Source organism: Pseudomonas sp. P9_35, assembly GCF_034008205.1.
In the GTDB taxonomy this organism is placed as follows: Bacteria; Pseudomonadota; Gammaproteobacteria; order Pseudomonadales; family Pseudomonadaceae; genus Aquipseudomonas; species Aquipseudomonas kilonensis.
Map to the genome: position 1 here is coordinate 1377204 of NZ_CP125373.1, position 56418 is coordinate 1433621.

Below are 56418 nucleotides of genomic sequence, written 5' to 3' on the forward strand. Positions count from 1 at the left end.
TCGCAGCCTGCTGGAACGATGCCGCGCAACGCGAACAGGCCGAACGCCTGATGCGGCGCATGCAGTTCCTCGACAAGCTCACCTACGAAGTGCGCCAGCTCGAAGAGCGCCTCGACGATTAACCCAGTGCCGCTCCGGTCGCACGCCTGATTACAGATAAGTCCTGATTACGATGGCCCTACTGCAGATCGCCGAACCCGGCCAAAGTCCACAACCGCACCAGCGTCGCCTGGCTGTCGGGATCGACTTGGGTACCACCAATTCCCTGGTCGCTGCCTTGCGCAGCGGTCTTTCCGAACCGCTGGCCGACGAGCAGGGGCGGGTGATCCTGCCGTCCGCCGTGCGCTATCACGCTGATCGCGTTGAAGTGGGTGAGTCGGCCAAGCTGGCCGCCGCCACCGATCCGTTGAACACCATCGTCTCGGTCAAGCGCTTGATGGGTCGTGGTCTGTCCGACGTCAAGCAACTGGGCGACCAACTGCCGTACCGCTTCGTCGGTGGCGAATCCCACATGCCGTTCATCGAAACCGTACAGGGCCCGAAAAGCCCGGTAGAGGTTTCCGCCGACATCCTCAAGGTGTTGCGTCAGCGCGCCGAAGCGGCATTGGGCGGTGAATTGGTGGGTGCGGTCATCACCGTTCCGGCCTATTTCGATGACGCCCAGCGCCAAGCCACCAAGGACGCGGCCAAGCTCGCCGGCCTGAACGTGCTGCGCCTGCTCAACGAGCCGACGGCTGCTGCGGTCGCGTATGGCCTGGACCAGCATGCCGAAGGCCTGGTCGCCATCTACGACTTGGGCGGCGGTACTTTCGATATTTCGATCCTGCGCCTGACCGGCGGTGTCTTCGAAGTCCTGGCCACCGGCGGCGACAGCGCCCTGGGCGGTGATGACTTCGACCATGCCATCGCCGGCTGGATCATCGAGCAAGCGGGTTTGTCCGCCGACCTCGACCCGGGTGCGCAACGCCATCTGCTGCAAACCGCCTGCGCGGCCAAGGAAGCCTTGACCGAGGCCGTCTCCGTTGAAGTCGCTTATGGCGACTGGAAAGCCGCGCTGACCCGCGAAGCCTTCGATGCCCTGATCGAACCCATGGTCGCTCGCAGCCTCAAGGCCTGCCGCCGTGCCGTGCGCGATTCCGGCGTGGAGCTCGAAGACGTCAAGGCCGTGGTCATGGTCGGTGGTTCGACCCGCGTACCTCGTGTTCGCGAAGCCGTTGCCGAGGCCTTTGGCCGCCAGCCGCTGACTGAAATCGACCCGGACCAGGTGGTTGCCATCGGCGCCGCGATCCAGGCCGATACCCTGGCTGGCAACAAGCGCGATGGCGGCGAACTGCTGCTGCTCGACGTGATTCCGTTGTCCCTGGGGCTGGAAACCATGGGCGGCCTGATGGAGAAGGTGATTCCGCGTAACACCACCATCCCGGTTGCTCGCGCCCAGGACTTCACCACCTATAAAGACGGCCAGTCGGCCATGATGGTCCACGTGCTGCAAGGCGAGCGTGAGCTGATCAGCGACTGCCGCTCCCTGGCTCGCTTCGAATTGCGCGGCATCCCGCCGATGGTGGCGGGCGCGGCGAAGATTCGCGTGACCTTCCAGGTCGACGCCGATGGCTTGCTCAACGTCTCCGCCCGCGAACTGGGTTCAGGCGTGGAGGCGAGCATCCAGGTCAAGCCGTCCTATGGCCTGACCGACGGCGAAATCGCCAAGATGCTCAAGGATTCCTTCCAGCATGCCAGCGACGACAAGGTAGCGCGTGTGCTGCGCGAGCAACAGGTCGACGCCCAGCGCCTGATCGAGGCCGTGCAAGGTGCCCTTGAGGCCGATGGCGAGCGCTTGTTGGACGCCGAAGAGCGCATGGTCATCGAGCTGCAGATGCAGGAATTGTCCGAATTGATCAAAGGCACCGATGGTTATGCCATCGAGCAGCAGACCAAGCGTCTGTCGCACGTCACCGACGCCTTTGCTGCCCGCCGCCTGGACTCGACGGTGAAAGCCGCCCTGGCGGGGCGCAACCTGAATGAAATCGAGGAATAACTGATGCCGCAGGTGATTTTTCTGCCCCACGAGAAGTTCTGTCCGGAGGGCATGGTCGTGGAGGCTGAGCCGGGAATCTCCATTCTCGAGCTGGCCCATGAGCACCATATCGAGATAGAGAGTGCCTGTGGTGGCGTCTGCGCTTGCACGACGTGTCATTGCATCATTCGTGAGGGCTTCGATTCGCTGGAAGAGGCTGACGAGTTGGAAGAAGATTTCCTCGATCGGGCCTGGGGCCTGGAAGCGCAATCGCGCCTGAGCTGCCAAGCCATCGTCGGCACCGAAGACCTGACCGTCGAAATCCCGAAATATTCGCTTAACCATGCGGCCGAAGCGCCGCACTGATGGTGACACTGTCATGAGCTATGGTTGGAATGATGTACAACGCATCGCAGAAGAACTGGCCGAAGCCAAGCCGGACGTGGATCCGCTGAAGGTCAATTTTGTCGATCTGCAGCACTGGATCATGGAGCTTCCCGGTTTCGACAGTACCTCTGGCCGTTGTGGCGAGAAGGTCTTGGAAGCGGTCCAGGCGCTCTGGATCGAAGAAATCGACTGATCGACCTGGCAGGTTAGGCAATACCCCTGAACCCGCGTATAATTCGCGGGTTTAATTTTTCGCAAATTACCGTTTCTGGAGTTACACCATGGCTGTTCAACGTACTTTCTCCATCATCAAGCCTGACGCCGTTGCTAAAAACGTGATCGGCAAGATCGTTACCCGCTTCGAAGACGCTGGCCTGCGCGTTGTAGCTTCGAAAATGAAGCAACTGTCCAAAGCCGAAGCCGAAGGCTTCTACGCTGAGCACAGCGAGCGCGGTTTCTTCGGTGAGCTGGTTGCTTTCATGACTTCCGGTCCGGTTGTCGTTCAGGTACTGGAAGGCGAAAACGCTATCGCTCGCAACCGTGAGCTGATGGGCGCTACCAACCCTAAAGAAGCTGCTGCTGGCACCATCCGTGCTGACTTCGCTGAGTCCATCGACGCCAACGCCGTTCACGGTTCGGACTCCGAAGCCGCTGCTGCTCGCGAAATCGCTTACTTTTTCGCTGCTACTGAAGTAACCACTCGCTAAGCATTGGCTTAAGAGTGAAGGTGAATCCATGACTACATCGACTGTTAAAACCAATCTGCTGGGGCTGACCCAGCCGGAAATGGAGAAATTCTTCGACTCGATCGGGGAGAAGCGTTTCCGTGCCGGTCAGGTGATGAAATGGATTCACCACTTTGGCGTCGACGACTTCGACGCCATGACGAATGTCGGCAAGGCCCTGCGCGAAAAGCTCAAGGCTGTTGCCGAGATTCGCGGCCCCGAAGTGGTCAGCCAGGACATTTCCAGCGACGGCACCCGTAAGTGGGTGGTGCGCGTGGCGTCCGGCAGCTGCGTCGAGACCGTCTACATTCCCCAGGGCAAACGCGGCACCTTGTGCGTTTCGTCCCAGGCAGGCTGTGCCCTGGATTGCAGTTTCTGCTCCACCGGCAAGCAAGGCTTCAATAGCAACCTCACCGCCGCCGAAGTGATCGGCCAGGTGTGGATTGCCAACAAATCCTTTGGCAGCGTCCCGGCGACCGTCGACCGTGCCATCACCAACGTGGTGATGATGGGCATGGGTGAGCCGCTGCTGAACTTCGACAACGTCGTTTCCGCCATGCACCTGATGATGGACGACCTGGGCTACGGCATCTCCAAGCGCCGCGTGACCCTGTCCACCTCCGGCGTGGTGCCGATGATCGATGAGCTGGCCAAGCACATCGACGTCTCCCTGGCGTTGTCGCTGCACGCACCCAATGACGCATTGCGTAACCAATTGGTGCCGATCAACAAGAAGTATCCGCTTAAGATGCTGCTCGAGTCGTGCCAGCGCTACATGTCGTCCCTGGGCGAAAAGCGCGTGCTGACCATCGAGTACACGCTGCTCAAGGATGTGAACGACAAGGTCGAACACGCGGTCGAGATGATCGAGCTGCTCAAGAACATCCCGTGCAAGATCAACTTGATCCCGTTCAACCCGTTCCCGCATTCCGGTTACGAGCGTCCGAGCAACAACGCGATTCGTCGCTTCCAGGATCAGCTTCACCACGCTGGCTTCAACGTCACCGTGCGCACCACCCGCGGCGAAGACATCGACGCTGCCTGTGGCCAATTGGTAGGACAGGTACTGGATCGTACCCGTCGCAGCGAACGCTACATTGCCGTGCGTGAGTTGAACGCTGCGGACGATGCGGTGCAAAACGCTGCGAACAGTCACTAAGAGAGGAACTCTATGTCCCTGCGCTTCGCGCTCGTTTTGCTGTTGGCCGGCCTTTGTTCCGGTTGCGTCCTGTCGGGTGACTACAACCCGATGAGGACCAGCAAAGGGCGCGACGAGGCACGTGCGGCCTATGTGCAACTGGGCATTGGCTACCTGCAGCAGGGCATGACCGAACGGGCCAAGGTGCCGCTCAAGAAAGCCCTGGAGCTGGACGATTCCGACCCGGATGCCAACGCGGCCCTGGCCCTGGTGTTCCAGGCCGAGATGGAGCCGGAGCTGGCCGACCAGCATTTTCGCAAGGCGCTGTCTGCCCGCCCGCAAGACGCACGGATCCTGAACAACTACGGCAGCTTTCTTTTCGAGCAGAAACGCTACAAGGACGCCTACGAGCGCTTCGAGCAGGCCGCCGCCGACACCCTTTACCCTGAGCGTTCGCGGGTTTTCGAAAACCTCGGCATGACGGCCGCACAGCTGGGCCAGCGTGACCTGGCCCGCCAGCAGCTGGAAAAGGCGCTGCGGCTTAACCGCCAGCAACCGCGGGCGCTGCTGGAAATGGCTGAGTTGTCCTACGAAGACAGGCATTATGTGCCCGCGCGTGACTACTACGAGCGTTTTAGCCTGCTGAGCGAGCAAAATGCACGTAGTCTATTGCTCGGCGTTCGGCTGGCACATGTGTTTGAAGATCGCGACAAGGCTGCAAGCTACGGCCTGCAACTCAAAAGACTCTATCCCGGTACGCCGGAATATCAGCAATACCTGTCGGAGCAATGATGAAAGCGGCGCATCCCGAAGTTGTAGCAGCGACTCGCGTAAATCCTGGTGAGACCCTGCGTCAAGCCCGCGAAAGCAATGGTTGGTCGCTGGCCGAAGTGGCCCTCAAGCTCAATCTCACCGTGGCTTCCCTGGGCAATCTGGAAGCGGGCGCGTTCGACAAGCTGCCAGGGCATACCTTTGCCCGGGGCTATATCCGCGCCTATGCCAAGTTGCTCGGCATGGACCAGACCGTGCTGGTCCAGCAATTCGATCAATACACCGGTTCCGATGCCCAGGGCAGCAGCGTGCACAGCCTGGGTCGCATCGAGGAGCCGGTTCGCGTTTCCCACACCATTTTGCGAATCGTCAGCCTGTTGCTGCTGATCGCGGTGATTGGTGGCGGTTTTGTCTGGTGGCAGGACCAGGCGTCCTTGCGCAGCAAGGAGCCGGTCGCCATGAACCCTGAGCACGTAGAAGTCGAAGGCGCCGACGGCACCACCCAGATCCATCCGCTGGACGAGCCGGAAGACCAGGCTGTCGTCGAAGGCCAGGCCGAAGGCGAAACCGCCCTGGCGTTGCCACAGGGCCAGGACGCCGATGCCGAAGCGGGTGCCGAGCCGGCTGCTCCAGCCCCTGCGCCAGCTGCACCAACTGCGCCGGCTGCACCGATTGCCACGGCACCTGCCGTACCGAGCACGCCGGCACCGACCGCGGCTGCGCCTGCGACCCACGCCGCGCCAGTTGTTCCGGCAGCTCCGGCGGCCCCGACCGCGGCTCCAGCGGCAGGTGAAGGCCAGGTACAGATTCAGTTTGTCGCCGACTGCTGGACGCAAGTCACCGACGGCAACGGCAAGGTGCTGTTCAGTGGCCTCAAGCGCAAGGGCGACAGCACCGCCATCAACGGCAAGCCGCCATTTGCCGTGCGCCTGGGTTATGCCCGCGGCGCGCAGGTCAGCTACAACGGCCAGCCGGTCGACATCGCTCCGTTCACCAGTGGCGAGACCGCTCGCCTGAAGTTGGGTCAATAAGTCATGCACGGCGAATCTCCAATCAAGCGTCGCGAATCCCGAAAAATCTGGGTCGGCAACGTGCCCGTGGGCGGCGATGCGCCTATCGCTGTGCAGAGCATGACCAACAGCGACACCAATGACGTGGCCGCCACGGTCGCCCAGATCAACCGCCTGGAAGCCGCCGGTGTCGACATCGTGCGCGTATCGGTGCCGGACATGGACGCCGCCGAGGCGTTCGGCAAGATCAAGCAACTGGTCAAGGTCCCCTTGGTGGCCGACATCCACTTCGACTACCGCATCGCCCTGCGCGTGGCCGAGTTGGGCGTCGATTGCCTGCGCATCAACCCGGGCAACATCGGTCGCGAAGACCGTGTCCGTGCCGTGGTGGATGCCGCCCGCGACCGGGGCATCCCGATCCGCATCGGCGTGAACGCCGGTTCCCTGGAAAAAGACCTGCAAAAGAAATACGGCGAACCGACCCCGGCGGCGCTGGTGGAGTCGGCCCTGCGCCACGTCGAGCACCTCGAACGCCTGAATTTCCAGGACTTCAAGGTCAGCGTGAAGGCGTCCGACGTGTTCATGGCCGTCGCAGCCTACCGCCTGCTGGCCAAGGAAATCGTCCAGCCGCTGCACCTGGGCATCACTGAAGCCGGTGGGTTGCGTTCGGGCACGGTGAAATCCGCCGTCGGCCTCGGTATGCTGCTCGCCGAAGGGATTGGCGATACCATCCGCATCTCGTTGGCGGCTGACCCGGTCGAGGAAGTGAAAGTCGGCTACGACATTCTCAAGTCCCTGCACCTGCGTTCCCGTGGCATCAACTTCATCGCCTGCCCGAGCTGCTCGCGGCAGAACTTCGATGTGGTCAAGACCATGAACGAACTGGAAGGGCGCCTCGAAGACCTGCTGGTGCCGCTGGATGTCGCGGTGATCGGTTGCGTGGTCAACGGGCCGGGCGAAGCCAAGGAGGCCCACATCGGCCTGACTGGCGGTACACCGAACCTGATTTACATCGACGGCAAGCCGTCGCAGAAACTGACGAATGACAATCTGGTGGATGAGCTGGAACGGCTGATTCGCCAGAAAGCGGCCGAAAAGGTCGAAGCCGACGCAGCGGTCATCGCGCGCGGTTAAGTCGAAAGATTAAGGAATACACGTGAGCAAGTCCCTGCAAGCCATTCGTGGCATGAACGACATCCTGCCCGAGCAGACGCCCCTGTGGCGCTATTTCGAGGGCACTGTGGCGCGCCTGCTGGATAACTACGGCTATCGGCAGATCCGCATGCCGATCGTCGAGTTCACCGAGCTGTTCAAGCGCTCCATCGGTGAAGTGACCGACATCGTCGAAAAAGAGATGTACACCTTCGACGACCGCAACGGCGACTCCCTGACCCTGCGCCCCGAAGGCACGGCGGCCTGCGTGCGTGCGGTGCTCGAACACGGCATCACCGGCGGCGGCCAGGTGCAGAAGCTCTGGTACATCGGCCCGATGTTCCGTCACGAGCGTCCGCAGAAAGGCCGTTATCGCCAGTTCCACCAGATCGGTTGCGAGGTGTTCAACCTCGATGGCCCGGACATCGATGCTGAACTGATCGTGCTGACCTGGCGCCTGTGGGGCGAGCTGGGCATCCGTGATGCGGTCAAGCTTGAGCTCAACAGCCTGGGCACCAGCGAGTCCCGTGGCCGCTACCGTGTGGCATTGGTGGAGTTTCTTGGCGCCCATCTGGACAAGCTGGACGAAGACAGCCAGCGTCGGTTGAAGACCAACCCTCTGCGGGTACTGGACACCAAGAACCCGGACACCCAGGCCGTACTGGTGGATGCGCCAAAAATGGCCGACTACCTGGACGAAGAGTCCCGTGTGCACTTCGAGGGCCTCAAGGCTCGCCTGGACGCCGCCGGCATTCCGTACGTGATCAACCCCAAGTTGGTCCGTGGCCTGGACTACTACAGCAAGACCGTCTTCGAGTGGGTCACCGACAAGCTCGGCGCCCAGGGCACCGTGTGTGCCGGTGGCCGCTACGACGGGCTGGTAGAGCAGATGGGCGGCAAGCCAACGTCCGGCGTGGGCTTTGCCATGGGCATCGAGCGCCTGGTGCTGATGCTTGAAGCCTTGGACAAGGTTCCCGAAGAACTGTCCCGTCAGGTCGACGTCTACCTGTGCGCCTTCGGTGAGGCTGCCGAACTGGCGGCCCTGACGTTGAGCGAGCGGATCCGCGACCAGTTGCCCAACCTGCGCCTGCAGATCAACGCCGGTGCTGGCAGCTTCAAGAGCCAATTCAAGAAGGCCGACAAGAGCGGTGCGCTGTACGCACTGATCCTCGGTGACGACGAACTGGCCCAACAAGTGGTAGGTTTCAAACCCCTGCGTGGCCAGGGCGAACAACAAAGCATTGCCTGGGATGCGCTTGCTGCACACCTGGCCACCTGCGTCGTGCAGGGTTGAAGCTGTCAAACAGCCGATTTAGCGATTAAGGAGTATTGGGGTGTCGAGTACCGAAGATGAACAGCTGGCGGATTTGAAGGACTGGTGGACGCGCAACGGCAAGCCGCTGGTCACTGGCGGCCTGTTGGCGCTGGTCATCGTGTTCGGCTGGCAGGCCTACCAGAAATACCAGAGCAACCAGTCGCAAGGCGCCTCGGTGCTCTACCAGCAATTGCTGGAAACCACCCTGACCCCGGACGGCAAGCCTGACGCGGCCCGCGTGGCGGACCTGGCCGGCAAGCTGGACAAGGAATTCACTGGCACCGCCTACGCCCAATACGGTCGCCTGTTCGTGGCCAAGGTGGCGGTGGACAGCGGCAAGCTGGACGACGCCGCCACCGAGCTCAAAGGTATCGTCGACAAACCGGCCAACCCGACCCTGGGTGAAGTGGCGCGTCAGCGCCTGGCGCAGGTGCTGGCGGCACAGAACAAGACCGAAGACGCCTTGAAGCTGCTCGACGGTGATGCCGACAAGGCGTTCCTGGCGACCCGCGAAGAACTCAAGGGCGACCTGCTGGTACAACTGGGCCGTGCCGATGAGGCCCATGCGGCCTACCAAAAAGCCAAGGCTGCGCTGTCGGATGAAGCCGCAGTCGGTGGCCTGCAAATCAAGCTGGACGACCTGGCCAAAGGGGATGCGTGACGTGATCCGTTGGAAACATGCAGCATTGCTGGCTCTGGCCATTCTGGCCGCGGGTTGCAGCAGCAACAGCAAGAAAGAACTGCCTCCGGCCGAACTGACCGACTTCAAAGAAGAAGTCGTGCTGCAGAAGCAATGGAGCCGTTCCATCGGCGATGGCCAGGGCGAAACCTACAACATGCTGGTGCCGGCCATTGACGGCGACACCATCTATGCAGGTGATGTCACGGGCGTCGTGATGGCGATGGACCGTACCAACGGTGACGTCAAATGGAAGAAAGATCTTGAGCTGCCTGTTTCCGGCGCCGTTGGCGTGGGTTACGGCCTGGTCATGATCGGCACGCTCAAGGGTGAGATTGTCGCCCTGGACGCGAGCAATGGTGAAGAGAAATGGCGCGCCCGCGTGACCAGTGAAGTGCTCGCACCGCCGGCCACCAACGGTGACGTGGTGGTGGTCCAGACCCAGGACGACCGTCTGATCGGCCTGGATGCCGCTACTGGCAACCAACGCTGGTTGTACGACAGCACCCCGGCGGTACTGACCCTGCGCGGTACCAGCGCGCCGATCGTCACCAACCGCCTGGCGGTGGCTGGCTTGTCGACCGGTAAAGTGGTGGCCCTGGATATTTCCAACGGCGTGCCGGTCTGGGAACAGCGCGTCGCGATCCCGCAAGGTCGTTCCGAGCTGGAGCGTGTGGTCGACATCGACGGCGGCTTGCTGCTGTCTGGCGGCACACTGTACGTCGCCAGCTACCAGGGCCGCGTTGCAGCATTGGACCTGGAAAGCGGTCGTCCGCTGTGGCAGCGCGATGCGTCCAGCTACGCCGGTGTCGCCCAAGGCTTTGGCAGCGTCTACGTGAGCCTGTCCTCGGGCACCGTCGAAGGCGTTGACGAGCGTTCCACCACCGCCTTGTGGAGCAACGACTCCCTGGCCCGCCGTCAACTGTCGGCCCCGGAAGTGTTCTCCAGCTACGTCGCAGTGGGTGACCTGGAAGGTTACCTGCACCTGCTCAGCCAGGTGGACGGTCGTTTCGTCGGCCGTGAGCGCATCGACAGCGACGGCCTGCGTGCCCGTCCGCTGGTGGTGGGCAACATGATCTATGTGTATGGCAACAGCGGCAAACTGGAAGCCCTGACCATCAAGTAAGACTATGCTTGGGGCTAATCCCCCAAGCGGCCTTGTTCACAAGGTTTGCAGGGCTTGCACAGACTGCCCCGAGCACCAGCCGCTGCCTCGCAGCGGCTTTTGTATTTTCTGAAATAACGAAGTGGAGAGCCGCATGGTTCCCGTAATCGCCCTGGTGGGCCGACCGAACGTCGGCAAGTCCACCTTGTTCAACCGCCTGACCAGGACTCGCGACGCCATTGTCGGCGACTTGTCCGGTCTGACCCGTGATCGCCAATACGGTGAGGCCAAGTGGCAAGGGCGTACCTATATTCTGGTCGACACCGGCGGCATCTCCGGTGATGAACACGGCATGGACGAAAAAATGGCCGAGCAGTCGTTGCTCGCCATTGAAGAAGCCGATGTGGTGCTGTTCCTGGTAGACGCCAAGGCCGGTTTTACCGCCGCCGACCAGATGATCGCCGAGCATTTGCGCAAGCGTAACAAGCGTTCCTACGTGGTCGCCAACAAGGTCGACAACATCGACCCGGACATGGCCCGCGCCGAATTCGCACCGTTGGGCATGGGCCAGGCGATCCCGATCGCCGGCGCCCACGGTCGTGGCATCACCCAGATGCTGGAAATCGCCCTGGCTGATTTCCCCAAGGACGACGCAGAAGAACCGGAAGACGGCGAGGAAGAGATCGTTGCCGAAGGCGAGGAAGCCAAGCGCATTCCGGGTCCAAGCGAAAAAGACGGGATCAAGATCGCGATCATCGGCCGTCCGAACGTGGGCAAGTCGACGCTGGTCAACCGCATGCTCGGCGAAGACCGGGTCATCGTCTACGACCAGCCCGGCACCACCCGCGACAGCATCTACATTCCCTTCGAGCGTAACGAAGAGAAGTACACGCTGATCGACACCGCCGGTGTGCGCAAGCGCGGCAAGATCCACGAAGAAGTTGAAAAGTTCTCTGTGGTCAAGACCCTCCAGGCGATCAAAGACGCCAACGTGGTGATCTTCGTGATGGACGCCCGCGAAGGCGTGGTCGATCACGACCTGAACCTGCTGGGCTTCGCCCTGGAAGCCGGTCGTGCGTTGGTCATCGCGATCAACAAGTGGGACGGCATGACGCCGAGCGAACGGGATTTCGTGAAGATCGAATTGCAGCGTCGCCTGTTCTTCGTCGACTTCGCCGACATCCACTTCATCTCGGCTCTGCACGGCACGGGCGTGGGCAACCTCTACGCTTCGGTGCAGAACTCGTTCAAGTCGGCGGTGACCCGCTGGCCGACCAACCGCCTCACCCAGATCCTCGAAGATGCGGTCGGCGAGCACGCGCCACCGATGGTCAACAACCGTCGGATCAAGCTGCGCTACGCCCACTTGGGCGGTGCCAACCCGCCGATTATCGTGATCCACGGTAACCAGATCGAGAAGGTGCCCAAGTCGTACGTTCGTTACCTGGAGAACACCTACCGTCGCGTCCTGAAGCTGGTCGGCACGCCGATCCGCATCGAGTTCAAGGGCGGCGAGAACCCGTACGAAGGCAACAAGAACACGCTCACCGACCGCCAGGTCAACAAGAAGCGCCGCTTGATGTCGCACCACAAGAAGGCCGACAAGAAGCGCCGCGACAAGCGCTGATCCAGTCTTCTCTCAGGACCGCTTTTGTGGCGAGGGAGCTTGCTCCCGCTGGGCTGCGCAGCAGCCCCAAAGATGTACCTGCCACCGCAGTGCATCAGATGAAACCCAGGGGCTGCTTCGCAGCCCAGCGGGAGCAAGCTCCCTCGCCACAGAGTTTTCCTGCGATTCGGTGACAAGAAAAGGGTGCCCTTGGTGGCACCCTTTTTCATGCCCGGCGATTGGGCTATCCTCGAGCTCTCCCGCGCCGCACCAGAGCCGGGTGCAGAGCAGGGACACTCCATGATCACCAGCAAGTTGCCGAATGTCGGCATCACTATTTTCACCCAGATGTCCCAGCTCGCCGCGCAGACGGGCGCGCTGAACCTGTCCCAGGGATTTCCCGATTTCGATGGCCCGCAGGCCTTGCGCGATGCGGTCGGCCGACACATTGCCCAAGGCCATAACCAGTATTCGCCCATGACCGGCCTGCCGGCGCTGCGCCAGCAGATCGCAGCGAAAATCGCCCGCAGCTATGGCGCCAGTGTCGATGCCGATCAGGAAGTCACCGTGACCCCCGGCGCGACCCAGGCGATTTTCTGTGCCATCGCGGCGGTGGTCCACAGCGGCGACGAAGTGATCGTCTTCGATCCCAGCTACGACAGCTATGAGCCTGCCGTGCAATTGGCCGGTGGACATTGCGTGCACGTGCCACTGGGTCTGGACGACTTCGCCATCGACTTCGAGAAGCTCGGCGAAGCCCTGAGCCCGCGTACGCGCATGATCATTCTCAACTCGCCGCACAACCCCAGCGGTGCCTTGATCAGCCGCGCCGAGCTGGATCAGTTGGCGGCGCTGATTCGCGATCGTGACATCTACCTGGTCAGCGACGAGGTCTACGAACACCTGGTGTTCGACGGCGTCGCCCACGCCAGTGTCCTGGCCCATGAAGAGCTGTACCGTCGCGCCTTCGTGGTCAGTTCGTTCGGCAAGACCTACCACGTCACTGGCTGGAAAACCGGCTACGTGGTGGCGCCAGCGGCCCTGACGGCGGAACTGCGCAAGGTGCACCAGTACGTCAGCTTCTGCGGCGTGACGCCGTTGCAGTACGCCCTGGCTGATTACATGGCCGAGCATCCGGAACACGTCGATGAACTGCCGGACTTCTACCAGGCCAAGCGCGACCTGTTCTGCGATCTGCTGGCCCCATCGCGGTTCAGCTTCAAGCGCGTGACCGGTACTTATTTCCAGTTGGTGGACTATTCGCAGATTCGCCCGGACCTGAATGACGTCGACATGGCCGTGTGGATGACCCGCGAGCATGGTGTGGCGACGATTCCGATCTCGGTGTTCTACCAGCATCCACCACAAGGCCAGCGCCTGGTGCGCCTGTGCTTTGCCAAACGCGAGGAGACGCTGCGCGAAGCGGCGGAAAAACTATGCGTGATCTGAGCACGTTGCCGGACCTCGACATTGCCCTGGTCCAGACCACCCTGGCCTGGCACGACCGTCGGGCCAACCTGGAACATTTCGACGCGCTGCTGGAGCAGGCGCGCGGGGCTGACCTGATCATCCTGCCAGAGATGTTCACCACAGGATTTTCCATGGAATCCGAGACCCTGGCGGAGCCGGAGAACGGCCCGACGCGCCAATGGCTCAAGGCCCAGGCGGCGAAGCTGGGCGCGGTGATTACCGGCAGTGTGATCATCCAGGCCGCGGACGGCAGCCATCGCAATCGCCTGCTCTGGGCGCGGCCGGATGGAGAAGTGCTGCATTACGACAAGCGCCATCTGTTTCGCATGGCGGGGGAGCACAACCACTACACCCCGGGTGAGCGACAGGTGCTGTTCGAGCTCAAGGGCTGGCGGATTCGTCCGCTGATTTGCTACGACCTGCGCTTCCCGGTCTGGAGCCGCGACGCCGAGGACACCGACCTGCTGCTGTACACCGCCAACTGGCCCGGGGCGCGGCGTCTGCACTGGAACCGGCTGTTGCCGGCCCGGGCGATCGAGAACCTGTGCTACGTGGCGGCGGTAAACCGTGTTGGCACCGACGGCAAGGGCTTCGCCTATACCGGTGACAGCCAGGTATTGGATTTCCAGGGCGAGAGCTTGCTCAGCGCCGGCGAAGCGGATGGTGTGTTCAAGGTGTGCTTGAACGCAGCGGACCTGGCGGCGTATCGCACGCGGTTTCCGGCGAACCTGGATGCCGATTCGTTCGAATTCATCTAACTGAAACGTTTCAACCCTTCAGGAACGGTGTTGCGTGCCGATAACCGGTCAGCCAAGGAGAAGTCCCTATGACCAGTATCAGCGCAACCACCGTCAACCCTTATCCATTGTCAGCCCCTAAAGTCTCCATCCGCGGGGCGGAAGAAGAGAAAGCGGTCAGTCCAGTGGCATCGACTGACAGCAGCGAAGACAAGGACAAGAAACTGGAAGTCGACACTAGCGGCGCAAACGTCGCCGGTGCGGGTGCCGAGGCGGGTGGCGACATCATCGAACAGCTGAAGAAGCAGATCGAACAGGCCGAGAAACTACTGGCCCAGCAGCAAGCGCAACTGGCCCGCGTGCAGAAGAGCCAGGCCAGCGAAGAGCAGAAAGCCCAGCAGGCCATGGCCCTCCAGACCCAGATCATGGGCACCCAGGCGACATTGCAAACCCTGCGGGCGTCGCTGTTGCAGGCGATGACCATCTCGATCGATACCCATGCCTGATATTTGGGTTGCCTGACAGGCCGCTATCGCGAGCAAGCTCGCTCCCACAGGGGGGCAGCGCCGCTATCCAAATGTGGGAGCGAGCTTGCTCGCGATGAGGCCCTCCCAGACCACGCAAAACCATCAGCCAAACAAAAAGGCCCCAGGGTTCACACCCCAGGGCCTTTTTGCATTTCAGCCGAACGATCAGGCCGCTTTGGCTTCCGGCTGACTCAGGGAGCGGTTCAGTGCACTGAACAGCGCCTTGAAGCTGGCGGTGGTGATGTTTTCATCGATGCCCACGCCGTGCACCGCACGCTCGCCGTTGACCCGCAGTTCGATGTACGCCGCCGCCTTGGCATTGGTGCCGGCGCCAATGGCGTGTTCGTTGTAGTCCATGATCTCCACCGGAATTGGCAGGCCGGCCACCAGCGCTTCCAGCGCGCCGTTGCCCTTGCCGCGCCAGTGCAGGTTGGTCTCGCCCTGGCCCTTGCTCGCCACTTCCACTTCCACGGCGCTGTTGCCATTTTCTTCCTGCAGGCGATGGCTGACCAGCGCGTACGGAGTGTTGGCTTGCAGGTATTCACGCTGCAGCAAGGCGTGGATCTGCTGGGCAGTCATTTCCAGGCCCAGGCGATCGGTTTCGCGCTGTACCACCTGGCTGAATTCGATCTGCATGCGACGCGGCAGGCTGATGCCGTATTCCTGCTCCAGCAGGTAGGCGATGCCGCCCTTGCCCGACTGGCTGTTGACGCGAATCACCGCCTCGTAGCTGCGGCCAATGTCGGCCGGGTCGATCGGCAGGTATGGCACTTCCCACAGACCGTCCGATTTCTGCTGGGCGAAGCCCTTGCGGATGGCGTCCTGGTGCGAGCCGGAGAACGCGGTGTGGACCAGGTCGCCAACGTACGGATGACGCGGGTGCACCGGGATCTGGTTGCATTCCTCGACCACTTTGCGCACGCCGTCGATGTCGGAGAAGTCCAGCCCGGGGTTGATGCCCTGGGTGTAGAGGTTCAGCGCCACGGTTACCAGGTCGACGTTACCGGTGCGTTCGCCGTTGCCGAACAGACAGCCTTCGACACGGTCGGCGCCGGCCATCAGGCCCAGCTCTGTAGCGGCCACGCCGGTGCCACGGTCGTTGTGGGTGTGCAGGCTGATCAGCACGCTGTCACGACGGGTGATGTTGCGGTGGAGCCACTCGATCTGGTCGGCGTAGATGTTCGGCGTGGCGACTTCTACCGTGGCCGGCAGGTTGAGGATCACCTTGCGCTCTGGCGTCGGGTTCCAGACTTCGATCACCGCGTCGCAGACTTCCTTGGCGAATTCCAGCTCAGTGGCGCTGAAAGTCTCTGGCGAGTACTCGAACTGCCACTGGGTTTCCGGCTGCTGCGCGGCGTATTTGACGAACAGCTTGGCCGCGTTCACCGCGATTTCCTTCACGCCTTCCTTGTCCTGGTTGAACACGATGCGGCGGAACGACGGGCAGGTGGCGTTGTACAGGTGGACGATGGCCTTTTTTGCGCCGCGCAGGGATTCGAATGTGCGCGCGATCAGGTCTTCACGGGCCTGGGTCAGCACCTGGATGGTGGTGTCGTCCGGGATGTGGCCTTCTTCGATGAGGGTGCGCACGAAGTCGAAGTCGGTTTGCGAAGCGGCTGGGAACGATGCTTCGATTTCCTTCACGCCCACCGCGACGAGGGTTTTCCAGAAGCGCAGCTTCTTGACCGCGTCCATCGGCTCGATCAGCGACTGGTTGCCGTCGCGCAGGTCGGAGCTGCACCAGATCGGCGCGGCGGTGATGGTCTTCGACGGCCAGGTGCGGTCCGGCAGGTTGATGGTCGGGAAAGCACGGTATTTGGAAGACGGGTCTTTGAGCATGCTCATGGGGAAATCCTTATTGTCGTGGCCGGAAAAAGGCGGCCTGCCGGTGGTTCGATGGGGGTGGCTTCACAGCCGGGACGAGGTGCCGCGATTCAGCCCGGCAGTCGTGCGCTGACGAGGCACAGGCTGCGGTGCTGGCGAAGCTGAATGAGGGTGTGAGAGGTTTTCATGCCTTCAACCCTAACCGCGTGGGGAGAGGATCGCAAGCAGTCGGAAAAAATTGAGAGAAGTTCTGCTTTTTGGTTAGTTTGCGAGATTTAATCGCGCATGTGTCAGGTATGAATGGCAGAAATTGCGTCGATGTTTTGAGCTTGGCAATTCGCGGGAGGGTGGTGATGCGGCTGCCGTCATCGCGAGCAAGCTCGCTCCCACAGGGGGCAGCGCCGCTATCCAAATGTGGGAGCGAGCTTGCTCGCGATGAGGCCAGTAGCGTCTCTATCCATTCAAGGCTGGAAAGCCCCGATGAAAATCGCCGGATCCACCCGCGCATCGTTCAGGCTGATGTTCCAGTGCATATGCGGCCCGGTCGCCCGGCCGGTGGCGCCGACCTTGCCCACCACGGTGCCCCGGGCCAGTTGCTGGCCGACTTTCACGTCGATTTTCGACATGTGGCAGAACATGCTGATGAAGCCCTGGCCATGGTCGACGAACACGGTGTTGCCATTGAAGAAGTAATTACCGGTGAGGATCACCTTGCCGGCGGCCGGGGTCTTGATCGGCGTGCCAGCGGGCACGGCGAAGTCCAGGCCGGCGTGGGGGTTGCGTTCTTCGCCGTTGAAGAAGCGGCGCACGCCGAACTTGCTCGACAGCGGGCCGTTGACCGGTTTGTCCAGCAACAGGTTGCTGGGGATGTTCGGGCTGAAGCTGCGGTAGGCCTTCAATTGCACCGCCAGTTCGGCGTCGATGCGCTTGAGGTCCGCCGGGTTCGGGTTGACCTGGCGTTTGTTCGCCAGGGTGATGTGTTGCTCGGGGTACTTCTTGTAGCCGACCACGAACGGCTGGGTGCCGCCGCCACTGCTGATCTGCTGGGTACCGGGCTGGACCGTCAGCGGGATGCCGACAATCGCCAGCCAGTTGTCCTGTTCCTTGACCACCAGCACCGGCTTGCCCTGGTAACTGGCTTTCGGTGTCTTGGCGGCGCTGCCCAGGTCCACCACGGCCACGCCGCCGGGCACCGGTTTGTTCAGCAGGCGGGTGATGTAACTGTCGGCGTGGGCGTTGAAGGCCAGGCACAGCAAGAGCAAGGGGGCGAGATATCGCGGCATGAATCAATCCAGTAAAGAAAGGGTGACCGGCGTCAGGTGATTGTCTTCGACCCGCACCAGCAATTCGCCTTCGCCGAGCTTGGCGGTCAGGCGCTGGCCGGTCTGGGTTTGCCCGGCACTGCGGATCGCCTGGCCGCGTTCGTCGAGCAAAATGCTGTAGCCGCGGCCGAGGGTCGCCAGGGGGCTGACGATGTGCAGCGTCTGCATCTGGTTGTGCAATTGCACGCGGCGGGTTTTCAGGCCTTCGCGCATGGCCCGGGGCAGGCGTTCGGCCAGGCTGTCCAGGCGCTGGCGCAGCAAGGCCAGTTGCCGGCCCGGGTGTTGCCCGGCCAGGCGGGTTTCCAGGCGGATCAGGCGTTCGCGGCGGGTATTGAGGCTGCGTTCGAACGCCCGGCGCATGCGCATGTCCAGGTCGTCGAGGCGCTGGGCTTGCTGGCGCAGGCGTTCGCCGGGGTGGCGCAGGCGTCGGGTGAGGCCTTCGAGGCGCAGTTGATCGCGCATCAGCCGGTCACGCATGCGCATCACCAGCCGGCGATGCAGGCTTTCGACCCGACGTACCAGGTCGCCGGCATCCGGGGCCAGCAGTTCGGCGGCGGCGGACGGGGTCGGGGCGCGCACGTCGGCGACGAAATCGCTGATGGATACGTCGGTTTCATGGCCCACGGCGCTGACGATCGGCGTGACGCAGGCATCCACCGCCCGGGCCACGGCTTCTTCGTTGAAGCACCACAAATCTTCCAGCGAACCGCCGCCCCGGGCCAGGATCAGCGCATCGAAACCACGGGCGTCGGCCAGCTTCAGGGCGCGGACGATTTGCGCGGTGGCTTCGCGACCTTGCACGGCGGTGGGGATCAGCGTCAGGGCGATCTGCGGCGCGCGGCGGCGGAACACGCTGATGATGTCGCGGATCACCGCGCCCGTGGGCGAACTGATAATGCCGATGCGTTGCGGATGGGCCGGCAACGGCACCTTGCGCTCGGCACTGAACAGGCCTTCGGCACTGAGTTTTTCCTTCAAGGCATCGAAGGCCAGGCGCAGCGCGCCATCGCCGGCCGGCTCGACGGTGTCGAGGATCAGCTGATAATCGCCACGGCCTTCGAACAGCGAGACCTTGCCGCGCACTTTCACCGCCAGCCCGTCCTTCAAGGCCTGGCGCACCCGCGCGGCATTCTGCCGGAACAGCGCGCAACGCACCTGGGCGCCACTGTCCTTGAGGGTGAAGTACACATGGCCGGAGGCCGGGCGGGCGAGGTTGGAGATTTCGCCCTCGACCCAGATGTTGCTGAACACGTCTTCAAGCAACACCCGCGCACGGCCGTTGAGCTGGCTGACAGTCAGGACCTCGCGGTCCAGGCCCAGTCGGGCAAAGGGATCTTTAATCATGGGCGGCATGATAAGGGGATTCGCCGATGGTGTGCAGACAATTAGACCGGGTTGCCTGCATCGCGAGCAAGCTCGCACACAGGAGATCTATGTCGCACCGAAGATCAAATGTGGGAGCGAGCTTGCTCGCGATAGCGATAGGCCAATCACCACAAATGCTGGAAGTAATCCCCCGGATCTGGCTAAAGTCCCCGCTCTCCTCAGCAAGGAAGTGCCGGATGAATCTTCTCCCGTGGTTGGGTCAGTGGGCATTTGCCCCCACGCAATGGCTGGTGATCGGCTCGGCCATTGCCCTGGCCTACATCGTCTTCGGCATTGCTGGGTTCGGCACGGCGCTGGTGGCCGCGCCCATCCTGCTGTTGTTCATGCCGCTGTCGAAAATCGTCCCGCTACTGGTCTTGCTCGATTTCGTCGCGGCCTTCGGCAACTTGCTGCCCTCGCGCCGAGATGTGTCCCGGCCGGAGCTGCTGCGGTTGTTGCCGTGCATGGCGCTGGGCTGCACCCTCGGGGTGGTTTTCCTGCTCAACCTCAAGTCCGACCTGTTGCTGCTGCTGATGGGTGTGTTCATCAGTTGCTATGCGATCTATAGCCTGCTGATCAAGACCCGGCCGACACAGTTGTCAGCGCGGTGGGCGGTTCCGATGGGCACGGTGGGTGGGATGTTCGGCGCGTTGTTTGGCAGTGGCGGCTTTTTATATGCCATCTACCTGAACAGTCGCTTGCCCAAGGACGCGGCCCGAGCCACGCAAAGTGCCCTGATCAGTTGCAGCACCGTGGTGCGCCTGAGCCTGTTTATCGTGGCCGGGGTCTATGCCGAGCTACCCTTGTTGGTACTGGCGCTGTGTTTGTTGCCGGCCATGGCGCTGGGGTTGTGGGTAGGGCGTCGCTTGACCATGAAGATGTCGCGAGAGGCATTCGTGCGGCTGGTCACCTGGCTGGTGCTTGCCAGCGGCCTCGCGTTGATCGGGCGCTACCTGAGTGCTTGACCTGGCCCCGCCAGGGATTAAGCTGCCGGCCTTCGATCAGACCCTGCCAGGGAAACAGCCAGGCCTCGCCATGAACTCGCAAAGTATCATCGTTCCGAAAATTTCCACCCTGCCGGTCCACGAGCCTCGGGCCCGGGCGATCGTGCGCTGGCTGGTGCGCAAGAATATCGTCGAAGAACAACTGACCACCTGCGGGCGCACCGGCAATCGCATGGCCCACGCCATCGCCCCCGGTGCCCGTGAGGTGGTCTTGCATCCCGAAGCCTTGCCGTTCGGTGAGGCGATCAATGGCCTGGAGATCATCACCAAGCGCTGCATCTATACACCGGCCAAGGGCTTTCTCGAAGAGGCCGGTTGCGCCGAGTGCCGCAAGGAAGTCGGCGAAGCGCTGTTCGAAAGTCTGGAAGACTGGATGCCGGCGCGCACCGACAACTTCACTTGCCCTGAATGCGCTCATGAAGACGACATCAACGGCTTCCTGTTCCTGCAGCCCTGCGGCTTTTCCAACCTGGGGTTCATCTTCAACAATTGGCTGGAGGCGGGGTTCAAGCAGGACTTTCTCGATGAATTCGCCGATTGGCTCGACCAACCGGTGAGTTGGGTGAAGGTGGAGTTGTAGCGTGAGGAAATAGGCAATCCCTGTGGCGAGGGAGCTTGCTCCCGCTGGGCTGCGAAGCGGCCCCAAGATGTTTGCGGTCGCTGCGCAACCGAGCGGGAGCAAGCTCCCTCGCCACGGGTTCGGTGTATGGCCGGAGTGCAATTATTAGCCCCGTCAATCAGCCCGGCAATAATAGACAGAGTTTTACATTGAGCCAGACGGGGTCCATGAGTATAATGGCGCGCTTCCATTTTCCCGCTCGGGAGCCCCCGCGATGCTGCGTATCAGCCAAGAAGCTCTGACCTTCGACGACATTCTCCTAGTGCCCGGTTATTCCGAAGTACTGCCTAACGAAGTCAGTCTCAAAACCCGTCTCACCCGTGGCATCGAACTGAATATCCCCCTGGTTTCCGCCGCCATGGACACCGTGACCGAAGCCCGTCTGGCCATTGCCATGGCCCAGGAAGGTGGTATCGGTATCATCCACAAGAACATGACCATCGAACAGCAGGCCGCCGAAGTGCGCAAGGTCAAGCGGTTCGAGGCTGGCGTGGTCAAGGATCCGATCACCATCGAGGCTGACGCCACGGTCCGGGATCTGTTCGAACTGACTCGCATGCACAACATCTCCGGCGTTCCGGTGCTGCACGATGGCGACCTGGTCGGCATCGTCACCTCCCGCGACGTGCGTTTCGAGAACCGCCTGGATGCCACCGTCCGCCAAGTGATGACGCCTAAAGAGCGCCTGGTCACGGTCAAGGAAGGCACCAACAAGGACGAAGTCCGCGAGTTGCTGCACAAGCACCGCATCGAGCGCGTGCTGATCGTCGACGACAAATTCGCCCTCAAGGGCATGATGACCGTCAACGACATCGAAAAAGCCAAGGCCTACCCGCTGGCCAGCAAGGACGACCAAGGTCGTCTGCGCGTCGGCGCTGCGGTCGGCACCGGCAAGGACACCGGTGACCGTGTCGCCGCCCTGGTCAGTGCCGGTGTTGACGTGGTGGTGGTCGACACCGCCCACGGCCACTCCAAAGGCGTGATCGACCGCGTTCGCTGGGTCAAGCAGAACTTCCCTGAAGTGCAGGTGATCGGCGGCAACATCGCCACCGGCGCTGCGGCCAAGGCCCTGGCCGAAGCCGGCGCCGACGCGGTCAAGGTCGGTATCGGCCCTGGCTCGATCTGCACCACCCGTATCGTTGCCGGTGTCGGCGTGCCGCAGATCAGCGCCATCGCCAACGTCGCCGCCGCCCTTGAAGGCACCGGCGTGCCGTTGATCGCCGACGGCGGTATCCGTTTCTCCGGTGACCTGTCCAAGGCCATCGTAGCCGGTGCCTCCTGCGTGATGATGGGTTCGATGTTTGCCGGTACCGAAGAAGCACCAGGCGAGATCGAGCTGTTCCAGGGCCGTAGCTACAAGGCTTATCGCGGCATGGGTTCGCTGGGCGCCATGTCCCAGGCCCAGGGCTCTTCCGACCGTTACTTCCAGGACTCCTCCGCGGGTGCCGAGAAGCTGGTGCCGGAAGGCATCGAAGGTCGCGTGCCGTACAAAGGCACCCTGAGCGCCATCATCCATCAACTGATGGGCGGCCTGCGTTCTTCCATGGGCTACACCGGCAGCGCCAACATCGAAGAGATGCGCACCAAGCCTGAATTCGTGCGTATCACCGGCGCTGGCATGGCCGAGTCCCATGTCCACGACGTGCAGATCACCAAGGAAGCGCCGAACTACCGCGTAGGTTAAGGCCTTCAGCAAAACGTTAATCACCGGGGCTGTTCATTCAGCCCCGAGTTGTTTCTGATTCACTACATGAGAATGAGTCATGGCCCTCGACATTCACGCTCACCGCATCCTGATCCTCGACTTCGGTTCCCAGTACACCCAGCTGATCGCCCGCCGCGTGCGTGAAATCGGTGTGTACTGCGAATTGCATCCGTTCGACATGGATGATGAAGCGATTCGCGAATTCGCGCCTAAAGGCGTCATCCTCGCCGGCGGCCCCGAGTCCGTGCACGAAGCCGACAGCCCGCGCTGCCCGCAAGCCGTGTTCGACCTGGGCGTGCCCGTCTTCGGTATCTGCTACGGCATGCAGACCATGGCTGAACAGCTGGGCGGCAAGGTCGAAGGTTCGGACCTGCGTGAGTTCGGTTATGCCCGCGTTGACGTAGTCGGCAAGAGCCGTCTGTTGGACGGTATCGAGGATCACGTCGACGCCGACGGCCTGTTCGGCCTGGACGTGTGGATGAGCCACGGTGACAAGGTCACCAGGATGCCGGAAGACTTCCACATCCTGGCCAGCACCCCGAGCTGCCCGATTGCCGGCATGTTCAACGATGATCGCCGTTACTACGGCGTGCAGTTCCACCCTGAAGTGACCCACACCAAGCAGGGCGGTCGCATCCTGTCGCGCTTCATCCTCGACATCTGCGAGTGTGAAGCCCTGTGGACCCCGTCGAAAATCGCTGAAGACGCCATTGCCCAAGTCCGTGCTCAAGTCGGTACTGACAACGTGCTGCTGGGCCTGTCCGGCGGTGTGGACTCCTCGGTGGTTGCCGCGTTGCTGCACAAGGCCATCGGCGACCAACTGACCTGCGTCTTCGTCGACAACGGCCTGCTGCGCCTGCACGAAGGCGAGCAAGTGATGGCCATGTTCGCCGAGAACATGGGCGTCAAGGTGATCCGCGCCAACGCCGAAGAGCAGTTCCTGAACAACCTGGCCGGCGAGTCCGACCCGGAGAAGAAGCGCAAGATCATCGGCCGTACCTTCATCGACGTGTTCGATGCCCAGTCCAACAAGCTGGACAACATCAAGTACCTGGCCCAGGGCACCATCTACCCCGACGTGATCGAGTCGGCCGGCGCCAAGAGCGGCAAGGCCCACGTGATCAAGTCCCACCACAACGTCGGTGGCCTGCCGGAAGAGATGAACCTCAAGCTGGTCGAGCCGCTGCGCGAACTGTTCAAGGACGAAGTGCGTCGCCTGGGTCTTGAGCTGGGCCTGCCGTACGACATGGTCTACCGTCACCCATTCCCGGGCCCGGGCCTGGGCGTGCGGATCCTCGGTGAAGTGAAGAAGGAATACGCCGACCTGCTGCGTCGCGCCGACCACATCTTCATCGAAGAACTGCGCAAGGCCGACTGGTACCACAAGGTCAGCCAGGCGTTCGTGGTGTTCCAACCGGTGAAATCGGTGGGCGTGGTTGGCGATGGCCGTCGTTACGCCTGGGTCGTGGCCCTGCGTGCCGTGGAAACCATCGACTTCATGACCGCGCGCTGGGCACACCTGCCGTACGAACTGCTGGAAACCGTTTCCGGGCGCATCATCAACGAAATCGAAGGCATCTCCCGCGTCACTTATGACGTGTCGAGCAAGCCGCCGGCGACGATTGAGTGGGAGTGAGGTTGACTCTCAACTATTTGATTTTATTGTAAAAAATAAGAACGGATAGTGATGTTCGCTACAGCATCAATGGCGTTTTCAATGGCGCACATCGTACGTATGTGAGAGCGCTACATCGATACCATGTCCCGGATAAGGAGTGCCGACATGGTATCGAGAACGCTGCTCTGCAAATGGCTCTATACAGGCCTTCTTCTAGACGGTTCAGGGATCGAATGAAAACTTCTTTGGCGTTTCCATTAGCAATCACTTTCGCGCTTGTCATGACCGGCTGCAGCAGCCGTCAGGCGGGTGACCTTACTTCAGAGCCGGTCGTTCCACTGGCCATGAATGACCATCAAGCCAGCGTGACTTTCCGCACCATAGGCGGCGAGGGTGATCGTCCTGTCAGTTACACGTACGAGGATGCCAATACTGGACTTGTGAGTGCGGGTGAGCGGGTTTATGACTCTGCTTACTTCAAGCGCATACCGGCTTATCTGAAGAAAATCGCCGGTGGTACTGACAGCATCAGTAAGCTGGTCGAGTCGGATAAAACGGTGTACGTGAAAGGCGAGGTCAAGGACAAACCGTTTACCTTTAACGGTATTCCCATGCCGACGCCGTTTGACAAGGAGCAACCTGTTGCGCAGCAATTTACGCCGCAAGCCAAGAAGAATTACCTGGTTGAAACCGTGATCGCCGACACTTGGGTCATGACCGTGTACGAAGTCTCCGCAACGGGTGAACGCAAAACCATTGGTGTTCCAAAAAAAGATGCCGGCGCAAACTGACCGTGCAGGGATCTTTATGATCGTTATGTTCGAGTTGGAATGATGGCGCGGCCGGCGCTGACCGGTAGCCACTAGCGAGAAACACCCTGAAGCCCGCTTGCCCTCGGCGAGATCACCGCTGAGCACATCGACGAAATCTTCGAGACCAATGTGAAGGGCTTGATCTTCACGGTGCAGAAGGCCCCGCCGCTGATGGGCGAGGGCGGTTCGATCATCCTGACCGGATCCAGTGCGGGCACCACAGGCGCCCCGGCATTCAGCGTCTACAGCGCGAGCAAGGCGGCAGTGCGCAACCTCGCGCGGACTTGGGCAGAGGACCTGAAGGGCAGCGGCATCCGAGTGAACGTGCTGTCGCCCGGGCCGACGGCGACCGAACTGGCGAAGGCGGCGCTGGGTGAGGAAGGCATGAAGGTCTTCGCCTCGATGAATCCGCTCCAGCGCATGGCCGATCCGGCGGAGATCGGAGCAGTGGCCGCCTTTCTCGCATCGCCGGACAGCAGCTTCATGACCGCCAGCGAGGTCGCCGCCGACGGTGGCCTGGCGCAAATCTGACTCGTTACGCCCCATTCGATAGGTCGGAGCCTGTAAGACGTGGTAACCCATTTGGTGTGTGCAAGTGATGGGACTTGAAAGGCCCGCGTCATTGCCAGCCAAACACAAAACCGTGGCGAGGGAGCTTGCTCCCGCTGGGGTGCGAAGCGCCCCCAATCCAAGCTGACGGGGATCGGCCTGACACCCCGCGCTGACGGCTTTGGGCTGCAGCGCATCCCAGCATAGTCACCTTTCGCTACGATTCCCCGCCTCAACGGCACTGAGAAATGCTTACCATCTGTGGCGGTACCCAACGGGTATTTCGCCGGCATGGCGCGGAGTGCTGTCGCAATGTCCGCGAACCACTCCGTACCAAAGCTGCTGCCGAGCAAATGTGGCCGCTAAATGCTGGCGTTTGAAACCGATCTGTTTGGTTGTCATTTGACAACCTGACAGATCATGCGAATACTGGAGATCACGGATGACTCGTCCAACGCACCCGAAGAAAGAAATCGAAGAAACGCTTAGGTATGCCGAAGGGCAAGGGTGGCGCGTAGACATTGGCGGCAGTCACGCCTGGGGGCGGGTTTATTGCCCGTACAAAGAGGTGGAATGCCGTTGTGGCGAGTTCTGTATCACTTCGATATGGAGCACGCCGAAGAGCCCTGGCAACCATGCGCGAGCCTTGCGACGCGTTGTGGACAATTGCACTGCGCATCGCAACCGACACGACGTTGATGGCGATGCTGAGGAATAGAACAATGGAATATATTTTTACCTTGAAATATCAGCTTGCTGACGACGGTTGTGCCATGGATGAACTGGTCGAGCGGCTGGGAGAAGCGGGCTGCGACGACGCCCTGGTCGGTATCGGGCAGCCGGGGCGTCTGGCGCTTGAGTTCACTCGCGAGGCGCCTGATGCGGTCAAGGCAGTGCTTAGCGCTCTGGCCGACGTCCATCGCGCGGTGCCGTCGGCCAAATTGATCGAGGTTGCGCCTGATTTGGTCGGGCTGACCGACGTTGCTGAGATCGTAGGTGTGTCTCGGCAGAACATGCGCAAGCTGATGTTGGCTCATCCAGGCAGCTTCCCGACGCCGGTGCATGAGGGCAGTACATCTATCTGGCATTTGGCAGACGTTCTGGGTTGGCTGCAGGCCAGGGGCAGCTATTCGCTTACCAAGGACGTGTTGGATGTGGCCCAGGTGGCGCTGCAGGTCAACGTTGCTAAAGAAGGCCGACGGTTGCCTGGTATGGCTTGCGAAGAGTTGGACGCTTTGGTTGGGTGACAGCTTTGGGGAGTCGCTGAATAGAGACTCCGACAACATGGACGTGTTGTAAGCGAATAAGGAATACGTCGCACCGAACAGGCATGTTCAGCCTCTTCCTCAGTTTTGACGAGCCGGTTGTCGAAAATAATCGTTTTTGTGCGAGACTATGGTTATCTAATCGTTTCTGTACAGTCTTAACCGTTAGCTGACAAGATCAGGCGCACGCCCTCATTTCTAAATCCCTAAAAGTCGTCTTGTCCGCGGAGGCCCTTTATGACCGATTTGCCCGCAGACCCGATAGGCGCCGCCTGGCTGGCCCAAACCTATGGCGTACAGCCTCTGGGGCGGCTACCCGTGACGAGCCAAGTGGGCGGGCGACGCGCAACTCAAGTCAACGACGGCTTCCGTCTGGAAACCTACACGGAGGCGATGCGACCGAATAAGGAGCCTGCCGCGCATCTGCAGTTCCATCTGCGTCATGAAGTCCCCCATCTGGAGTTCCTTGCCCGTCTGTTCGAGAATACGGGGCCTGGTTTCGTCCAAGACTGGATTGCGGTCGAGCCGACTGGGCAGTATGCGCGTCGTGCTGCGTTTCTGTATGAATGGCTGACCGGAAACACTTTGGTCGTGCCCGAACGCCTGGGTGGCAATTACGTCGATGCGATTGACGAAGCCAAGCTGGTGTCGGCATCCCGCGACCAGGTGGTGAAGGTGCAGCGCTGGCGGGTAAATGACAACCTGCCCGGCACGCGCAAATTCTGCCCCTGCGTGATCAAGACCGAGGCGGTAATGCGTGCGGTCGGACTGGACGTCCCACGCTTGTTCGGTGAACTGACGGACGAGTTCGGCGAGGATCTGCTGATGCGGTCGGCGGTCTGGATGACGTTACGCGAGAGCAAGGCCAGCTTCGCCATCGAAGGCGAGGCCGACCGGGTAGGGCGGGTGCAACGCTTTGCGGACGTGATGGCTCGTCGTACAGGGCAGGGTACGGTCCCGTTGAGCAATGCCGCACTGGCAGAGTTGCAGCAGGAAATTCTCGGTGATCGGACGACGATCACCCACTTCGGCGTGCGCCAGTCACCGGTTTTTGTCGGTGAAACGGTGCGCTACCAGGAGGTCGTACATTACGTCGCCCCTGCGGCCGATGAGATCGGTGCGATGCTTGAAGGGCTTAGGGTGTTCCTCGAAAGGACGCAAGGCCAGTCGTCGGTGATGCGCAGCGCCGTTGCAGCCTTTGGTTTCGTCTATATCCACCCACTCGCTGATGGTAACGGCCGTGTACACCGGTTTTTGGTCAACGACGTACTGCGACGCGACGGCGTGATCCCGGATCCTGTGATTCTGCCGATCTCAGCGGTTATTACAGATGATGCGGGCGAGCGTCGCGGCTACGACCGAGTGCTGGACCAGGTGTCCAGGCCGCTGATGCAGGCCGTACGCGAGCGAGTAGTCTTCGAGCCCCGGCAGACGACCTATCCAGATGGTGTCGTGTCGAACTTCTCTTTTCAGGGCGCTGACCAGGCCCGCCCGCTGTGGCGTTATCCGGACCTCGGACCTCATACCGTGTTCCTGGCCAATATCATTGGCCGGACGTTGACCGAGCAGATGCGCGAAGAGTCTCGTTACCTGCGCAGCCACACGCGCGCGCGCGCGATGCTGAAGGAGGTGGTCGAGATGCCCGATCAACAGGCAGATCGGGTGCTGCGCTCAATCGAGCAAAATCGCGGTGAGTTGAGCAATGTGCTTGCCAAGGAAATGCCCGTGCTGCAACAGGTCGGGGTGTGGGCCGAAATCGTTGATGTCGTCTCGCGGGCGTTTGCGGAGGACGGTGGAGTGGGTGCTGGCGTGATTGATCGATATCGCCCGGGAAAGCCCGTCGACCGCTGAAGCCCTTCATGCAGCTTCCCCGTCACCTTTCGCTACGATTGCCGTCTCAGCGGGCACCGAGACACGCTTATCATCGAACGGTATGGCCTGCGGATAGTGCGGCCATTCGAAATTAGTGCGGTTGTCATTTGACAACCTTACTGGTCGTGCGAATACTGGAGATCACGGATGATTCGTCCAACGCATCCGAAGAAAGAAATCGAAGAAACGATTAGGTATGCCGAAGGGCAAGGGTGGCGCGTAGACATTGGCGGCAGTCACGCCTGGGGGCGGGTTTATTGCCCGTACAAAGAGGTGGAGTGCCGTTGTGGCGAGTTCTGTATCACTTCGATATGGAGCACGCCGAAGAGCCCTGGCAACCATGCGCGAGCCTTGCGACGCGTTGTGGACAATTGCACTGCGCATCGCAACCGACATGACGTTGATGGCGATGCTGAGGAATAGAACAATGGAATATATTTTTACCTTGAAATATCAGCTTGCTGACGACGGTTGTGCCATGGATGAACTGGTCGAGCGGCTGGGAGAAGCGGGCTGCGACGACGCCCTGGTCGGTATCGGGCAGCCGGGGCGTCTGGCGCTTGAGTTCACTCGCGAGGCGCCTGATGCGGTCAAGGCAGTGCTTAGCGCTCTGGCCGACGTCCATCGCGCGGTGCCGTCGGCCAAATTGATCGAGGTTGCGCCTGATTTGGTCGGGCTGACCGACGTTGCTGAGATCGTAGGTGTGTCTCGGCAGAACATGCGCAAGCTGATGTTGGCTCATCCAGGCAGCTTCCCGACGCCGGTGCATGAGGGCAGTACATCTATCTGGCATTTGGCAGACGTTCTGGGTTGGCTGCAGGCCAGGGGCAGCTATTCGCTTACCAAGGACGTGTTGGATGTGGCCCAGGTGGCGCTGCAGGTCAACGTTGCTAAAGAAGGCCGACGGTTGCCTGGTATGGCTTGCGAAGAGTGGGACGCTTTGGTTGGATGACAGTGTTGGGGAGTCGCTGAAGTGGGGTTTCGATAACATGGGAGTGATTAACCCCCCAGCACTGAGCTGCGCCCACTAGCGTGCAGTACTAGGTTCGGACGACCGTAGGAAAGGGTTTTAGCCCATGCCAAAAGGCTGGCTTAGGCATTAGGAAGTTGTGCTTAAATGCCAACCTCTCCACCGTTGCTCTTGGCTTGTCCACGTTTGTCCGTCGCTCTCTGCAAGTGAATGCGCAAAGCTGTCGGCCGCTCACAACAAGACTGCAAACTTCCATCCCAAGAACACCGTGCCGACAAACTCAGAAACGGTGTCACTGCCCTTATGTTCAAACGCATCCTGTCCGCTCTGAGCGGCAAGAAATCCAGCACGTCGACACCGGTTTCTTCTGCGCACACTGACGCTCCGCCGCCCCAGCCGGACGAGGGTGAATTGATCACGGTCTACGACAGCTACGGTCGTGAGATGCAGATCACCCGCAACGAGTGGCGCAACAATGTCTTCCTGCCAAACCTGCGAGAGAAATGGAATTCTGCTGACGAGCTCTACAGCCTGATTATCTCGGGTTTGAATGATGGTTTTGTCGCTGACTTGATTCCGGCCGCGGCGCAACTGGTCGAGATCGACAGCAATCCCGAGCGCAGCCATGTCATCCAGGGCATTGTGCTGCTGGAGAACGGCCAACTCGATGCCGCCGAAAACGCGCTGCGCACGGGGATGGCGAAAGTGGGCGCGACAGGCACCTTGCTGACCAACCTGGCCAAGGTCTTCAGCGAGCGAGGTGAACCGGCGCTTGCCGATGAAACGCTTTGGCACGCGATCCAGGCTGACCCGAATCAAGAGAATGGCCTGCTGTGGTGGGCGGCCATTCAGCGGGAAAGGGCCGGCGAGGCGGGTTATGTCGAGGCGCTGCGTACCGTGGCTGCGTTGCCCGGCAGTTGGCGTGCGCCCTTGTGGTTGGCGCGTCATTGCCTGGAACAGAAAGACGTCGAGTCGGCACGCGGGTTTTACACGCAGGTGCTGACGGCGGGTACGTTCGACGGCAGCGCGCTGATGATGATCTCGGGCGACTTGGGTAACAACGGCCAGATTCCACTGATCATCGAGTTGGTCGAGCCCGTCTACGATGAGCACAAACACGACCCCATGGCCGGTATCAACTTGCTGCGCGCCTATCAGGAGCTTGGCCAAGCGGCCGAAGGCGAGGCGCTGCTCGCTCGCCTGTATGCCCTGGGTTTTGCGCCGATCAAAAGCCAGCTCGACCAGTTTGCCCAAGCCTTCCAGCAAATGCACAAGCAGGGCGCCCAAGGCGTGCCGGTGGATCCTGAAAACCTGCAGTTCGCGACGTTGGCATTGAGCCAGCCGATCTGGCACTACGGTTTGCGCAACGCCGACTGGTTCTTCGCGCAGAAACCGGAAGGGGCATCGGAAATCGGTTTCTTCGCATTGTCCAAAAGCACAGACGAGGTAGAACGCGCCGAGTCGCAACGGGAGGATGAACTGGGGCGCTTCTCGCGCGCGATTCCTCTATACCTGGCCGAAGCCGTGCACTACTGGAGCGACCATGTAGGCACGTGTTATATCCAAATCGTGGAAGGCGGCGGCCCGGTGTTATCCGGGAGCGAAGCCGACGGCCAAGCACTTTTCGATATCGTGCCGCCGACGATGAAGTCCTTCATCACCGGCGAGATCGGCTGTTCGGGTGACGGTGATCAAGCCCTATGGCAGCTTTCCCTGAGCCTCTGGGACTGCGCGACCCGCACCCGGCAAACTACCGAAAGCGGCAGCGCGGTGAAGGCCGGCATCGGCGCTCTGGTACTCGACCTTGAGCAGCGCTTGCTTGCCCGCATTGGCCTGAGGCGCGAGACGCCCGTGGATTCGTTCTACCTGCATCCCACCGCCGAAGCCCTGCCGGTCTACCTGACCGAGCTGGGCCAGGCCTTCATGTTGACGCTGCTGGCGAACGGGCGCATGCCTAAATCCGCGATGTGGGGGGAGCGTGCCATGCTCGACTGGCCGCTGAACATGGCCCTTCATTGGCCCACGGTGGAAGTCGCCAAGCTGATGTACATCTCCGGGTTGGGCAAGGCCCACGATTACCAGTCGGACGTACTCGCCGAATACAAGGAGCGCAGCCTGCAGTGGCTGCGCGAGTTGGAGCAGGCGGGCAACCCTGCATCGCGCTTGGCGCCGTTGATATGGAAGGTGTTCGGTATGCAGGCGGAGCTACAGGATTACCTGCGCCACCTGCCTGACGATACCAGTGCTGCGCACAAGGCCTGGCTGGAGCGGGTGAGCGAGGCTTGATGATCGACAAGTCGCTTGGAGACGGCCCAGGCGACTGACGGCATGGGCTGGCCGGTGTGCGTTCCAGGCGCGTTCTATACTCCGGGCACCCATTACGGCGACAGTCGCGCCGCAACAAGGAGCCAGCCATGAACGACACCCAACGACTCGCCGGCTTGCGCATGGTTTTGATCGTTGTCGGCCTGATCGCCGTCTTCGCGATCTGGCCGCTGATGAACCTGTGGCCGTCTGGCTGGGCGTGGCACAGCGGGCATTCCCACTATCCGTTGATGATTGTCGGAATCTACGCCACCCTCGGTGTGTTCCTGCTGATGGCGTCGCGCGATCCGATGAAACACCTGAGCCTGATCTGGTTCACCGTGTGGTCGAGTATCGTGCACGGCGCGATCATGGCCGTGCAGTCCTTCGACGTCGAGATGGATGGGACCCGGCATATGGGGCATTTACTCGGCGATGTGCTGGCGCTGTTCATCGTCGCGGCGGCGCTGGCTTTTTTCATTCCACGCGGTAGCCCTACGCGCTAGCTGCCTCGAGTGGCGGTGATGGTGCTCCCCTCCGGATCTCGAGCATTTCGGCACAATTGTCGAGCGTTTCGGCACACTGACCATTTGGCGTTCAACCTAGACTCTGGCTTCATTTTCAGCCTCAAACGGAGTCGCGATGAACATCAGATCAATCCTGCCTGCACTTTCCATGGCTGTGGCATTCAGTGGCTACGCCGCCGACTTTTCACTGACCAGCCAGGACATTGCTGACAATCGCCCATTGACCCAGCGGGAAGTGTTCCAAGGCTTCGGTTGCGAAGGCGGCAACACCTCGCCGCAGCTTTCCTGGATAAACGCCCCCACCGGCACTAAAAGCTACGCGATCACGGTCTACGATCCCGATGCGCCGACGGGCAGCGGTTGGTGGCATTGGACGGTTTTTAACCTGCCCGCTTCTATCCACAGCCTGCCAAGTGGGGCAGGGCCGAGTTTGCCTGCCGGTGCAGTTCAAGGGCGAACCGACTTTGGTCAATCCGAGTTTGGCGGCGCCTGTCCTCCAGTTGGGGATAAACCCCATCGCTATCAATTCACCGTATGGGCATTGAAAGTCGATAAGCTAGCGCTCGACAACCAGGCCAGCGGGGCCTTGGTAGGGTACATGCTCAATGCCAACGCCTTGGCCAAAGCGACCATTACTTCAACTTACGGACGTTAAGCGCGATGCACCCTTGTGAGGGCATACAGCACCGGGAAAACATTATCGATGCGTGTGTCATTCGGGCGCGCCAGCCCCTGACCTTGTCAAGGGTGCCGGTGTTCGTGACGACTTTGTGTCGAGTACGCCAAGGGGAAAAGTTGTTGCAGTGGGATGGCCGGGAGATGCGCGCCGGGCCGCAACATCTGATACTGATGCCGGCCGGGCGCGAGTTGGGTCTCTCAAACTTGCCCGGCCCCCACGGCCACTACATCGCCGATGCGGTGACCTTTCCCGTCTCGACATTGCGCAGCTTCAGTACCCGTTATAGCCAGCAGATCATGAGCCGTCGGGGTGTACTGAAGAATGATTTATGCGTCCGCCTGGACAGGCACACGACACAGGCATGGGATCAGTTGCTGACTGCCATCAGGGACGACGCCCCTCAGGTATTACGCACACATTATGGGGAAGCGGTCCTCCTGGGCCTGTGCCTTGGCGGCCAGCTCGGGCCCTTGCTGATGGGGCGCGACGATCCACTTTGTGAGCGTGTGCAGCAGCTGGTAATGGGCAGCCCGCAGAGAGACTGGACGGTGGCGGACGTCGCACAGCACCTGAACCTGGGGGAGTCGACGTTGCGTCGCCAATTAACGAATGAGGGGAACAGTTTCCGCAATATTCTGGAGGGCGTTCGATTGGCGACCGCGTTGCAATGGCTGCAGACCACTTCTCGCCCCATCGGTGAAATTGCCGGGACCTGTGGTTACGCCTCGGCCTCACGTTTTGCAGTGCGCTTCCGCTCACGCTATGGGCTGTCGCCACGTGAATTGCGGGAAGGAATCTAAGCTTTCCCGAGGTCACCCTTGGAACACTGGACGGCATCAACATTAAGCGCCTTGGATGTCGAGACCCTGAAAGTTGAGCTGATGGGGACTGAGAAGACCTGTGGATAATTTCTATAGGTTTTTTCATTTTTGCAGCCCTTACCGTTTCTCATCTGCGGGTGTATCGTATTCGCCTTTTGCGGGCCCAACGGTTCGCCGCGGATTCAATAGGTGGTTGCGTTCATGTCCTTTACCCGTCGCCAAATACTCGGTGGCCTGGCCGGTCTTGTTGTCGTTGGCGTGGGTGCGGGAGGTGCGTCGCGGTACTGGCTGGGCAAGCGCGCCGATGCCGATGCCGGTCACGACTATGAATTGATCGCCGCACCGCTGGACGTCGAGCTGGTGGCCGGGCACAAGACCCAGGCCTGGGCGTTTGGCCCCTCGGCGCCGGGCACCGAGCTGCGGGTGCGCCAGGGCGAATGGTTGCGGGTACGCTTTATCAATCACTTGCCGGTCGCCACCACCATTCATTGGCACGGGATCCGTTTGCCGCTGGAGATGGACGGTGTGCCGTATGTCTCGCAATTGCCGGTGTTGCCGGGCGAATATTTCGATTACAAGTTCCGCGTGCCAGACGCCGGCAGCTATTGGTATCACCCTCACGTCAACAGCAGCGAAGAGCTCGGGCGTGGGCTGGTGGGGCCGTTGATCATCGAAGAGCGTGAGCCCACCGGCTTCAAATACGAGCAGACCCTGAGCCTCAAGAGCTGGCATGTGGACGAGCAGGGCGAGTTCGTCGCGTTCAGCATTCCCCGTGAAGCGGCGCGTGGCGGCACGGCTGGCCGGCTGGCGACCATCAACGGCGTGGCGCAAGCGGTGATTGACCTGCCGGCCGGGCAGATCACCCGGGTGCGCTTGCTCAACCTGGACAACACCCTGACGTACCGCATCAACATCCCAGGCGTTGAAGCGCAGATCTATGCGCTGGACGGCAACCCCATCGAACCGCGCCCGTTGGGCAAGGAATACTGGCTTGGCCCGGGCATGCGCATTTGCCTGGCGATCAAGGCACCGCCAGCCGGCGAAGAGTTGTCGTTGCGCAATGGTCCGGTGCGCCTGGGGACCTTGCGTTCGGTGCCTAACAGTGACGCGCCGAGCCAATGGCCGCCGGCGCTGCCGCCCAACCCGGTGTCGGAGCCGGACCTGGCCAATGCCGAAAAACTCAACTTCAATTTCGAATGGGTCGGCTCGGTGTCGGTCAATGTCGACAATGGCAAGCCGCCGAGCCTGTGGCAGATCAACGGCAAGGCCTGGGACATCACCGACAAGACCTGCGCCGACCGGCCGATCGCCACGCTGAAGAAAGGCCAGAGCTACATTTTCGAATTGAAGAACATGACTCAGTACCAGCACCCGATCCATCTGCACGGCATGAGCTTCAAGGTGATCGCGTCGAACCGGCACAAGGTCGTGCCGTATTTCACCGACACTTACCTGCTGGGCAAGAACGAGCGGGCGCAGGTGGCGCTGGTGGCGGATAATCCAGGCGTGTGGATGTTCCACTGCCATGTGATCGACCACATGGAAACCGGCCTGATGGCCGCCATCGAGGTGGCTTGATGCGCCAGATTCGCCCTGCCAGGATCATCGACCGTAGCCGTGACCAGGACTTCATGCGCGAAGCCCTGGCCCTCGCCGCACAAGGCGCAGCCCTGGGCGAAGTGCCCGTGGGCGCGGTGCTGGTGCAGGACGGCGAGATCATCGGACGCGGCTTCAACTGCCCCATCAGCGGCCACGACCCCAGTGCCCACGCGGAAATGGTCGCCATCCGCGCCGCCGCCCAGGCGGTGAGCAACTATCGCCTGCCCGGCAGCACGCTGTATGTGACGCTGGAGCCATGCAGCATGTGCGCTGGCCTGATCGTCCATTCGCGTATCGCCCGGGTCGTCTACGGCGCCCTGGAGCCCAAGGCCGGCATCGTGCAGAGCCAGGGGCAGTTCTTCAGCCAGGACTTCCTGAACCATCGGGTGATGTACGAGGGCGGGGTGTTGGCCGAGGAATGCAGCACCGTGCTGAGTGAGTTCTTCAAGGCCCGAAGAGCCAAATCCCAAGACTGACACCGACCTCCTGTGGGAGCGAGCTTGCTCGCGATGACGGCCTGACATTCAACAGCGATGTTGCCTGACAGACCGCTATCGCGAGCAAGCTCGCTCCCACAGGGGGTTGTAGTGTTTGCGCGATTTACTTACGCGCCACAATCACCGCCCGCATCGGCGCCGGCAGCCCTTCGATGGTTTTGCTGTGGTCGGCGGGATCGAGGAAGTCGCTCAGCGACTGATACTTCATCCACTCGGTGCTGCGCTGTTCCTCTACGGTGGTCAGGCTCACGTCCACGCAACGCACATCGCTGAACCCGGCGCGGCGCAGCCAGCGCTCCAGGGCCGGGACCGACGGCAGGAACCACACGTTGCGCATCTGCGCGTAGCGGTCCTCGGGCACCAGCACCTGGTGTTCGTCGCCCTCGATCACCAGGGTTTCCAGCACCAGTTCACCGCCCTTGACCAGGCAGTCCTTCAAGGCCAGCAGGTGCTCGATTGGCGAGCGCCGGTGGTAGAACACGCCCATGGAGAACACGGTGTCGAAACCTTCCAGCTCTGCTGGCAGGGCTTCGAAGGGGAACGGCAAATGCCAGGCGTTGGGCTGCGACAGGTAGCGCTGTACCGCCTGGAACTGGCAGAAGAACAGCCAGTTGGGATCGACGCCGATCACCGTGTCAGCCCCGGCGCCGAGCATCCGCCACATGTAGTAGCCGTTGCCGCAGCCCACATCGAGGATGCGCTTGCCTTTCAGGTCCAGGTGCGGGGCCACCCGTGACCACTTCCAGTCCGAGCGCCATTCGGTGTCCACGTGCACGCCAAACAGGTCGAAAGGACCTTTGCGCCATGGCGACAGGCCCATCAACGCGGTACGCATTTGCGCACGGGTTTCGTCGGAACAATCGGTGTCGAGCGTCAGACCATTCAGCAGGTCGACCGTGGTGGGTTGCAAGGCGGGCAGCGCATCGAGCGCGCTTTGCCAACGCTCCAGATCGCCATGGCCCTTTTCCATCTTGCTGTCGAGTTGCGTCTGCAGTGTCGCGGCCCAATCGGCCAGGGGCGTGCCGGCCAGATGGCGGGCGAGGGGGGACAGATCAATCATGGCAGGGCAATCAACGAGGCGAAGTTAAGACACTGGAACCACGGCACGACTTTCGAGAACCCGGCCGCCAGCAGGCGTTCGCGGTGTTCCTCGAGGCTGTCGGGCTTCATGACGTTTTCGATGGCGCTGCGTTTCTGGGCAATTTCCAGCTCGCTGTAGCCGTTGGCGCGCTTGAACGCCACGTGCAGGTCGGTGAGCAGGGCGTGTTCCTCGGCATCGTTGAACCGCAATTTTTCCGACAGGATCAGGGCGCCGCCCGGCAGCAGGGACTGGCGGATGCGGCTCAACAGTGCGGTGCGCTGGTCCGGCGCGATGAATTGCAGGGTGAAGTTCAGTGCCACCACCGAGGCCGGCTGGAACGTCAGGGCGAGGATGTCGCCTTCGATCACTTCCACCGGCAGCAGCTCCTGGAACATCGAGTCCTGGCCGTTGAGATATTCGCGGCAGCGCTCGACCATGGCCGCCGAGTTATCCACAGCGATTACCCGGCAACCGTCCGTGCGCACGTGGCGGCGCAGGGCCTGGGTCACGGCGCCCAGGGACGAGCCCAGGTCGTAGAGCACGCTACCCGGCTGGGCGAATTGCGCGGCGAGCACGCCTAGGTTTTCGACAATGGTCGGGTAACCCGGCACCGAACGCTTGATCATGTCCGGAAACACCCGCACTACGTCCTCGTTGAAGGCGAAGTCCGGCACTTGGGCCAGGGGTTGGGCGAATAGGCGATCGGGATCTTTGCTCACGGCGGTTCCAGCGGCATGGGTGGTGAAAAGGCCGGCATTTTAACCAAAAAACCTGTGGGAGCGAGCTTTGTGGGAGCAAGGCTTGCCCGCGATAAAGGCACCGTGGTCTATAGCAAGACCACATTATCGTTCATCGCGGGCAAGCCTTGCTCCCACAGAGCTTTGTTCCCATATTTATCTTTGTTCAGTGTGGCTTTTGGGTAAAGGCCGACGCGGTAATCCCCCACTGGCCCAGCCAGTAACTGACGATGATCAGGTAAGGCGCGGCATGGAAGGGCTGCACGAACCGGTTGATGCCGATCAGGCTGTCGGAGAACACAAAGGCCAGCGCCCCGGCGGCGGCCAGCCAGGCCGAGCGTTTCGGCACGCCGGTGCCCAGCCGCGCCAACGCTCGCCAAAGCATGGCGCTGATGGCCAGGCCGTAGACAATCACCGGCACCAGCAACGGCCCGAGGCCGTTCGACACCAGGATCCCCAATAGCACCGCACCGATGCCCAAGGCCAGGGCCAATGGCAGCAGCGCCGGGCGGCGGCAGTCGCTGAGGTAGGTTTTCAGGTAGGCCAGGTGCGCCAGCAGAAACGCGCCAAGGCCGAACACGAACAGATCCCCCGGCCAGGCCAGCAACACATCACCCACCAGCGAAAAAATCAACCCGAGGCTGATCCAGCGCCGATAGTCACTGGGCGGCGCATCGTGCAGCCAGCCGAGCAGGGCCAGGACCGGCATGGGCTTGACCAGCAGGCACAACAGCGTGGCGTGCACGCTCAGGCCGTACAGGTAGGTGGCTGCGCCCATCAGTGCCAGGATCAGCCAGCCCACGGTCAGTTCACCGCAATGGCGCAGTCGAAAGTTTCTACAGGCGGCACTTCTGGGGCCCAGGGCTGTTGATAAGTCAGGCGCAAGCGCCCGGTGCCCGCGCTGAACGCCTGGAAGCGCCAGGTCGAGACACCTGCGGCGCCAACGATGCCGGCGTCTTCCGGGTTGCGATAAACCTCCGGCCCCAAGCCTTTGAGCACGCCACCGGCCGAATCCTGGATCGCCCAGCGATAACCGGTAGTGGGGTTGCTGGGCAGGCTCAGGATCAGGTTCTGCCCGTTATTGAGCCTTACCGGGCACTGGCTCAGCTTTTCCACGGTCACGTTGTTGCTGGTTTGCGTGGCGCAGGCGCTCAACAGGGCGAGGCTGAGGGGGACGAGCAGGCGGGTGGGGGACATAAGGGTGGTGGCTCCGGCATTCACGACGAACGGCGAGCATAACCGAAGATGCTACTGGGTGTGTCAGCTAGGCATATGTTGTTGCTGATGCCGCCATCGCGGGCAAGCCTTGCTCCCACAATGGATCTTTGTTGTACACAAAATCTGTGAGCGACATTTAATCCTGTGGGAGCAAGGCTTGCCCGCGATGGGGCCCGCACAAGCGCTAGAGGAACATCAGAACAACACCTTGGCCACATCCGCAAACCGCTTGGCAAAGTGCACCGTGACACCTTCCTTGAGGTAGTCCGGCAGTTCTTCGAAGTTGCCTCGGTTGGCTTCCGGCAGGATCAGTTCGTTGATTTTCTGCCGCCGCGCCGCGATGACCTTCTCGCGCACCCCGCCAATCGGCAGGACGTGCCCGGTGAGGGTCAGTTCGCCGGTCATGGCCACGCCTTTTTTCGGCGGCTGGTTGCGGGCCAGGGACAGCAACGCGCTGGCCATGGTCACGCCGGCGCTCGGGCCATCCTTGGGCGTGGCGCCTTCCGGTACGTGCAGGTGAACGAAGGCCTCGTCAAAGAACTTCGGATCGCCGCCAAATTGCTTCAGGTGCGAACTGACGTAGCTGTGGGCGATTTCCGCCGATTCCTTCATCACGTCCCCCAGTTGCCCGGTCAGCTTGAAGCCTCGATTGAGGGTGTGGATGCGCGTCGCTTCGATCGGCAAGGTCGCGCCGCCCATGCTGGTCCAGGCCAGGCCGGTGATCACGCCGATGCCGGACAACACCTGCTCGTTGCGGAACACCGGTTTGCCCAGGGAGGCTTCGAGGTCCTTCGGCCCGAGCTTGATCACAGCCTTAGGGTCGTCGATCAGCTTCATCACCGCCTTGCGCACCAGTTTGCCCAGTTGTTTCTCCAGCTGTCGCACCCCGGCTTCACGGGCATAGCCGTCGATCAGCGCCTTGAGCGCGCTGTCGTTGATACTCAGGCTGCCCTTGGACACGCCGGCCTTGGCCAGTTGCTTGGGCCACAAGTGACGCTTGGCGATGGCGACCTTTTCTTCGGTGATGTAGCCCGACAGGCGGATCACTTCCATCCGGTCCAGCAGCGGGCCGGGGATCGAGTCCAGGGTGTTGGCGGTGCAGACGAAGAGCACTTTCGACAGGTCCAGGCGCAGGTCCAGATAGTGGTCGAGGAATTCGACGTTCTGCTCCGGGTCGAGGGTCTCCAGCAGGGCCGAGGCCGGGTCGCCCTGGTAGCTCTGGCCCATCTTGTCGATTTCATCGAGCATGATCACCGGGTTCATCACTTCGACATCTTTCAGCGCCTGCACCAGCTTGCCCGGCTGGGCGCCGATGTAGGTGCGCCGATGGCCCTTGATCTCGGCTTCGTCGCGCATGCCGCCGAGGCTGAAGCGGTAGAACGGCCGCCCCAGGGATTCGGCGATGGATTTGCCGACGCTGGTCTTGCCCACGCCCGGCGGGCCGACCAGCAGCACGATGGAACCACTGATCTCGCCTTTGTAGGCGCCGACGGCGAGGAACTCCAGGATGCGGTCCTTGATGTCGTCCAGGCCGGCGTGGTGCTGGTCGAGCACCTTGCGCGCGTGCTTGAGGTCAAGCTTGTCCTGGCCATACACGCCCCACGGCACCGAGGTTGCCCAATCCAGGTAATTGCGGGTGACGGCATATTCCGGCGAGCCGGTTTCCAGGATCGAGAGTTTGTTCATTTCCTCTTCGATGCGCTTCTGCGCCTGGGCCGGCAGCACCTTGCCTTCGAGCCGCTGCTCGAACTGTTCGATATCGGCGCTGCGGTCGTCCTTGGTCAGCCCCAGCTCCTGCTGGATGACCTTGAGCTGCTCCTTGAGGAAGAACTCGCGCTGATGTTCGCCGATCTTGTTGTTGACCTCGGCGGAAATCTCTTTCTGCAACCGCGCCACTTCGACTTCCTTGCGCAGCATCGGCAGGACTTTTTCCATGCGCTTGAGCATGGGCACGCAGTCGAGCACTTCCTGCAGCTCATTGCCGGTGGCGGAGGTGAGCGCAGCGGCAAAGTCGGTCAGCGGCGAAGGGTCGTTGGGGCTGAAGCGGTTGAGGTAGTTCTTCAGCTCTTCGCTGTACAGCGGGTTGAGCGGCAGCAGTTCCTTGATCGCGTTGATCAGCGCCATGCCGTAGGCCTTGACCTCATCGGTCGGCTCGCTCGGCTGGTGCGGGTATTCGACTTCCACCAGGTACGGTGGGCGATGGTGCTTGAGCCAGGTGCGAATACGCACGCGGGTCAGGCCCTGGGCGACGAATTGCAGCTTGCCGCCTTCCCGACTGGCGTGGTGTACCTTCACCAGCGTGCCGTACAGCGGCAGTTTCGAGGTGTCGAAATGGCGCGGGTCTTCCTGGGGCGAGTCCATGAAGAACAGCGCCAGGGAGTGATGGTCGGACTTGGCCACCAGCTCCAGGGTCTCGGCCCACGGTTCTTCGTTGACGATTACCGGCAGCACCTGGGCTGGGAAGAACGGACGATTGTGGATCGGGATGATGTAGACCTTGTCCGGCAAATTCTGGCCAGGCAGGGCCAGGCCGGTGCCGGAGGCGGTGTGTTCGATGTGTTCGGAGTCAGCGTATTCGTTGATGGCTTCGGTAGAGTGCTGGTCGCTCATGGGGCACCTGCGCAATGGGGTATGGGTCTTAGATGGGGCAGGTGGGGGGTGGTTTCAATGGCGGGTGATTGTTAGCGGTTATTTCATTGACCGGTTTTACCCCGTAGGAGCTGCCGAGCGAAGCGAGGCTGCGATCTTTCCCCTGACGCTTGAATCTCAAGCGAAAGCTCAAAAGATCGCAGCCTGCCGGAGACGCGTCAGGCGACCCGGTTCAAGTCGTTATGACGCGTCTCCTTCAAGCACAGCACGGCGATCACGCTAAGCAGTGCGGCCGTTGAAACGTAGCCCCCGACATAACTCAAACCACCCATCGCCACCAGTTTCTGAGCGAAGAACGGCGCGGCCGAGGCGCCGACGATGCCGCCCAGGTTGTAGGCCGCCGAGGCGCCGGTGTAGCGCACGTGGGTCGGAAACAGTTCTGGTAGCAGGGCGCCCATGGGGGCGAAGGTCACGCCCATCAGGAACAGCTCGATGCACAGGAACAGCGCCACGCCGCCGGTCGAGCCGTGGGTCAACAAGGGTTCCATGAGGAAACCCGAGGCAATCGCCAATACGCCGCCGACGATCAGTACCGGCTTGCGCCCGTAGCGGTCGCTGGCCCAGGCCGACAGGGGCGTAGCGGCGGCCATGAACAGCACGGCAAAGCACAACAGGCCCAGGAAGGTCTCGCGGCTGTAGCCGAGTGTGGACACGCCGTAGCTCAGGGAAAACACCGTCGAGATGTAGAACAGCGCGTAACACACCACCATCGCCGCCGCGCCCAGCAAGGTTGGCGCCCAGTACTGGCTGAACAGCTCGACCAACGGCACCTTCACTCGCTCCTGGCGAGCCATGGCATTGGCGAACACCGGGGTTTCGTGGAGCTTGAGCCGCACATAGAGGCCGACGATCACCAGCACGGCACTGAGCAGGAACGGAATCCGCCAGCCCCAGGCGCGGAACTGCTCGTCGTCAAGGGTCATGGCCAGGGTCAGGAACAGCCCGTTGGCCGCCAGGAAGCCGATGGAGGGCCCCAGCTGGGGAAACATGCCGAACCAGGCGCGCTTGCCCTTGGGCGCGTTCTCGGTGGCAAGCAGCGCCGCACCGCCCCATTCACCGCCCAACCCCAGGCCCTGGCCGAAACGCAGCACGCACAGCAGGATCGGCGCCCAGGCGCCAATGCTGGCGTAGCCCGGCAGCACGCCGATGAGGGTGGTGCAAACGCCCATCAGCAGCAGGGACGCCACCAGCGTCGACTTGCGCCCGATCCGGTCGCCGAAATGGCCGAACAGCGCAGAGCCCAGCGGGCGGGCAAGGAAGGCGATGCCGAACGTCAGGAAGGACGACAGCATCTGTGCCGTGCCCGAGGTTTGCGGGAAGAACACCGGCCCGATCACCAGGGCCGCAGCCGTGGCGTAGACGTAGAAGTCGTAGAACTCGATGGCGGTGCCGATGAAACTCGCGGTGGCCACGCGGGTGGCCGAATTTGTCGGCTGGGCAGACACAGCCTCGTTGCAGGTAGCGGTCGTCATGCAGTTATCCCTGACAGTCGTGTGCTCCATTGGAGCGAATTATTATGGTCGAACACCCAGGGATGTGGGCGGATATCCTTTCGCTGTTTCGGGTAGGAACAGTCGCAGGACTGATGCGGATTTTGCCGATGGTCGGGCCGGAACCGGCTGGGTGCGGATAAGCACGGGGTTCGGGCGGGGCTGGGTAAGCGGGTTGAGTATAGGAAGGAGGCTAACGAATCAACAAGAGAGCTGGCCCACAATAACGGCGCTTGCGATGAGCTTTTGTGGCGAGGGAGCAAGCTCCCTCGCCACGGGTGCGGTGTTTAGAGCACTACCGGCACCGAACTGTTATGCCACGCCAGCACCTGGCTGACACGGTTGTCCACGGTCTCGATGATTTCCAGTCGATAACGGCCGATCTTCAGGCACACCGGGCTTTCGGGGATGGTTTCCAGGGCTTCGGTCACCAGCCCGTTGAGGGTCTTGGGACCGTCGCAAGGCAGATGCCAGCCCAGGGTCCTGTTCAATTCGCGGATCGACGCCGCGCCATCGATCATCAGGCGACCATCGGGCTGGGGGTGGACGTGGGGGTTGTCGAGGCTGTGCTCGCTTTCGAATTCGCCGACGATTTCTTCGAGGATGTCTTCCAGGGTGACGATGCCCAGCACTTCGCCGTATTCGTCCACCACCATGCCCAGGCGCCGCTGCTGCTTGTGGAAATTCAGCAATTGCAGTTGCAGTGGCGTGCTTTCAGGGACGAAATAAGGCTCGTGGGAGGCGGCCAGTAGCGCTTCCTGGGTCAGGCTCGCGTCCGCCAGCAAATGACGGATCTGGCGCGTGTTGAGCACCGCTTCGACCTGGTTGATGTCGCTGTGGAACACCGGCAGGCGGGTGCGACGGTTCAGGCGCAGCTGTTCGATGATCTCGCCGATGGGGTCGTCGAGGTTGATTCCGTCGACCTCGCTGCGGGGCACGAGGATATCGTTGACGGTGATGTTGTCCAGGGCATGGATGCCGGAAATCGGATGCAGTCGGCCGCTGCTGTGCTCAGTTTCGTGCTCGCTGCGCGGTGACGCGGGCATCTCGTCGTCGCTCTGTTGCACCATGCTGGCTTTGCGCGCAAAGGGGCGCAGCAACAATTGGCTGGCACTATTCAACAGCCAGGCAAATGGATAGAGGATCTTCAGCGGTATGCCAAGCAAGGCGTTGCCCAGCGCCAGCACCGCTTCGGGCTGGCGGGTGGCCAAGGTGCGCGGCAGGTAGTCGGCAAACACCAGCAGGGCGGCGCTGGTGCCGAGCCAGGCTACCCAAGGACCGTTTTCCAGCCAGGTAAAAATTGCCAGCAAGGTGCCGATGACGACGGCCAGGGTGCGACAGAGGGTATTGCACAGGATCAGGCTGGCCAGCGGGAATGTCAGCGTTGCCAGCGGTTTGTCACTGGCGCGCGAGGCCGTGCGCTGGGCCAACAGGTGCTGCTGGGCGGCTTCGATGGCGGTGAACAGGGCCGACCAGAGGATCAGCACCACCAGCACGGCGAACAACGGCGCTACGGGCAACGTATCCATCAGGGCCGTCCGTCAGATATGCAGGATGTATTCACGGACCAGCTTGCTGCCGAAGTACGCGAGCATCAGCAGGCAGAAACCGGCCAGGGTCCAGCGAATCGCCTTGTGGCCGCGCCAGCCGAGGCGGTTGCGGCCCCACAGCAGCACGCTGAAGACGATCCACGCCAGGCAGGCCAGCAGGGTCTTGTGCACCAGGTGCTGGGCGAACAGGTTCTCGACGAACAGCCAGCCGGAGATCAGCGACAGCGACAGCAGGCTCCAGCCGGCCCAGAGGAAGCCGAACAACAGGCTTTCCATGGTTTGCAACGGCGGGAAGTTGCGGATCAGCCCGGACGGGTGCTTGTTTTTGAGCTGGTGGTCCTGCACCAGCAGCAGCAAGGCCTGGAACACCGCGATGGTGAACAGGCCATAGGCGAGGATCGACAGCAGGATATGGGCAAGGATGCCCGGCTCTTCGTCGATGATCTGCACCGTGCCCGACGGCGCGAATTGCGCCAGCAGCACCGTCGCCAGCCCCAGCGGGAACAGCAGCACCAGCAGGTTTTCCACCGGAATGCGCGAGCAGGCCAGCAGCGTCAGGCCTATCACGGCGACGGCGATCAGGCTGGCGGCGTTGAAGAAGTCCAGGCCCAGGCCGATCGGCGTCATCAGGTGGGTATAAAGGCTGGTCGCGTGACCGAGCACCGCCAGTACGCCAAGCGTGACCAGCAGGCGTTTGTTCGCCTTGGCGCCGGTGGCCAGGCGGGTGCCTTGATAGAGGGTCGCAGCGGCATAAAGGCAGGCGGCGGCGAGCGTGGCAAGCAAGCTGGGTGACAAGGGGAGCATAAATCCTGTTAGGCAAGCCCGAAAGGCGCTGAGTTTGGCATAGAACCCCCTTCGCACGAAAGACCACCGCAACTGACAGTAAGGTGTACGTTGCCCGCTTCTTCGCTATAATCCGCGACCTGCCCACGCCGCAGGCTCGCCGAGCACATTTTTCACGGTCTGGGCCGCCATTATCCCGGTCTCATCTGGGCCTGAAAGGATCGCGCATGTTTGAAAACCTAACCGACCGTCTCTCGCAGACGCTGCGCCATGTCACCGGCAAGGCGAAACTGACCGAGGACAACATCAAAGACACCCTGCGCGAAGTGCGCATGGCGTTGCTCGAAGCCGACGTCGCCCTGCCGGTGGTCAAGGACTTCGTCAATTCGGTCAAGGAACGCGCCGTCGGCACCGAAGTGTCGCGCAGCCTGACACCGGGCCAGGCGTTCGTGAAGATCGTCCAGGCCGAACTCGAAAGCCTGATGGGCGCCGCCAACGAAGACCTGAACCTGAGCGCCGTACCGCCAGCGGTGGTGCTGATGGCCGGCCTGCAGGGCGCGGGCAAGACCACGACAGCCGGCAAGCTGGCGCGCTTCCTTAAAGAGCGCAAGAAGAAGTCGGTGATGGTGGTGTCGGCGGACATCTACCGTCCGGCCGCGATCAAGCAACTGGAAACCCTGGCCAACGACATCGGCGTGACGTTCTTCCCGTCCGACCTGAGCCAGAAGCCGGTGGACATCGCCCAGGCGGCTATTAAAGAAGCAAAACTGAAATTCATCGACGTGGTCATCGTCGATACCGCCGGTCGCCTGCACATCGATGAAGAGATGATGGGCGAGATCAAGGCGCTGCATGCCGCGATCAACCCGGTGGAAACCCTGTTCGTGGTCGATGCCATGACCGGCCAGGACGCGGCCAACACGGCCAAGGCGTTCGGTGATGCGCTGCCGTTGACTGGCGTGATCCTGACCAAGGTCGACGGTGACGCCCGTGGCGGTGCCGCGCTGTCGGTACGCGCCATCACCGGCAAGCCGATCAAGTTCATCGGTATGGGCGAGAAGAGCGAAGCGCTCGAGCCGTTCCATCCCGAGCGTATCGCTTCGCGCATCCTCGGCATGGGCGACGTGCTCAGCCTGATCGAGCAGGCCGAACAGACCCTCGACAAGGACAAGGCCGAGAAACTGGCCAAGAAGCTGAAGAAGGGCAAGGGCTTCGACCTCGAAGACTTCCGCGACCAGCTGCAACAAATGAAGAACATGGGCGGCCTTGGCGGCCTCATGGACAAACTGCCGAACATCGGTGGTGTGAACCTGGCGCAGATGGGCAATGCCCAGGGCGCGGCTGAAAAGCAGTTCAAGCAGATGGAAGCCATCATCAACTCCATGACCCCGGCCGAGCGCCGCGACCCTGAGCTGATCAGCGGTTCGCGCAAGCGCCGTATCGCCATGGGGTCCGGCACCCAGGTGCAGGACATTGGTCGCTTGATCAAGCAGCACAAGCAGATGCAGAAGATGATGAAGAAATTCTCCGCCAAGGGCGGAATGGCCAAGATGATGCGCGGCATGGGCGGTATGTTGCCCGGCGGCGGCATGCCGAAAATGTAAAGAATCTGCGCCGGCTGTCATGTCGGCGTTGCCCTGCACGGATGCGGGGATCTCCAGCAAACCCGCGCTACGCGGGAGCTGACTTGCCGTTTTTCATGACGGCTCTATGGCAAATCTTGATCGCATGGCGCCAGGCGCCGGAAAAAGACATTTGCAAAAGTCCGGATATTCCTTAGAATATGCGGCCTTTCGGGCACCTATGCCCGCTGTGCATTTAGATTTGCAGCACCGACTACAGGAACGATGTTCACATGCTAACAATCCGTCTTGCCCTTGGCGGCTCCAAAAAGCGCCCGTTTTACCACCTGACCGTAACCGACAGCCGCAACCCGCGTGACGGTTCCCACAAGGAGCAGGTTGGTTTCTTCAACCCTGTTGCCCGTGGTCAGGAAGTTCGTCTGTCCGTGAACCAAGAGCGCGTAGCCTACTGGCTGAGCGTTGGTGCACAACCTTCTGAGCGCGTTGCTCAGTTGTTGAAGGAATCGGCTAAGGCTGCGGCCTGAGCAATATGAACGCGACGCCAAAAGATGCTGATGATTTGATCGTTGTCGGCAAGATCTACTCTGTACATGGCGTTCGCGGCGAAGTGAAGGTGTATTCCTTTACTGATCCGATCAAGAACCTGTTGGACTACAAAACCTGGACGCTCAAGCGCGAAGGTAGCGTGAAACAGGTGGAGCTGGTCAGCGGACGCGGGAACGACAAGTTCCTGGTCGCAAAGCTCAAGGATCTCGATGATCGTGAAGAAGCGCGTCTTCTGGCCGGTTATGAGATCTGCGTGCCGCGCAACCTGTTCCCTGAACTGACCGACGGCGAGTACTACTGGTACGAGCTGGTGGGTCTGAAGGTCATCGACCACCTCGGGCAATTGCTCGGGAAAATCGATCACCTGCTCGAGACCGGTTCGAACGATGTCATGGTGGTCAAGCCTTGCGTCGGCAGCCTGGATGATCGCGAACGCCTGTTGCCCTATACCGAGCAATGCGTGTTGGCCGTCGACCTTGCCGCAGGCGAGATGAAGGTGGAATGGGATGCGGATTTCTAAACGTGGCTAACTTGCGCGTTGAAGTCATCACATTGTTTCCCGAGATGTTTTCCGCCATCAGCGAGTACGGCATAACCAGCCGCGCGGTGAAACAGGAGCTGTTGCAGCTTACCTGTTGGAATCCGCGGGACTACACCACGGATCGACATCACACTGTGGACGATCGCCCGTTTGGCGGTGGTCCGGGCATGGTGATGAAGATCAAGCCCCTGGAAGATGCGCTGGTTCAGGCCAGGACGGCAGCCGGGGAGGGTGCGAAGGTGATCTACCTGTCGCCCCAAGGCCGCCAGCTGACTCAGTCGGCGGTACGCGAGCTGGCGAATTCGGATGCATTGATCCTGATTGCCGGCCGTTATGAAGGCATTGACGAGCGTTTCATTGAAGCTCATGTCGATGAAGAGTGGTCGATTGGCGACTATGTACTGTCTGGCGGCGAGCTGCCGGCGATGGTCCTGATCGATGCGGTTACACGACTGCTGCCTGGAGCTTTAGGGCATGCAGATTCCGCTGAGGAAGATTCCTTTACGGATGGTCTGCTGGATTGCCCGCACTACACCCGACCGGAGGTGTATGCGGATCAGCGTGTTCCCGACGTGTTGCTAAGTGGCAACCACGCGCACATCCGGCGTTGGCGTTTACAGCAGTCCCTTGGTCGGACCTATGAACGACGCGCCGATCTTCTGGAAAGCCGCTCGCTTTCTGGAGAAGAGAAGAAGCTGCTCGAGGAATACATCCGCGAGCGGGACGATAGTTAACAACGTATCGATGGTGAGTCCGACGACTTGCCTTAGGAGCACAGCATGACTAACAAAATCATCCTTGCACTCGAAGCAGAGCAGATGACCAAAGAAATCCCTACCTTTGCCCCAGGCGACACCATTGTCGTTCAGGTGAAAGTGAAGGAAGGCGACCGTTCCCGTCTGCAAGCGTTCGAAGGCGTCGTTATCGCCAAGCGTAACCGTGGCGTGAACAGTGCATTCACCGTTCGTAAAATCTCCAACGGTGTTGGCGTAGAGCGTACTTTCCAGACCTACAGCCCGCAAATCGACAGCATGGCTGTCAAGCGTCGCGGTGACGTACGTAAAGCCAAGCTGTACTACCTGCGTGACCTGTCGGGTAAAGCAGCTCGCATCAAGGAAAAACTGGCTTAAGTCCAGCTTCCGATGCAAAAAAAGCAGCCTGCGGGCTGCTTTTTTGTTGCCTGCGATTTGCGCTTTGAGCACCCTGCCTAGCTTCATTTGCAATTTTGATGCTGTGTGTGCCCGCATCCTTCAAGAGTTCTTATGCCCGCCATCGATCATCCGCTGATAGACCAGTTTCTCGACGCCCTGTGGCTGGAGAAGGGCCTGTCCGATAACACCCGCGATGCCTATCGCAGCGACTTGGCGCTGTTCAACGGTTGGTTGCAGGAAAACCACCTGGAACTGATCAATGCCGGACGGGAATTGATCCTTGATCACTTGGCGTGGCGTCTGGAGCAGAACTACAAGCCGCGCTCGACCGCGCGGTTTCTCTCCGGCCTGCGTGGGTTCTATCGCTATTTGCTGCGGGAAAAGCTGATCGCGGTGGACCCGACCTTGCGCGTGGAAATGCCGCAATTGGGGCGTCCATTGCCCAAGTCCCTCTCCGAAGCCGATGTGGAGGCGCTGCTGGCGGCACCTGACCTCAGCGAAGCCATCGGTCAGCGCGACCGGGCCATGCTCGAAGTCTTGTATGCCTGTGGCCTGCGGGTCACCGAGTTGATCAGCTTGACCCTGGAGCAGGTCAACCTGCGCCAGGGCGTGCTGCGGGTGATGGGCAAAGGCAGCAAGGAGCGCCTGGTGCCGATGGGTGAGGAAGCGATCGTCTGGGTCGAGCGCTACATGCGCGATGCCCGCCACGAACTGCTGGGCGGGCGCCCCAGCGACGTGCTGTTCCCCAGCCTGCGCGGCGAGCAGATGACCCGCCAGACTTTCTGGCACCGCATCAAGCACCAGGCCAAGGTGGCCGGGATCGGCAAATCCCTCTCGCCCCACACGTTGCGCCATGCCTTCGCCACGCACCTGCTCAACCACGGCGCCGACCTGCGGGTGGTGCAGATGCTGCTCGGCCACAGCGACCTGTCCACCACCCAGATCTACACCCACGTCGCCCGGGCGCGGTTGCAGGAGCTGCATGCCAAACACCATCCGCGCGGCTGAAATCTGCCGCGATGTTGTCAGTGCTGCCGCCATCGCGAGCAAGCTCGCTCCCACAGGAGATCTATGTCGCACCGAAGATCAAATGTGGGAGCGAGCTTGCTCGCGATGGCGGTGTGTCAGCCTGCATCAATCCTCAAAGCGTCTTGCATCAGCGGCATTCGGTCACGCGGGCCTTATGTGGTAGGCTTTCCCGGTTTGCACAGTGGGCGGTTGGAACCCGAATCTGCGGGTCGGCGTTTCCCGTCTCATTTGTTCGCCTCAGGAGTCCCCATGCGTTTGATCCAGATGTTCACCGCCGCCGCGATTGCGCTGGCCAGTACCTTTGCCATCGCCGACGATGCGGCCGACAAGGCTATCCGCAAGAGCCTGGAAAACCTTCAGCTCGAAGTGCCGATCGAAACCATCTCGGCCAGCCCAATGGCCGGCCTGTATGAGGTCAAGCTCAAGGGCAGCCGCGTGCTTTACGCCAGCGCCGACGGTCAGTACATCGTCCAGGGCAACCTGTTCGAGCTCAAGGACGGCAAGCCGGTCAATCTCACCGAGATGACCGAGCGCCAGGGCATTTCCAAGTTGATCAACGGCATTCCAGTCGCTGAAACCGTGGTCTATCCGGCGATTGGCGAAACCAAGTCCCACATCACCGTGTTCACCGACACCACCTGCCCGTATTGCCACAAGCTGCACGCCGAAGTGCCGGAGCTGAACAAGCGCGGCATCGAAGTGCGCTATGTTGCATTCCCGCGCCAGGGCCTGGGCTCGCCGGGTGATGAGCAGTTGCAGGCGGTCTGGTGCTCCAAGGACAAGAAAGCGGCCATGGACAAGATGGTCGATGGCAAGGAAATCAAGGCCGCCAAGTGCGAGAACCCGGTTTCCAAGCAGTTCGCCCTTGGCCAGTCCATTGGTGTGAACGGTACGCCGGCCATCGTTTTGGCCGACGGCCAGGTGATTCCGGGCTACCAGCCGGCGCCACAAGTCGCCAAACTGGCCTTGAGCGCGAAATGATCATGGGCAATCCGCTTCTGAAGATCACGGCTCGGCGAAAACCTTCGTCGGGCCGTTAAACACAAAGTCGCGTTGCTGCGCGGCTGTATTTCACGGCCGACCTTGTGTCGGCCGTTTCATGGGGAGTCAAGAGTGAATCCGGTCAAAGTAGGCATCTGTGGGTTAGGTACCGTCGGTGGCGGCACCTTCAACGTACTTCAGCGCAACGCCGAGGAAATTGCTCGTCGTGCCGGGCGTGGGATCGAAGTGGCACAAATTGCCATGCGCACGCCAAAGCCTCAGTTCCAGACGACCGGTATTGCGATTACCAACGATGTCTTCGAAGTGGCCACGAACCCTGAGATCGACATCGTCATAGAGCTGGTCGGCGGCTACACCGTTGCCCGTGAGCTGGTACTCAAGGCCATCGAGAATGGCAAGCATGTGGTCACCGCGAACAAGGCGCTTATCGCTGTTCACGGTAATGAGATTTTCGCCAAGGCCCGCGAGAAGGGCGTGATCGTGGCTTTCGAAGCCGCCGTGGCCGGTGGTATCCCGGTGATCAAGGCGATCCGCGAAGGCCTGTCGGCCAACCGCATCAACTGGGTCGCGGGGATCATCAACGGCACCGGCAACTTCATCCTCACCGAGATGCGCGAGAAGGGTCGCACCTTCGAAGACGTGCTCGCCGAAGCCCAGGCCCTGGGCTACGCAGAGGCTGATCCGACGTTCGACGTGGAAGGCATCGACGCAGCGCACAAGCTGACGATCCTGGCCTCCATTGCGTTCGGCATTCCGTTGCAGTTCGACAAGGCCTACACCGAAGGCATCACCAAGCTGACCACCGCTGACGTGAACTACGCCGAAGCCTTGGGCTATCGCATCAAGCACTTGGGCGTGGCGCGCAGCACCGCCAACGGCATCGAGCTGCGCGTGCACCCGACCTTGATCCCGGCCGATCGCCTGATCGCCAACGTCAACGGCGTGATGAACGCGGTGATGGTCAACGGCGATGCCTCCGGCTCGACGCTGTTCTACGGCGCCGGTGCGGGCATGGAGCCGACGGCCTCTTCGGTGATCGCCGACCTGGTGGACGTGGTTCGCGCCATGACCTCGGACCCGGAAAACCGTGTGCCGCACCTGGCCTTCCAGCCAGACTCGCTGTCGGCTCATCCGATTCTTCCGATCGAGGCATGCGAAAGCTCCTACTACCTGCGCATCCAGGCCAAGGACCATCCGGGTGTGCTGGCCCAAGTGGCGAGCATTCTCTCGGAACGCGGTATCAACATCGAGTCGATCATGCAGAAGGAAGTCGAGGAACACGACGGCCTGGTGCCGATGATCCTGCTGACCCACCGTGTGGTCGAGCAGCGCATCAACGACGCGATTGCGGCGTTGGAAGCGCTCCAGGGTGTCGTTGGCCCGGTGGTCCGTATCCGCGTCGAACATTTGAATTAATTTAGCGGCAAGCGGTAAGTTGCAGGCTGCGAACGAAGGCACACTTGCCTTTGAATGTATCGCCTGCAGCTTCAACGCTTGAAGCCCAAACCGAAGGTTTGCCCCATGCGCTATATCAGCACCCGCGGCCAGGCACCGGCCCTGAATTTCGAAGATGTCCTCCTGGCCGGCCTGGCCACGGACGGCGGTCTCTATGTGCCGGAAAACCTGCCGCGCTTCACCCAGGAAGAAATCGCTTCCTGGGCCGGCCTGCCGTATCACGAGCTGGCGTTCCGGGTCATGCGCCCGTTCGTCACCGGCAGCATCCCGGACGCCGATTTCAAGAAAATCCTGGAAGAGACCTATGGCGTCTTTTCCCACAACGCCATCGCACCGCTGCGTCAGCTCAACGGTAACGAATGGGTCATGGAGCTGTTCCACGGCCCGACCCTGGCGTTCAAGGACTTCGCCCTGCAACTGCTCGGTCGCCTGCTGGACTACGTGCTGCAAAAGCGTGGCGAGCGTGTGGTGATCGTCGGTGCCACTTCTGGCGACACCGGTTCGGCGGCCATCGAAGGCTGCAAGCATTGCGATAACGTCGACATTTTCATCCTGCACCCGCACAACCGGGTCTCGGAAGTACAACGTCGGCAGATGACGACGATTTTCGGCGATAACATCCACAACATCGCCATCGAAGGCAACTTCGATGACTGCCAGGAAATGGTCAAGGCCAGTTTCGCCGACCAGAGCTTCCTCAAGGGCACGCGGCTGGTGGCGGTGAACTCGATCAACTGGGCGCGGATCATGGCCCAGATCGTTTATTACTTCCACGCGGCCCTGCAATTGGGCGGCCCGGCCCGCTCCGTGTCGTTCTCGGTGCCGACCGGCAACTTCGGCGATATCTTCGCCGGCTACCTGGCGCGCAACATGGGCCTGCCGATCAATCAATTGATCGTCGCCACCAACCGCAACGACATCCTGCATCGCTTCATGAGCGGCAACCAGTACGTCAAGGAAACCCTGCACGCCACGCTGTCGCCTTCGATGGACATCATGGTGTCGTCGAACTTCGAACGCCTGCTGTTCGACCTGCACGGTCGCAATGGTGCGGCGATTGCCGGCCTGATGGACCGCTTCCGCCAGGGCGGCGGTTTCAGCGTCGAGCCTGAGCGGTGGACCGAAGCCCGCAAGTTGTTCGACTCCCTGGCCGTGGACGATGAGCAGACTTGCGAAACTATCGCCGAGGTGTTCGAACAGAGCGGCGAACTGCTCGATCCGCACACGGCCATCGGCGTCAGGGCCGCTCGTGAGTGCCGTCGTAGCCTGGACATCCCGATGGTGATCCTGGGCACGGCTCACCCGGTCAAGTTCCCGGAAGCCGTGGAGAAAGCCGGTGTAGGAAAAGCGCTTGAACTGCCTGCACATCTTTCTGATTTGTTTGAGCGAGATGAGCGTTGCACCGTGTTGCCCAACGACTTGAAGGCTGTGCAGGCCTTTGTCAGCCAGCATGGCAATCGCGGCAAGCCGCTCTGACCGGGTAAACCTGTCACATTTTGAAGCCCGTCTCCTGACGGGCTTTCTTGTTTCTGCATGCCAAACTGGCCGGGTTTTCGCCCTTGGAGGGACGGGCGAGTCATCTCGAAGGAAATGCAGATGTCGTTTTTTAGCAAAGGCAAGCCAGCCCGGGGCTGGGTAATGGGCCTGGCCCTGATGTACTGGGCGCAAGGGGGCAATGCGGCACAGTTGGCGGCTTTCGACACGCCGTCGTTCAATCCTGGCGAGCGGCTGGTATTGGATGCGCAGGAATTGAAGTGGATCAAGGAGAACCCCCGCGTCATCGTGGCCACGACGCAGTTTCCGTTGTACCTGTTCAAGAATGAACTGGGGCAGTGGAACGGCCTGAACCACGACATTCTCCAGCGCATTACGCAAATGACTGGCCTTGAGTTCGTGCATCGAGAGTCGTTCTCCCCCGGCGAGTTGCTGACGCTGCTGGAGAACAGCGAAGCCGATATGACGACCCTCTTGGCGATGAATGACGAACGCAGGGATTTCCTGAGTTTCAGCCATGCATTTGGTGGCTCGGGCTGGGTATTTGTCGGCCGTGACGGAGAGTCGATTCTCCATTCGCTGGAACAGCTGGAAGGGAAGGTCCTGGCGTTGCCGGCGCGGCATGCCTTGGAAGCGGAGATCAGGCGCGACTACCCGGCCATCGAATTGCGCACGACCAAGACCTATGGCGAGGCGCGGGCATTGGTCGAGAGTCGGGAAGCCTATGCCACCATCGAAAATGAAAGCGGGGTGCATCTCTATCCGGCGGGACAATTGCAGGTAGGAAGGGGCCTTGAAGGCAAGTGGGAACCCGATTACCTCGCGGTACGCCAGGACCTGACCGTGCTGCTTAGCATCCTGAACAAAGCCCTGGAAGCCTTCCCGGCCAAGGACATGCGCGCGCTACGTTCCAAATGGATGGCCGGCAGCACACCCGTCCAGGCGCCATCGATCTGGGAGCGGGTGTCCCGCTGGGGGTACTGGTGCGTGACCGTGGTCGTGGTGTTCGGCCTCCTGTCCCTGCTATGGAACCGTCGCCTGCAGATACAGATCGACCAGCGCCTCAAGGCCGAGGCGGTCCTCAAGGACCAGTTGATGCTCCAGCGGGCCTTGATGGATGCCATTCCCGACCCGATTTTCATCCGGGATCTGGAAGGGCGCCTGATCATGTGCAACAAAAGCTACGAGGACCAGTTTGCGACCCGCTTCGAAAAGCTGCGGGGCACGCGGCTGACGGATTCGGCGGCATTCCCGCCGGCCACTGCCGAGTTGCTCCATGGGGAGGTGATGGAGCAATTGCGCACCGGCCAGTCTCGGTTCGTCGACCGACAATTGATGTTCAGCAGCGGCTTGCGGGAAATCTATCATTGGTCGGTGCCCTTCTATGGGGCTGACGGGCAGTTGCGCGGCATTCTGGGGGGCTGGACCGATGCCGGGCGTCGGTGGCGCCGTTGCGACAAGTTGATGGCCTGACGCCGACCGTCACCACGCCAAGGCTTCAAGAGAGGGCTGTTGTTTGCCTGTCATATTGGGCGCGCATGCTCGGTTGAACAGGTTGAAGGCGTGCCGGTTCGGTGCGCTGACGAACTTTCTGCTGCGGCCCACGGTCACTTACTGTGAACATGCAGTTGTTTTCGGACTATTGAAGGGTGAGCGAATGGAAAGTATCAGCCTATTGCTGGGTGAGGCTTTGAGCCCGTATCAGGTCACGCTGACTCCCTCTGGCGCCAAGGGCGAATGCCTGGTGACGCTGAAGAATGCCTCCGGGGCCATCATGGTCGAGCGAGTGTTCAATCAGGCCCAATTGACCGACAAGCGTCAGTTGACGGATGTGGTCGATGGCCTGCATCGCGATGTATTGATTGCCGAGGGCCGCCTGGAGCCCTGTGTGATTGCGGCGCTGCGCAATCTGGCGCGCGACAAGGTCATGGTCGGGGCGAATTGACTGGGGTTTTGTGGGAACCTTCCTACGTCCTGATGAGTCAGACTCTTTACCAACAAGAGCGAGCATTGTGCTCCGGTGCTTGTCGCTTGTTGTACGGACCATGAGTGGTCACGTTTAACCCCGAGTTGTCTCCCCACTTCTCGGGGTTTCTTTTTGCCTGGCGTTTGTGTTTTTAG

At 61.2% G+C, this 56418-nt stretch carries 54 protein-coding genes and 1 pseudogene (1 of these 55 cut by a window edge); 44 read left to right on the forward strand and 11 right to left on the reverse strand.

The features are described from left to right. The 16 genes from hscB to QMK47_RS06015 form a co-directional block, all read left to right on the forward strand. A protein-coding gene (gene hscB / locus QMK47_RS05940) for a co-chaperone HscB (protein ID WP_214511311.1) crosses the window boundary here: on the forward strand, positions 1–122 show its 3' portion. Its footprint begins 400 nt before the window's first position; only the last 122 of its 522 coding nucleotides appear in the window; its start codon lies beyond the left edge, outside the window; it ends in the stop codon at positions 120–122. A 50-nt stretch (positions 123–172) separates the two neighbouring features. Continuing rightward, positions 173–2035: a Fe-S protein assembly chaperone HscA gene (gene hscA / locus QMK47_RS05945; RefSeq protein ID WP_320389943.1), complete on the forward strand. Its 1863-nt coding sequence runs from the start codon at positions 173–175 to the stop codon at positions 2033–2035. 3 nt (positions 2036–2038) lie between these two features. Next, positions 2039–2380, forward strand: coding sequence for an ISC system 2Fe-2S type ferredoxin (gene fdx, locus QMK47_RS05950; RefSeq protein WP_039592120.1), 342 nt, complete (start codon positions 2039–2041; stop codon positions 2378–2380). Positions 2381–2393: 13 nt separating this feature from the next. After that, positions 2394–2594, forward strand: a complete 201-nt coding sequence (gene iscX / locus QMK47_RS05955) for a Fe-S cluster assembly protein IscX (RefSeq protein ID WP_003198004.1) — start codon at positions 2394–2396, stop codon at positions 2592–2594. 88 nt (positions 2595–2682) lie between these two features. Further along, positions 2683–3108 carry a nucleoside-diphosphate kinase gene (ndk, locus tag QMK47_RS05960; RefSeq protein ID WP_063322853.1) on the forward strand — a complete coding sequence of 142 codons (426 nt, stop codon included), beginning with the start codon at positions 2683–2685 and terminating at the stop codon, positions 3106–3108. Positions 3109–3136: 28 nt separating this feature from the next. Next, on the forward strand, positions 3137–4285 hold the full coding sequence (rlmN, locus tag QMK47_RS05965) for a 23S rRNA (adenine(2503)-C(2))-methyltransferase RlmN (RefSeq protein WP_003198007.1): 1149 nt from the start codon (positions 3137–3139) through the stop codon (positions 4283–4285). Between the two features lie 12 nt (positions 4286–4297). Beyond that, positions 4298–5056 carry a type IV pilus biogenesis/stability protein PilW gene (gene pilW, locus QMK47_RS05970; RefSeq protein ID WP_253471740.1) on the forward strand — a complete coding sequence of 253 codons (759 nt, stop codon included), beginning with the start codon at positions 4298–4300 and terminating at the stop codon, positions 5054–5056. Next, on the forward strand, positions 5056–6066 hold the full coding sequence (locus tag QMK47_RS05975; RefSeq protein ID WP_258690402.1) for a helix-turn-helix domain-containing protein: 1011 nt from the start codon (positions 5056–5058) through the stop codon (positions 6064–6066). Before pilW ends, QMK47_RS05975 begins: the two co-directional genes overlap by 1 nt. Before the next feature lie 3 nt (positions 6067–6069). Beyond that, entirely contained in the window at positions 6070–7179 is a 1110-nt protein-coding gene (gene ispG / locus QMK47_RS05980) for a flavodoxin-dependent (E)-4-hydroxy-3-methylbut-2-enyl-diphosphate synthase (protein WP_018607678.1), read from the forward strand. 22 nt (positions 7180–7201) lie between these two features. Further along, the gene (gene hisS, locus QMK47_RS05985) at positions 7202–8491 is read left to right on the forward strand and encodes a histidine--tRNA ligase (RefSeq protein WP_320389944.1); all 1290 of its coding nucleotides are present in this window, start codon (positions 7202–7204) and stop codon (positions 8489–8491) included. 40 nt (positions 8492–8531) lie between these two features. Next, entirely contained in the window at positions 8532–9173 is a 642-nt protein-coding gene (locus tag QMK47_RS05990) for a tetratricopeptide repeat protein (RefSeq protein WP_320389945.1), read from the forward strand. Next, entirely contained in the window at positions 9166–10317 is a 1152-nt protein-coding gene (bamB, locus tag QMK47_RS05995; RefSeq protein ID WP_214511317.1) for an outer membrane protein assembly factor BamB, read from the forward strand. Before QMK47_RS05990 ends, bamB begins: the two co-directional genes overlap by 8 nt. A 133-nt stretch (positions 10318–10450) precedes the next feature. Then, positions 10451–11923, forward strand: a complete 1473-nt coding sequence (gene der / locus QMK47_RS06000) for a ribosome biogenesis GTPase Der (protein WP_053178266.1) — start codon at positions 10451–10453, stop codon at positions 11921–11923. A gap of 279 nt (positions 11924–12202) precedes the next feature. Next, the gene (locus QMK47_RS06005; RefSeq protein ID WP_258690403.1) at positions 12203–13351 is read left to right on the forward strand and encodes a pyridoxal phosphate-dependent aminotransferase; all 1149 of its coding nucleotides are present in this window, start codon (positions 12203–12205) and stop codon (positions 13349–13351) included. After that, positions 13339–14130 carry an amidohydrolase gene (locus QMK47_RS06010; protein WP_253471748.1) on the forward strand — a complete coding sequence of 264 codons (792 nt, stop codon included), beginning with the start codon at positions 13339–13341 and terminating at the stop codon, positions 14128–14130. Before QMK47_RS06005 ends, QMK47_RS06010 begins: the two co-directional genes overlap by 13 nt. Before the next feature lie 68 nt (positions 14131–14198). After that, positions 14199–14615, forward strand: coding sequence for a hypothetical protein (locus QMK47_RS06015; RefSeq protein WP_320389946.1), 417 nt, complete (start codon positions 14199–14201; stop codon positions 14613–14615). Between the two features lie 186 nt (positions 14616–14801). Here QMK47_RS06015 and leuA read toward each other — a convergent pair whose 3' ends face one another. The 3 genes from leuA to xseA all read right to left on the reverse strand — a co-directional run bounded on the left by leuA (position 14802) and on the right by xseA (position 19126). Further along, positions 14802–16481 (reverse strand): 2-isopropylmalate synthase, encoded by a 1680-nt coding sequence (gene leuA / locus QMK47_RS06020; protein WP_320389947.1) that lies wholly within the window; start codon positions 16479–16481, stop codon positions 14802–14804. A 440-nt stretch (positions 16482–16921) separates the two neighbouring features. Further along, complete coding sequence (locus QMK47_RS06025; protein WP_320389948.1) at positions 16922–17743, reverse strand: peptidoglycan DD-metalloendopeptidase family protein; 822 nt, start codon at positions 17741–17743, stop codon at positions 16922–16924. 3 nt (positions 17744–17746) lie between these two features. Further along, the gene (gene xseA / locus QMK47_RS06030) at positions 17747–19126 is read right to left on the reverse strand and encodes an exodeoxyribonuclease VII large subunit (RefSeq protein WP_024616421.1); all 1380 of its coding nucleotides are present in this window, start codon (positions 19124–19126) and stop codon (positions 17747–17749) included. A gap of 218 nt (positions 19127–19344) precedes the next feature. Between xseA and QMK47_RS06035 the strand changes: the two genes are divergently transcribed. The 17 genes and pseudogenes from QMK47_RS06035 to tadA all read left to right on the forward strand — a co-directional run bounded on the left by QMK47_RS06035 (position 19345) and on the right by tadA (position 35967). Then, a complete protein-coding gene (locus QMK47_RS06035; RefSeq protein ID WP_320389949.1) occupies positions 19345–20112 on the forward strand; it encodes a sulfite exporter TauE/SafE family protein in 768 nt (255 codons plus the stop codon). 70 nt (positions 20113–20182) lie between these two features. Next, positions 20183–20731 (forward strand): sugar ABC transporter ATPase, encoded by a 549-nt coding sequence (locus QMK47_RS06040; RefSeq protein WP_214511323.1) that lies wholly within the window; start codon positions 20183–20185, stop codon positions 20729–20731. 253 nt (positions 20732–20984) lie between these two features. After that, entirely contained in the window at positions 20985–22454 is a 1470-nt protein-coding gene (guaB, locus tag QMK47_RS06045) for an IMP dehydrogenase (RefSeq protein WP_024616424.1), read from the forward strand. A gap of 79 nt (positions 22455–22533) precedes the next feature. Then, on the forward strand, positions 22534–24111 hold the full coding sequence (gene guaA / locus QMK47_RS06050; protein WP_003198041.1) for a glutamine-hydrolyzing GMP synthase: 1578 nt from the start codon (positions 22534–22536) through the stop codon (positions 24109–24111). 215 nt (positions 24112–24326) lie between these two features. Next, positions 24327–24884 (forward strand): hypothetical protein, encoded by a 558-nt coding sequence (locus tag QMK47_RS06055; RefSeq protein WP_214511324.1) that lies wholly within the window; start codon positions 24327–24329, stop codon positions 24882–24884. Positions 24885–24974: 90 nt separating this feature from the next. Beyond that, a pseudogene (locus tag QMK47_RS06060) lies at positions 24975–25436 on the forward strand (SDR family NAD(P)-dependent oxidoreductase); the annotation flags it as partial. A 460-nt stretch (positions 25437–25896) separates the two neighbouring features. Continuing rightward, complete coding sequence (locus tag QMK47_RS06065) at positions 25897–26172, forward strand: hypothetical protein (protein WP_258690405.1); 276 nt, start codon at positions 25897–25899, stop codon at positions 26170–26172. A 4-nt stretch (positions 26173–26176) separates the two neighbouring features. Then, positions 26177–26701: a helix-turn-helix transcriptional regulator gene (locus QMK47_RS06070; RefSeq protein ID WP_258690406.1), complete on the forward strand. Its 525-nt coding sequence runs from the start codon at positions 26177–26179 to the stop codon at positions 26699–26701. A gap of 255 nt (positions 26702–26956) precedes the next feature. Beyond that, entirely contained in the window at positions 26957–28570 is a 1614-nt protein-coding gene (locus QMK47_RS06075; protein WP_320389950.1) for a Fic family protein, read from the forward strand. Between the two features lie 168 nt (positions 28571–28738). After that, positions 28739–29014 carry a hypothetical protein gene (locus QMK47_RS06080; protein ID WP_320389951.1) on the forward strand — a complete coding sequence of 92 codons (276 nt, stop codon included), beginning with the start codon at positions 28739–28741 and terminating at the stop codon, positions 29012–29014. A 4-nt stretch (positions 29015–29018) separates the two neighbouring features. Next, positions 29019–29543, forward strand: coding sequence for a helix-turn-helix transcriptional regulator (locus QMK47_RS06085; RefSeq protein WP_253471762.1), 525 nt, complete (start codon positions 29019–29021; stop codon positions 29541–29543). A 321-nt stretch (positions 29544–29864) separates the two neighbouring features. Then, on the forward strand, positions 29865–31847 hold the full coding sequence (locus QMK47_RS06090; protein ID WP_320389952.1) for a tetratricopeptide repeat protein: 1983 nt from the start codon (positions 29865–29867) through the stop codon (positions 31845–31847). Between the two features lie 128 nt (positions 31848–31975). Next, positions 31976–32371, forward strand: a complete 396-nt coding sequence (locus QMK47_RS06095) for a DUF6632 domain-containing protein (RefSeq protein WP_320389953.1) — start codon at positions 31976–31978, stop codon at positions 32369–32371. A gap of 136 nt (positions 32372–32507) precedes the next feature. Then, on the forward strand, positions 32508–33047 hold the full coding sequence (locus QMK47_RS06100; RefSeq protein WP_214511327.1) for a kinase inhibitor: 540 nt from the start codon (positions 32508–32510) through the stop codon (positions 33045–33047). A gap of 5 nt (positions 33048–33052) precedes the next feature. Continuing rightward, entirely contained in the window at positions 33053–33871 is an 819-nt protein-coding gene (locus tag QMK47_RS06105) for a helix-turn-helix transcriptional regulator (protein ID WP_214511328.1), read from the forward strand. Between the two features lie 222 nt (positions 33872–34093). Continuing rightward, positions 34094–35470, forward strand: coding sequence for a multicopper oxidase family protein (locus QMK47_RS06110; protein WP_253471770.1), 1377 nt, complete (start codon positions 34094–34096; stop codon positions 35468–35470). Beyond that, on the forward strand, positions 35470–35967 hold the full coding sequence (gene tadA, locus QMK47_RS06115; protein ID WP_258690410.1) for a tRNA adenosine(34) deaminase TadA: 498 nt from the start codon (positions 35470–35472) through the stop codon (positions 35965–35967). The genes QMK47_RS06110 and tadA overlap by 1 nt, the downstream gene beginning before the upstream one ends. A 124-nt stretch (positions 35968–36091) precedes the next feature. Here the strand turns inward: tadA and cmoB are convergent, their stop codons facing one another. The 8 genes from cmoB to QMK47_RS06155 form a co-directional block, all read right to left on the reverse strand. Next, positions 36092–37048, reverse strand: coding sequence for a tRNA 5-methoxyuridine(34)/uridine 5-oxyacetic acid(34) synthase CmoB (gene cmoB / locus QMK47_RS06120; protein WP_043042530.1), 957 nt, complete (start codon positions 37046–37048; stop codon positions 36092–36094). After that, entirely contained in the window at positions 37045–37788 is a 744-nt protein-coding gene (gene cmoA / locus QMK47_RS06125; protein ID WP_018611163.1) for a carboxy-S-adenosyl-L-methionine synthase CmoA, read from the reverse strand. Before cmoA ends, cmoB begins: the two co-directional genes overlap by 4 nt. 184 nt (positions 37789–37972) lie before the next feature. Further along, the gene (locus QMK47_RS06130; RefSeq protein ID WP_320389954.1) at positions 37973–38608 is read right to left on the reverse strand and encodes a lysoplasmalogenase; all 636 of its coding nucleotides are present in this window, start codon (positions 38606–38608) and stop codon (positions 37973–37975) included. A gap of 2 nt (positions 38609–38610) precedes the next feature. Further along, positions 38611–39003: a protease inhibitor I42 family protein gene (locus QMK47_RS06135; protein ID WP_024617663.1), complete on the reverse strand. Its 393-nt coding sequence runs from the start codon at positions 39001–39003 to the stop codon at positions 38611–38613. Between the two features lie 216 nt (positions 39004–39219). Further along, positions 39220–41634: an endopeptidase La gene (gene lon / locus QMK47_RS06140; protein WP_320389955.1), complete on the reverse strand. Its 2415-nt coding sequence runs from the start codon at positions 41632–41634 to the stop codon at positions 39220–39222. A gap of 197 nt (positions 41635–41831) precedes the next feature. Then, the gene (locus tag QMK47_RS06145; RefSeq protein ID WP_253471782.1) at positions 41832–43145 is read right to left on the reverse strand and encodes an MFS transporter; all 1314 of its coding nucleotides are present in this window, start codon (positions 43143–43145) and stop codon (positions 41832–41834) included. A 305-nt stretch (positions 43146–43450) separates the two neighbouring features. Beyond that, positions 43451–44692, reverse strand: a complete 1242-nt coding sequence (locus QMK47_RS06150) for an HlyC/CorC family transporter (protein WP_320389956.1) — start codon at positions 44690–44692, stop codon at positions 43451–43453. Positions 44693–44704: 12 nt separating this feature from the next. After that, on the reverse strand, positions 44705–45517 hold the full coding sequence (locus tag QMK47_RS06155; protein WP_214511335.1) for an inner membrane protein YpjD: 813 nt from the start codon (positions 45515–45517) through the stop codon (positions 44705–44707). 206 nt (positions 45518–45723) lie between these two features. Between QMK47_RS06155 and ffh the strand changes: the two genes are divergently transcribed. From ffh to QMK47_RS06210, 11 genes are all read left to right on the forward strand, one after another. Further along, on the forward strand, positions 45724–47100 hold the full coding sequence (gene ffh / locus QMK47_RS06160; RefSeq protein WP_253471795.1) for a signal recognition particle protein: 1377 nt from the start codon (positions 45724–45726) through the stop codon (positions 47098–47100). Between the two features lie 251 nt (positions 47101–47351). Further along, positions 47352–47603, forward strand: coding sequence for a 30S ribosomal protein S16 (gene rpsP, locus QMK47_RS06165; protein ID WP_003198088.1), 252 nt, complete (start codon positions 47352–47354; stop codon positions 47601–47603). Positions 47604–47608: 5 nt separating this feature from the next. Continuing rightward, positions 47609–48145, forward strand: coding sequence for a ribosome maturation factor RimM (rimM, locus tag QMK47_RS06170; protein WP_018611149.1), 537 nt, complete (start codon positions 47609–47611; stop codon positions 48143–48145). After that, positions 48127–48900 carry a tRNA (guanosine(37)-N1)-methyltransferase TrmD gene (gene trmD, locus QMK47_RS06175; protein WP_170845966.1) on the forward strand — a complete coding sequence of 258 codons (774 nt, stop codon included), beginning with the start codon at positions 48127–48129 and terminating at the stop codon, positions 48898–48900. The genes rimM and trmD overlap by 19 nt, the downstream gene beginning before the upstream one ends. Before the next feature lie 45 nt (positions 48901–48945). Then, the gene (gene rplS, locus QMK47_RS06180; RefSeq protein WP_003175895.1) at positions 48946–49296 is read left to right on the forward strand and encodes a 50S ribosomal protein L19; all 351 of its coding nucleotides are present in this window, start codon (positions 48946–48948) and stop codon (positions 49294–49296) included. 132 nt (positions 49297–49428) lie between these two features. Further along, on the forward strand, positions 49429–50325 hold the full coding sequence (xerD, locus tag QMK47_RS06185; protein ID WP_253471797.1) for a site-specific tyrosine recombinase XerD: 897 nt from the start codon (positions 49429–49431) through the stop codon (positions 50323–50325). 270 nt (positions 50326–50595) lie between these two features. After that, positions 50596–51327: a bifunctional protein-disulfide isomerase/oxidoreductase DsbC gene (gene dsbC / locus QMK47_RS06190; protein ID WP_214511337.1), complete on the forward strand. Its 732-nt coding sequence runs from the start codon at positions 50596–50598 to the stop codon at positions 51325–51327. Between the two features lie 132 nt (positions 51328–51459). Further along, positions 51460–52764 (forward strand): homoserine dehydrogenase, encoded by a 1305-nt coding sequence (locus tag QMK47_RS06195; RefSeq protein ID WP_003198098.1) that lies wholly within the window; start codon positions 51460–51462, stop codon positions 52762–52764. 105 nt (positions 52765–52869) lie between these two features. Next, positions 52870–54279: a threonine synthase gene (gene thrC, locus QMK47_RS06200; RefSeq protein ID WP_320389957.1), complete on the forward strand. Its 1410-nt coding sequence runs from the start codon at positions 52870–52872 to the stop codon at positions 54277–54279. A 120-nt stretch (positions 54280–54399) separates the two neighbouring features. Then, positions 54400–55770: a transporter substrate-binding domain-containing protein gene (locus QMK47_RS06205; protein WP_253471801.1), complete on the forward strand. Its 1371-nt coding sequence runs from the start codon at positions 54400–54402 to the stop codon at positions 55768–55770. A 184-nt stretch (positions 55771–55954) separates the two neighbouring features. Further along, complete coding sequence (locus tag QMK47_RS06210) at positions 55955–56242, forward strand: DUF3509 domain-containing protein (protein ID WP_003198105.1); 288 nt, start codon at positions 55955–55957, stop codon at positions 56240–56242. Positions 56243–56418: the final 176 nt, after the last annotated feature.

What these genes read in the sequence shown, in the direction of transcription:
- QMK47_RS06010 (WP_253471748.1), top strand. Translation starts at nt 13,339, where the DNA reads ATGCGTGATCTGAGCACGTTGCCGGACCTCGACATTGCCCTGGTCCAG.
- fdx (WP_039592120.1), top strand. Translation starts at nt 2,039, where the DNA reads ATGCCGCAGGTGATTTTTCTGCCCCACGAGAAGTTCTGTCCGGAGGGC.
- bamB (WP_214511317.1), top strand. Translation starts at nt 9,166, where the DNA reads ATGCGTGACGTGATCCGTTGGAAACATGCAGCATTGCTGGCTCTGGCC.
- QMK47_RS06210 (WP_003198105.1), top strand. Translation starts at nt 55,955, where the DNA reads ATGGAAAGTATCAGCCTATTGCTGGGTGAGGCTTTGAGCCCGTATCAG.
- QMK47_RS06015 (WP_320389946.1), top strand. Translation starts at nt 14,199, where the DNA reads ATGACCAGTATCAGCGCAACCACCGTCAACCCTTATCCATTGTCAGCC.
- QMK47_RS06085 (WP_253471762.1), top strand. Translation starts at nt 29,019, where the DNA reads ATGGAATATATTTTTACCTTGAAATATCAGCTTGCTGACGACGGTTGT.
- hscA (WP_320389943.1), top strand. Translation starts at nt 173, where the DNA reads ATGGCCCTACTGCAGATCGCCGAACCCGGCCAAAGTCCACAACCGCAC.
- QMK47_RS06135 (WP_024617663.1), bottom strand. Translation starts at nt 39,003, where the DNA reads ATGTCCCCCACCCGCCTGCTCGTCCCCCTCAGCCTCGCCCTGTTGAGC.
- QMK47_RS06035 (WP_320389949.1), top strand. Translation starts at nt 19,345, where the DNA reads ATGAATCTTCTCCCGTGGTTGGGTCAGTGGGCATTTGCCCCCACGCAA.
- QMK47_RS06065 (WP_258690405.1), top strand. Translation starts at nt 25,897, where the DNA reads ATGACTCGTCCAACGCACCCGAAGAAAGAAATCGAAGAAACGCTTAGG.
- rlmN (WP_003198007.1), top strand. Translation starts at nt 3,137, where the DNA reads ATGACTACATCGACTGTTAAAACCAATCTGCTGGGGCTGACCCAGCCG.
- QMK47_RS06055 (WP_214511324.1), top strand. Translation starts at nt 24,327, where the DNA reads ATGAAAACTTCTTTGGCGTTTCCATTAGCAATCACTTTCGCGCTTGTC.
- QMK47_RS06205 (WP_253471801.1), top strand. Translation starts at nt 54,400, where the DNA reads ATGTCGTTTTTTAGCAAAGGCAAGCCAGCCCGGGGCTGGGTAATGGGC.
- rimM (WP_018611149.1), top strand. Translation starts at nt 47,609, where the DNA reads ATGAACGCGACGCCAAAAGATGCTGATGATTTGATCGTTGTCGGCAAG.
- tadA (WP_258690410.1), top strand. Translation starts at nt 35,470, where the DNA reads ATGCGCCAGATTCGCCCTGCCAGGATCATCGACCGTAGCCGTGACCAG.
- ndk (WP_063322853.1), top strand. Translation starts at nt 2,683, where the DNA reads ATGGCTGTTCAACGTACTTTCTCCATCATCAAGCCTGACGCCGTTGCT.
- QMK47_RS06100 (WP_214511327.1), top strand. Translation starts at nt 32,508, where the DNA reads ATGAACATCAGATCAATCCTGCCTGCACTTTCCATGGCTGTGGCATTC.
- guaB (WP_024616424.1), top strand. Translation starts at nt 20,985, where the DNA reads ATGCTGCGTATCAGCCAAGAAGCTCTGACCTTCGACGACATTCTCCTA.
- QMK47_RS06095 (WP_320389953.1), top strand. Translation starts at nt 31,976, where the DNA reads ATGAACGACACCCAACGACTCGCCGGCTTGCGCATGGTTTTGATCGTT.
- QMK47_RS06150 (WP_320389956.1), bottom strand. Translation starts at nt 44,692, where the DNA reads ATGGATACGTTGCCCGTAGCGCCGTTGTTCGCCGTGCTGGTGGTGCTG.
- QMK47_RS06025 (WP_320389948.1), bottom strand. Translation starts at nt 17,743, where the DNA reads ATGCCGCGATATCTCGCCCCCTTGCTCTTGCTGTGCCTGGCCTTCAAC.
- iscX (WP_003198004.1), top strand. Translation starts at nt 2,394, where the DNA reads ATGAGCTATGGTTGGAATGATGTACAACGCATCGCAGAAGAACTGGCC.
- QMK47_RS06075 (WP_320389950.1), top strand. Translation starts at nt 26,957, where the DNA reads ATGACCGATTTGCCCGCAGACCCGATAGGCGCCGCCTGGCTGGCCCAA.
- QMK47_RS06090 (WP_320389952.1), top strand. Translation starts at nt 29,865, where the DNA reads ATGTTCAAACGCATCCTGTCCGCTCTGAGCGGCAAGAAATCCAGCACG.
- der (WP_053178266.1), top strand. Translation starts at nt 10,451, where the DNA reads ATGGTTCCCGTAATCGCCCTGGTGGGCCGACCGAACGTCGGCAAGTCC.
- QMK47_RS06145 (WP_253471782.1), bottom strand. Translation starts at nt 43,145, where the DNA reads ATGACGACCGCTACCTGCAACGAGGCTGTGTCTGCCCAGCCGACAAAT.
- QMK47_RS06040 (WP_214511323.1), top strand. Translation starts at nt 20,183, where the DNA reads ATGAACTCGCAAAGTATCATCGTTCCGAAAATTTCCACCCTGCCGGTC.
- xerD (WP_253471797.1), top strand. Translation starts at nt 49,429, where the DNA reads ATGCCCGCCATCGATCATCCGCTGATAGACCAGTTTCTCGACGCCCTG.
- cmoB (WP_043042530.1), bottom strand. Translation starts at nt 37,048, where the DNA reads ATGATTGATCTGTCCCCCCTCGCCCGCCATCTGGCCGGCACGCCCCTG.
- QMK47_RS06155 (WP_214511335.1), bottom strand. Translation starts at nt 45,517, where the DNA reads ATGCTCCCCTTGTCACCCAGCTTGCTTGCCACGCTCGCCGCCGCCTGC.
- QMK47_RS06070 (WP_258690406.1), top strand. Translation starts at nt 26,177, where the DNA reads ATGGAATATATTTTTACCTTGAAATATCAGCTTGCTGACGACGGTTGT.
- lon (WP_320389955.1), bottom strand. Translation starts at nt 41,634, where the DNA reads ATGAGCGACCAGCACTCTACCGAAGCCATCAACGAATACGCTGACTCC.
- leuA (WP_320389947.1), bottom strand. Translation starts at nt 16,481, where the DNA reads ATGAGCATGCTCAAAGACCCGTCTTCCAAATACCGTGCTTTCCCGACC.
- pilW (WP_253471740.1), top strand. Translation starts at nt 4,298, where the DNA reads ATGTCCCTGCGCTTCGCGCTCGTTTTGCTGTTGGCCGGCCTTTGTTCC.
- QMK47_RS06080 (WP_320389951.1), top strand. Translation starts at nt 28,739, where the DNA reads ATGATTCGTCCAACGCATCCGAAGAAAGAAATCGAAGAAACGATTAGG.
- thrC (WP_320389957.1), top strand. Translation starts at nt 52,870, where the DNA reads ATGCGCTATATCAGCACCCGCGGCCAGGCACCGGCCCTGAATTTCGAA.
- dsbC (WP_214511337.1), top strand. Translation starts at nt 50,596, where the DNA reads ATGCGTTTGATCCAGATGTTCACCGCCGCCGCGATTGCGCTGGCCAGT.
- ispG (WP_018607678.1), top strand. Translation starts at nt 6,070, where the DNA reads ATGCACGGCGAATCTCCAATCAAGCGTCGCGAATCCCGAAAAATCTGG.
- QMK47_RS06110 (WP_253471770.1), top strand. Translation starts at nt 34,094, where the DNA reads ATGTCCTTTACCCGTCGCCAAATACTCGGTGGCCTGGCCGGTCTTGTT.
- ffh (WP_253471795.1), top strand. Translation starts at nt 45,724, where the DNA reads ATGTTTGAAAACCTAACCGACCGTCTCTCGCAGACGCTGCGCCATGTC.
- guaA (WP_003198041.1), top strand. Translation starts at nt 22,534, where the DNA reads ATGGCCCTCGACATTCACGCTCACCGCATCCTGATCCTCGACTTCGGT.
- rpsP (WP_003198088.1), top strand. Translation starts at nt 47,352, where the DNA reads ATGCTAACAATCCGTCTTGCCCTTGGCGGCTCCAAAAAGCGCCCGTTT.
- QMK47_RS06105 (WP_214511328.1), top strand. Translation starts at nt 33,053, where the DNA reads ATGCACCCTTGTGAGGGCATACAGCACCGGGAAAACATTATCGATGCG.
- QMK47_RS05975 (WP_258690402.1), top strand. Translation starts at nt 5,056, where the DNA reads ATGAAAGCGGCGCATCCCGAAGTTGTAGCAGCGACTCGCGTAAATCCT.
- rplS (WP_003175895.1), top strand. Translation starts at nt 48,946, where the DNA reads ATGACTAACAAAATCATCCTTGCACTCGAAGCAGAGCAGATGACCAAA.
- trmD (WP_170845966.1), top strand. Translation starts at nt 48,127, where the DNA reads ATGGGATGCGGATTTCTAAACGTGGCTAACTTGCGCGTTGAAGTCATC.
- QMK47_RS06005 (WP_258690403.1), top strand. Translation starts at nt 12,203, where the DNA reads ATGATCACCAGCAAGTTGCCGAATGTCGGCATCACTATTTTCACCCAG.
- xseA (WP_024616421.1), bottom strand. Translation starts at nt 19,126, where the DNA reads ATGATTAAAGATCCCTTTGCCCGACTGGGCCTGGACCGCGAGGTCCTG.